Source organism: Streptomyces sp. DT190, from assembly GCF_049846985.1.
Classification (GTDB): Bacteria; Actinomycetota; Actinomycetes; order Streptomycetales; family Streptomycetaceae; genus Streptomyces.
The window spans coordinates 1-57265 of record NZ_JBNCNM010000024.1 but is presented as its reverse complement, the minus strand read 5'-3'; the positions used below and the strand labels follow the sequence as shown (position 1 = coordinate 57265).

At 71.6% G+C, this 57265-nt stretch carries 47 protein-coding genes and 5 pseudogenes (1 of these 52 cut by a window edge); 32 read left to right on the top strand and 20 right to left on the bottom strand.

Going from position 1 to position 57265, the window contains the following annotated elements:
- The 5 genes from ACPXCS_RS32000 to ACPXCS_RS31980 all read right to left on the bottom strand — a co-directional run.
- Positions 1 to 437, bottom strand: the beginning of a protein-coding gene (locus ACPXCS_RS32000) for a hypothetical protein (RefSeq protein WP_425950899.1). 1546 nt of this gene lie to the left of the window's left edge; 437 of the gene's 1983 nt are visible here — the first part of the coding sequence; it begins with the start codon at positions 435 to 437; its stop codon lies beyond the left edge, outside the window.
- A complete protein-coding gene (locus tag ACPXCS_RS31995) occupies positions 434 to 1132 on the bottom strand; it encodes a hypothetical protein (RefSeq protein ID WP_425950900.1) in 699 nt (232 codons plus the stop codon). The genes ACPXCS_RS32000 and ACPXCS_RS31995 overlap by 4 nt, the downstream gene beginning before the upstream one ends.
- Positions 1133 to 1582: 450 nt before the next feature.
- Positions 1583 to 1723, bottom strand: a complete 141-nt coding sequence (locus ACPXCS_RS31990; protein WP_345586547.1) for a hypothetical protein — start codon at positions 1721 to 1723, stop codon at positions 1583 to 1585.
- Positions 1724 to 2612: 889 nt separating this feature from the next.
- Positions 2613 to 3887: a helix-turn-helix domain-containing protein gene (locus ACPXCS_RS31985; RefSeq protein WP_425950901.1), complete on the bottom strand. Its 1275-nt coding sequence runs from the start codon at positions 3885 to 3887 to the stop codon at positions 2613 to 2615.
- Positions 3888 to 4269: 382 nt separating this feature from the next.
- Complete coding sequence (locus ACPXCS_RS31980; protein ID WP_425950902.1) at positions 4270 to 4929, bottom strand: HNH endonuclease family protein; 660 nt, start codon at positions 4927 to 4929, stop codon at positions 4270 to 4272.
- Positions 4930 to 5333: 404 nt separating this feature from the next.
- On the opposite strand from ACPXCS_RS31980, the gene ACPXCS_RS31975 reads away from it, so the two are divergent.
- From ACPXCS_RS31975 to ACPXCS_RS31960, 4 genes are all read left to right on the top strand, one after another.
- Positions 5334 to 5729, top strand: coding sequence for a hypothetical protein (locus ACPXCS_RS31975; protein ID WP_425950903.1), 396 nt, complete (start codon positions 5334 to 5336; stop codon positions 5727 to 5729).
- Positions 5730 to 5731: 2 nt separating this feature from the next.
- Positions 5732 to 6970: a GNAT family N-acetyltransferase gene (locus ACPXCS_RS31970; RefSeq protein WP_425950904.1), complete on the top strand. Its 1239-nt coding sequence runs from the start codon at positions 5732 to 5734 to the stop codon at positions 6968 to 6970.
- A 273-nt stretch (positions 6971 to 7243) separates the two neighbouring features.
- Positions 7244 to 8533 (top strand): competence protein CoiA, encoded by a 1290-nt coding sequence (locus ACPXCS_RS31965; RefSeq protein ID WP_425950905.1) that lies wholly within the window; start codon positions 7244 to 7246, stop codon positions 8531 to 8533.
- A gap of 118 nt (positions 8534 to 8651) precedes the next feature.
- On the top strand, positions 8652 to 8867 hold the full coding sequence (locus ACPXCS_RS31960) for a DUF6207 family protein (protein WP_425950906.1): 216 nt from the start codon (positions 8652 to 8654) through the stop codon (positions 8865 to 8867).
- A 50-nt stretch (positions 8868 to 8917) separates the two neighbouring features.
- Here ACPXCS_RS31960 and ACPXCS_RS31955 read toward each other — a convergent pair.
- Together ACPXCS_RS31955 and ACPXCS_RS31950 are read right to left on the bottom strand one after the other, a co-directional pair.
- A pseudogene (locus ACPXCS_RS31955) lies at positions 8918 to 9186 on the bottom strand (HNH endonuclease); the annotation flags it as partial.
- 41 nt (positions 9187 to 9227) lie between these two features.
- Positions 9228 to 11675 carry a Helicase associated domain protein gene (locus tag ACPXCS_RS31950; protein WP_425950907.1) on the bottom strand — a complete coding sequence of 816 codons (2448 nt, stop codon included), beginning with the start codon at positions 11673 to 11675 and terminating at the stop codon, positions 9228 to 9230.
- 182 nt (positions 11676 to 11857) lie between these two features.
- Here ACPXCS_RS31950 and tap point away from each other — a divergent pair, with 182 nt between their 5' ends.
- The 10 genes from tap (at position 11858) to ACPXCS_RS31900 (ending at position 25059) form a co-directional block, all read left to right on the top strand.
- On the top strand, positions 11858 to 14113 hold the full coding sequence (gene tap / locus ACPXCS_RS31945; RefSeq protein WP_425950908.1) for a telomere-associated protein Tap: 2256 nt from the start codon (positions 11858 to 11860) through the stop codon (positions 14111 to 14113).
- Between the two features lie 15 nt (positions 14114 to 14128).
- Positions 14129 to 14686, top strand: a complete 558-nt coding sequence (tpg, locus tag ACPXCS_RS31940; RefSeq protein WP_425950909.1) for a telomere-protecting terminal protein Tpg — start codon at positions 14129 to 14131, stop codon at positions 14684 to 14686.
- 49 nt (positions 14687 to 14735) lie between these two features.
- Positions 14736 to 16124, top strand: a complete 1389-nt coding sequence (locus tag ACPXCS_RS31935; RefSeq protein WP_425950910.1) for a TniQ family protein — start codon at positions 14736 to 14738, stop codon at positions 16122 to 16124.
- A 189-nt stretch (positions 16125 to 16313) separates the two neighbouring features.
- The gene (locus ACPXCS_RS31930; RefSeq protein ID WP_425950911.1) at positions 16314 to 17540 is read left to right on the top strand and encodes a hypothetical protein; all 1227 of its coding nucleotides are present in this window, start codon (positions 16314 to 16316) and stop codon (positions 17538 to 17540) included.
- 199 nt (positions 17541 to 17739) lie between these two features.
- Entirely contained in the window at positions 17740 to 18018 is a 279-nt protein-coding gene (locus ACPXCS_RS31925) for a hypothetical protein (protein WP_425950912.1), read from the top strand.
- A gap of 205 nt (positions 18019 to 18223) precedes the next feature.
- Positions 18224 to 19048, top strand: coding sequence for a TnsA-like heteromeric transposase endonuclease subunit (locus ACPXCS_RS31920; protein ID WP_425950913.1), 825 nt, complete (start codon positions 18224 to 18226; stop codon positions 19046 to 19048).
- Positions 19045 to 21030, top strand: coding sequence for a transposase (locus ACPXCS_RS31915; protein ID WP_425950914.1), 1986 nt, complete (start codon positions 19045 to 19047; stop codon positions 21028 to 21030). The genes ACPXCS_RS31920 and ACPXCS_RS31915 overlap by 4 nt, the downstream gene beginning before the upstream one ends.
- Entirely contained in the window at positions 21024 to 23117 is a 2094-nt protein-coding gene (locus ACPXCS_RS31910) for a transposase (RefSeq protein ID WP_425950915.1), read from the top strand. The genes ACPXCS_RS31915 and ACPXCS_RS31910 overlap by 7 nt, the downstream gene beginning before the upstream one ends.
- Positions 23111 to 24151: a TniB family NTP-binding protein gene (locus tag ACPXCS_RS31905; RefSeq protein ID WP_425950945.1), complete on the top strand. Its 1041-nt coding sequence runs from the start codon at positions 23111 to 23113 to the stop codon at positions 24149 to 24151. Before ACPXCS_RS31910 ends, ACPXCS_RS31905 begins: the two co-directional genes overlap by 7 nt.
- Complete coding sequence (locus ACPXCS_RS31900) at positions 24148 to 25059, top strand: TniQ family protein (protein ID WP_365470061.1); 912 nt, start codon at positions 24148 to 24150, stop codon at positions 25057 to 25059. The genes ACPXCS_RS31905 and ACPXCS_RS31900 overlap by 4 nt, the downstream gene beginning before the upstream one ends.
- 224 nt (positions 25060 to 25283) lie before the next feature.
- Here the strand turns inward: ACPXCS_RS31900 and ACPXCS_RS31895 are convergent, their stop codons facing one another.
- Entirely contained in the window at positions 25284 to 26039 is a 756-nt protein-coding gene (locus ACPXCS_RS31895) for a hypothetical protein (RefSeq protein ID WP_425950916.1), read from the bottom strand.
- Between the two features lie 332 nt (positions 26040 to 26371).
- Between ACPXCS_RS31895 and ACPXCS_RS31890 the strand changes: the two genes are divergently transcribed.
- The gene (locus tag ACPXCS_RS31890) at positions 26372 to 27202 is read left to right on the top strand and encodes a nucleotidyltransferase domain-containing protein (protein ID WP_425950917.1); all 831 of its coding nucleotides are present in this window, start codon (positions 26372 to 26374) and stop codon (positions 27200 to 27202) included.
- A gap of 332 nt (positions 27203 to 27534) precedes the next feature.
- Here ACPXCS_RS31890 and ACPXCS_RS31885 read toward each other — a convergent pair whose 3' ends face one another.
- The gene (locus tag ACPXCS_RS31885) at positions 27535 to 28011 is read right to left on the bottom strand and encodes an ATP-binding protein (protein WP_425950918.1); all 477 of its coding nucleotides are present in this window, start codon (positions 28009 to 28011) and stop codon (positions 27535 to 27537) included.
- Positions 28012 to 28191: 180 nt separating this feature from the next.
- Between ACPXCS_RS31885 and ACPXCS_RS31880 the strand changes: the two genes are divergently transcribed.
- Positions 28192 to 28569 carry an STAS domain-containing protein gene (locus ACPXCS_RS31880; RefSeq protein WP_425950919.1) on the top strand — a complete coding sequence of 126 codons (378 nt, stop codon included), beginning with the start codon at positions 28192 to 28194 and terminating at the stop codon, positions 28567 to 28569.
- Positions 28570 to 28637: 68 nt separating this feature from the next.
- Here ACPXCS_RS31880 and ACPXCS_RS31875 read toward each other — a convergent pair whose 3' ends face one another.
- Positions 28638 to 29072, bottom strand: coding sequence for a hypothetical protein (locus ACPXCS_RS31875; RefSeq protein ID WP_425950920.1), 435 nt, complete (start codon positions 29070 to 29072; stop codon positions 28638 to 28640).
- Between the two features lie 472 nt (positions 29073 to 29544).
- On the opposite strand from ACPXCS_RS31875, the pseudogene ACPXCS_RS31870 reads away from it, so the two are divergent.
- Positions 29545 to 29655 (top strand): annotated as a pseudogene (locus tag ACPXCS_RS31870) (IS5/IS1182 family transposase); the annotation flags it as partial.
- Between the two features lie 174 nt (positions 29656 to 29829).
- Here ACPXCS_RS31870 and ACPXCS_RS31865 read toward each other — a convergent pair.
- Positions 29830 to 30540 (bottom strand): tectonin domain-containing protein, encoded by a 711-nt coding sequence (locus tag ACPXCS_RS31865; RefSeq protein WP_425950921.1) that lies wholly within the window; start codon positions 30538 to 30540, stop codon positions 29830 to 29832.
- Positions 30541 to 30933: 393 nt separating this feature from the next.
- On the opposite strand from ACPXCS_RS31865, the pseudogene ACPXCS_RS31860 reads away from it, so the two are divergent.
- Positions 30934 to 31234: pseudogene (locus ACPXCS_RS31860) on the top strand (ATP-binding protein); the annotation flags it as partial.
- A 95-nt stretch (positions 31235 to 31329) separates the two neighbouring features.
- Here the strand turns inward: ACPXCS_RS31860 and ACPXCS_RS31855 are convergent.
- Both ACPXCS_RS31855 and ACPXCS_RS31850 read right to left on the bottom strand, forming a co-directional pair.
- Complete coding sequence (locus ACPXCS_RS31855; protein ID WP_425950922.1) at positions 31330 to 31542, bottom strand: hypothetical protein; 213 nt, start codon at positions 31540 to 31542, stop codon at positions 31330 to 31332.
- Positions 31543 to 31977: 435 nt separating this feature from the next.
- Positions 31978 to 32280: a hypothetical protein gene (locus ACPXCS_RS31850; protein ID WP_425950923.1), complete on the bottom strand. Its 303-nt coding sequence runs from the start codon at positions 32278 to 32280 to the stop codon at positions 31978 to 31980.
- Positions 32281 to 32702: 422 nt separating this feature from the next.
- Between ACPXCS_RS31850 and ACPXCS_RS31845 the strand changes: the two genes are divergently transcribed.
- Positions 32703 to 33164: a hypothetical protein gene (locus tag ACPXCS_RS31845; RefSeq protein WP_425971076.1), complete on the top strand. Its 462-nt coding sequence runs from the start codon at positions 32703 to 32705 to the stop codon at positions 33162 to 33164.
- 46 nt (positions 33165 to 33210) lie between these two features.
- Here the strand turns inward: ACPXCS_RS31845 and ACPXCS_RS31840 are convergent, their stop codons facing one another.
- Positions 33211 to 33687 (bottom strand): hypothetical protein, encoded by a 477-nt coding sequence (locus tag ACPXCS_RS31840; protein WP_425950925.1) that lies wholly within the window; start codon positions 33685 to 33687, stop codon positions 33211 to 33213.
- 446 nt (positions 33688 to 34133) lie between these two features.
- Positions 34134 to 34619 carry a hypothetical protein gene (locus ACPXCS_RS31835; RefSeq protein ID WP_425971073.1) on the bottom strand — a complete coding sequence of 162 codons (486 nt, stop codon included), beginning with the start codon at positions 34617 to 34619 and terminating at the stop codon, positions 34134 to 34136.
- A 153-nt stretch (positions 34620 to 34772) separates the two neighbouring features.
- Between ACPXCS_RS31835 and ACPXCS_RS31830 the strand changes: the two genes are divergently transcribed.
- Both ACPXCS_RS31830 and ACPXCS_RS31825 read left to right on the top strand, forming a co-directional pair.
- On the top strand, positions 34773 to 35624 hold the full coding sequence (locus tag ACPXCS_RS31830; protein WP_425950927.1) for a hypothetical protein: 852 nt from the start codon (positions 34773 to 34775) through the stop codon (positions 35622 to 35624).
- The gene (locus ACPXCS_RS31825) at positions 35621 to 38329 is read left to right on the top strand and encodes a Helicase associated domain protein (RefSeq protein ID WP_425950928.1); all 2709 of its coding nucleotides are present in this window, start codon (positions 35621 to 35623) and stop codon (positions 38327 to 38329) included. The genes ACPXCS_RS31830 and ACPXCS_RS31825 overlap by 4 nt, the downstream gene beginning before the upstream one ends.
- A 288-nt stretch (positions 38330 to 38617) precedes the next feature.
- On the opposite strand, the gene ACPXCS_RS31820 is transcribed toward ACPXCS_RS31825, so the two are convergent.
- Positions 38618 to 39757, bottom strand: coding sequence for a PucR family transcriptional regulator (locus ACPXCS_RS31820; protein WP_425950929.1), 1140 nt, complete (start codon positions 39755 to 39757; stop codon positions 38618 to 38620).
- 87 nt (positions 39758 to 39844) lie between these two features.
- Here ACPXCS_RS31820 and ACPXCS_RS31815 point away from each other — a divergent pair, with 87 nt between their 5' ends.
- The 4 genes from ACPXCS_RS31815 (at position 39845) to ACPXCS_RS31800 (ending at position 43107) form a co-directional block, all read left to right on the top strand.
- Positions 39845 to 40900: a ferredoxin reductase gene (locus ACPXCS_RS31815; RefSeq protein WP_425950930.1), complete on the top strand. Its 1056-nt coding sequence runs from the start codon at positions 39845 to 39847 to the stop codon at positions 40898 to 40900.
- Between the two features lie 7 nt (positions 40901 to 40907).
- Complete coding sequence (locus ACPXCS_RS31810) at positions 40908 to 42032, top strand: fatty acid desaturase family protein (RefSeq protein WP_425950931.1); 1125 nt, start codon at positions 40908 to 40910, stop codon at positions 42030 to 42032.
- Between the two features lie 223 nt (positions 42033 to 42255).
- The gene (locus ACPXCS_RS31805) at positions 42256 to 42597 is read left to right on the top strand and encodes a hypothetical protein (RefSeq protein WP_425950932.1); all 342 of its coding nucleotides are present in this window, start codon (positions 42256 to 42258) and stop codon (positions 42595 to 42597) included.
- Positions 42598 to 42891: 294 nt separating this feature from the next.
- Entirely contained in the window at positions 42892 to 43107 is a 216-nt protein-coding gene (locus ACPXCS_RS31800) for a hypothetical protein (RefSeq protein WP_425950933.1), read from the top strand.
- A 105-nt stretch (positions 43108 to 43212) separates the two neighbouring features.
- Here the strand turns inward: ACPXCS_RS31800 and ACPXCS_RS31795 are convergent, their stop codons facing one another.
- On the bottom strand, positions 43213 to 44064 hold the full coding sequence (locus ACPXCS_RS31795) for an enoyl-CoA hydratase/isomerase family protein (protein ID WP_425950934.1): 852 nt from the start codon (positions 44062 to 44064) through the stop codon (positions 43213 to 43215).
- Between the two features lie 42 nt (positions 44065 to 44106).
- Between ACPXCS_RS31795 and ACPXCS_RS31790 the strand changes: the two are divergent.
- From ACPXCS_RS31790 to ACPXCS_RS31775, 4 genes and pseudogenes are all read left to right on the top strand, one after another.
- Positions 44107 to 44510 (top strand): annotated as a pseudogene (locus tag ACPXCS_RS31790) (winged helix-turn-helix transcriptional regulator).
- Between the two features lie 56 nt (positions 44511 to 44566).
- Positions 44567 to 44842 (top strand): annotated as a pseudogene (locus tag ACPXCS_RS31785) (transposase); the annotation flags it as partial.
- A 366-nt stretch (positions 44843 to 45208) separates the two neighbouring features.
- Positions 45209 to 45553, top strand: coding sequence for an ArsR/SmtB family transcription factor (locus ACPXCS_RS31780; RefSeq protein ID WP_425950935.1), 345 nt, complete (start codon positions 45209 to 45211; stop codon positions 45551 to 45553).
- A complete protein-coding gene (locus tag ACPXCS_RS31775) occupies positions 45550 to 46389 on the top strand; it encodes an SRPBCC family protein (RefSeq protein ID WP_425950936.1) in 840 nt (279 codons plus the stop codon). The genes ACPXCS_RS31780 and ACPXCS_RS31775 overlap by 4 nt, the downstream gene beginning before the upstream one ends.
- A 271-nt stretch (positions 46390 to 46660) precedes the next feature.
- On the opposite strand, the gene ACPXCS_RS31770 is transcribed toward ACPXCS_RS31775, so the two are convergent.
- Complete coding sequence (locus tag ACPXCS_RS31770) at positions 46661 to 47509, bottom strand: helix-turn-helix transcriptional regulator (protein WP_425950937.1); 849 nt, start codon at positions 47507 to 47509, stop codon at positions 46661 to 46663.
- Positions 47510 to 47646: 137 nt separating this feature from the next.
- Between ACPXCS_RS31770 and ACPXCS_RS31765 the strand changes: the two genes are divergently transcribed.
- The 3 genes from ACPXCS_RS31765 (at position 47647) to ACPXCS_RS31755 (ending at position 50050) form a co-directional block, all read left to right on the top strand.
- Entirely contained in the window at positions 47647 to 48501 is an 855-nt protein-coding gene (locus ACPXCS_RS31765; protein ID WP_425950938.1) for an NAD-dependent epimerase/dehydratase family protein, read from the top strand.
- Between the two features lie 238 nt (positions 48502 to 48739).
- Positions 48740 to 49072, top strand: coding sequence for a type II toxin-antitoxin system PemK/MazF family toxin (locus ACPXCS_RS31760; RefSeq protein WP_425950939.1), 333 nt, complete (start codon positions 48740 to 48742; stop codon positions 49070 to 49072).
- 108 nt (positions 49073 to 49180) lie between these two features.
- On the top strand, positions 49181 to 50050 hold the full coding sequence (locus ACPXCS_RS31755; RefSeq protein WP_425950940.1) for an NAD(P)H-binding protein: 870 nt from the start codon (positions 49181 to 49183) through the stop codon (positions 50048 to 50050).
- Positions 50051 to 50441: 391 nt separating this feature from the next.
- Here the strand turns inward: ACPXCS_RS31755 and ACPXCS_RS31750 are convergent, their stop codons facing one another.
- Positions 50442 to 50624 (bottom strand): DUF5302 domain-containing protein, encoded by a 183-nt coding sequence (locus ACPXCS_RS31750; protein ID WP_425950941.1) that lies wholly within the window; start codon positions 50622 to 50624, stop codon positions 50442 to 50444.
- Positions 50625 to 50751: 127 nt separating this feature from the next.
- The coding region (locus ACPXCS_RS31745) for a type I polyketide synthase (protein ID WP_425971071.1) at positions 50752 to 57265 on the bottom strand (6514 nt) is incomplete at its 5' end.

The following is a 57265-nucleotide window of genomic DNA, read 5'->3' as shown; positions in this document are numbered from 1 at the left end:
GTCAGGACGACCGCCGCAGTGATCTCCCCGTCGGTGAGGTCCAGGCGGAACGCCATGGGTTCACCCGCGACGGTCGCGTCCAGGTCGACGTGGTGCAGCCAGCTGCGGACACGGCGTTGCATCTCGCTGCGCGGCGTGCCGCGCAGGCACCACGTCAGCAGTTCCAGCACCGACGTCTTTCCCCGGAAGTTCGAGGCGACCAGCGCTGTCAGACCTGAAGAGAAAGACAGGGTCTTGTCGAACGGGCCCGGCTCGACGTCGCCGGTGCGCTCACCGGCCACCCGCAGCCGGTGCACCCGCAGTGACCTCGGTCGTGCCGGGGAGATGACCAGCGGCAGCCCGTATGCGGCGAACACGTCACGGACGTCATCGACCTTCACGCCCGCCTTGTCCGCGATGCGCGCCTCCAGCAGTGCCTCTTCCTGCACCGTGCTCATGCTTCCCCCGCTCCCTGTACCTGCAGCTGCTGCCGGAAGTCCGCCAGCCGGCGGCGCGCCTGCACACTGATCGACCCGATCCGGCGCCCCCGCGGCGTGTCGGCGTACTCGCGCGTCAGGTACTGCTGCTTCTTCAGCTCGCTGCCGCTCTTCTCCCCCGCGAGCCGCAGGACCTCCTCGACGCGCTGCACGTAATAGCCGAAATCCGGTTCCTGACGGATGATCTCCCGGGCAACGTAGCGGCCGTGCTCCAGCAGGAAGTAGTCATGCTGGCGTACCCGGTTGACCGTTCCCCGCCGCTTGCGGACCAGCAGCCCGGCACTGCGCAGCACCGCCAGGGCGTCGTCCAGCCACTCATAGGCACCGAAGTGGTGGCGCAGCATCGGATAGCGCCGCACCTCGGGCTCCTCGGAGTCCAGAATGCGGCCGGCGAGGTCCAGCAGTGCTTCCTCGGGCTCGGTCTCGTAGGCCGTCAGCAGCTCGTTGGCCAGGTAGTCGGGGTTACGCAGCCAGAAGTCCAGCTTCTGCAGCTTGACCTGCGTCCGCATCACACCCACCGCCCGCTCCAGGCCGGACACAGCCTTCTCCGCCTCCGTGAGCGGCTCGCACGCCCCGTCGATCAGCAGCAGCAGGCGCACCGCGTCCTGCTCCCGGCTGGTCACCGGACTCCCCTGCCCCGCCCCCTCGTGATCCATCACGTCAGGGTAACCACCCGCACACGGGCCTGACCATGGAGTGACGAGATGAATAGGAGGACCCGCGGCGCAGCGGGATGGGGACAGCGAGCACTGCGGCGGCGAGTACCACCGGGCGCTGCAACAGCGGGCCCCCGGCCCCGGGTCGCCGGCGCGCCCCCTCCGGCGGCCCGGGCGGGAGGCCGGTGCGGGCGCGGCATTCTCCACGGACGCCGGGGCGCCGGGGCGCCGGCGTCCAGGCCGTGGCCCCGGGCGCTGGCGGATCGTGAGGCAGGTCCCGGCTGGTGGAGTGCGGCCGCCAACGGCCTGCTGCCGTGTGACGCACGCGTACGGTCCGTGGGAGGGTAGGAAACCCCGGGTCACCGGGAAGGAGCGAGGGGCCCCGCCTGGCTGACGAGGCCCTCGCCGCCCTGGTCGCCACCGGCCCCTATTAGCGGTAGGGGCCGGTGGTCAATGCCAGGGCAGGTGCTTGTTGATGATCAGGTCGCAGTAGTACACGGCGACCGGGATCTTGACCGCTATCTCGAAGCACCACCGGGCCCGCTTCCACCATGGTGACGACGGCTCCGGCTTCTTGCGATGACGTCCCATCAGGATGTCCTCCTCCCCCGAGCCGCCTGCCCCGTGAGCGGGGAGACTCCTGGCCCGGATCCGCGGTCAGAAGTCCTGCTTGGAAGGTCGAGGACGGGGACGCCGGGCATCACCCTGACACACCACACGAACAGCCGCAAACTCGTCACAGAGAGTAACAATATGTCGCCTGAGCTGCAGTTACGCATTCATGGATGGTGAACGAAGTCGCGTTTCAGGGTTCGCCAAACTGTGCCATACCGGGCACGTCGGGGCCGTGGCCTGCGAGATTTCCGGTCAGGAGTCACGGCCAGTAGCCGTCTCTTGGCACGAGAAGCCCCTCGGCCGGCCGGCACCTAACGAACTCCGTTTCTGCGCAGCCGACTTGCCGCTTGACCTGCGCCGATACACCACCGCTCAAGCCGTGTTGCGCAGAGTCGGCCGGAGGGAGCAGCACCGAACGCCAAGGCGCAAACCGCGGGTTCTGCAGACGATCGACGTTCACGCTCCGTCACCGAACTTCACCCTGCCGGCGATGGGCGTCGTCATGGACCGGAGGCGTGCCCAGGTGCCGAGTCCCACCTGATGCCTGAGGTGACGTGTGGCCGGTGTCGTACGGAGTACGTGCCGCGCGGACCGGGTGAAGTGAGGGCCTGTCGTCGTGGTGGACGGCGGCTCAGGCCTTGCCCAGGCAGCCGGTCCTGCGGGCCTGGAGCATCTCGCGGTGCGGGGCAGGGCGGAGCCGTGGACTGGCGGCGCAGCAGCGGTGTGAGCTGGCGGTGTTTGCGGTCGGCTTCACCGAGGACCCTGGCGGGGACCTCGCCGCGCTCGGTGACGAGACGGTCGTATGCCGGGGGTCTCCTGGAGCACGGTGAGGCGTTTCCCTCGGTGGGCGGACGGCTCACCGCCTTCAGTCGAGGCCGAACTGATTGGTCAGGTCGGTGAACAGTTCCTGCGCGCTGTCATGGAGGGCTTCGTCGGTGTCAGTGGGGAGCAGGCTCGCGGTGACGGGCTGGATCGTGTGCGGGTACCGGGCGCCGTCGGGCACGGAGGTGAAGCCGGGGTGGTCCACGGTGACGGGGATCAGCGGCACGGCCTTGTGGAGGCCGGTGGTGACTGTGGCGTGGAACAGCAGGCTGCTGTCGAGGCGGAGGTGGCGGGCGAGCTGTGAGGTGAGGATGCACAGGTCGCGGCAGCAGGCCTCGAGGGTGTCCTGGTGCACGAAGAGCCCGGCGGGTAGGTGGTCGTCGACACGGAAGTGGTCTCGTGAGGTTCTGAAGGTGAGGTTGGCGGCCAGCACGACGGTCCCGTCGTCGTGGAGTTCGGCGTAGGTCTCGCGTCCGGCGCGCAGTCCCAGGGTGCTGAGCACCCAGCGGCGCAGGCCGGGGCGCGGGTTGCTGACAATGGCGAGGCTGGCCAGGGCTCCGGAGTTCAGGAGGCTGTCGGGTTGCTGGGCTGCGCGGTCGTGGGCCTGGGCGGTCACGAAGCGGGCGCTGTCGCGGGTCATGCGGGTGGCGGAGCGGGGCAGCGGGCGTTCGGGCCGGGCAACGGCGATGAACCAGACGGAGGCCTCCCGCTGCTGCAGGGTCACTGTCTGCCGGGTGTGGTAGACGAGCTGGCGGAGGGTGTCGTCGGTCTGCGCGGCGCGGGTGAAGCGGTCGCGGTAGGCGCGCTCGAGCTGGTGCTCGGCCATCCACGCGGTGTGGTCGCGGTCGCGGTAGGGAGCGACGGCGGCCTGCTGGTCCTTGTCGCGGGCGGCGGTGCCGTAGACCAGGTGTGGGGCCATGGGGCTGGCCGGGATGTCGGCTACCAGCACGCTGCGGGTGCCGTCGGGAGACGTGAGCGTCGTGAAGGTGAGGCCGGACAGGTAGGGGTGGATGTGGTTGCGGATCCACTGGGCGTACTGCTCAGGATTCACCTCGGCCGGGTCGATGCCGGTCAGTTCGCACGTGGTGTCCTGGACCCCGAAGATGATCAGGCCGCCGCGGGTGTTGGCCATCGCGGCGACGTCCTTGGCCAGTTCGTTCCACCGTCCCTCGCGCGGGGGCTGGGGAAGGTGTTCCTTCCAGTCCAGGTCGTCGGACTCCACCAGGCGGCCGGCAGCAGCCTTGGCGACCATGCCGAAGTCCAGCGGGCCGGGCGGCACACCGAGGTGCTCGTGCAGTCGTGTCCAGGAACGGGCCATGCACGGCACCCTACGGCGAGGCGCGGACAACCGGCGGGGCCTGCCTTTTTCTCGGCGGACGGCTACGGGACGGGCGAGGGCGGCTTCGTCGCCGGGGTCGCCCATGCTCCGGACAGCCGTATGAGCATGATGCCGCTGCCGAGGGCCGCCGAGATACTGGGCTCGCCGCCGGTGCCGTCCCCTACGCTGCCGGCTGGTCGGCCGAGCAGCACAGGCCCGCCGTCCCGTTCGGTGGCCGCCGTACCGGCTACGGCGTCAAACCCGACCACGCTGTCGTGCTCGCCGTCTCCCGCTTCGCCGCCCGGCACACCGCCGACCACACCCGCGACGATTCACTCGCTGGACGTCCCCGCGCGGACCGTTCCGGACCCCCGCGGCCCTCCTACGGGGCCAGTTCGTACGTCACGGTCTGGTCCGGGCAGCCGGCCGCCACCTCGCGCAGCGCCGCCACCTCGGCTTGGTCGGCGGTCAGGGTCCAGCGGAGCTTGGTGCCCACCCACTCGGCGACGTACCGGCAGTGCACCTCGGCCGCCGGGGGCAGCCACTGGGCCGGGTCCTGGTCGGACTTGGACCGGTTCGAGCGGGCGGTGACGGCGACGAGGCTCGTGGCCGCGCCGAGGTCGTTGGCGTATGCCTCCCGGCGCTGCGCGGACCACGCCGAAGCGCCGCTGTCCCATGCCTCGGCGAGCGGGCCCATGTGGTCGATGTCCAGGCCGGAGGCCGAGGTCACCCACGCCTGGTCGTAGTACGACCACCAGCGGCCGCCCGTCAGGCGGCACGTCGGGCCCACCGTCGGCGGCTCCACCGCCTCCGCGATCAACACCTCCGCGCGGGTGTTGCACCCGTCGGACGGGTTCGCGCCGGCGTTCCAGTGCTTGAAGGCGTCCCTGTCGTAGCCGTCGCGGGACTCGACCGCCATCGGCAGACGCGCGACGGCCTCGGACAGCGGAACAGTCTCCGCCGCGTGAGCGGGAGTCGAGACGGTCAAGGGCAGGAGGGCGAGAGCAGCGGCAGCCAGGCCGCGCAGCACAGATTTGAGCATGCACCGTTCATAACGGTCCCTCAGGGGGTGCTATCAGCTGTTCGGCGGGTGTGCCGCCCGTGTGGGTGCAATCGTCGTACCGGGACCGGCTACCGACGGCCCCCCCCTACACGCCGTCCCCGCCGCCCAGGCATGAAGCCCCCGTCCGGTCACCGGGCGTGATCTACGCGCCCGTATGCTGCGCCGTTCCGGCACACCGCTCGCTGCCGTCGACGCGGATGGTCTCGCGGGCTGTAGGGGCGCGGCCTTCGCGGTGGAGGAAGAGTTCCAGGAGCTGGACGGTCTGTTCGAAGGTGCGGCGTGCGCAGCGGGCCGGGTGCACCCAGCCGCCGGGGGAACCGGCGGGATACGGCGGGGAGTTGTGGGTGGTGGAACCATCCGCACCACCGAGCAGGGGAGCAGCAGTGAGTACGCCTTTCGAGGGCCAGGGCCCCTCCTACACCAAAGTCCAGCTCAGCGGCCCGCCCGAGGCGGTCGGCCGGCTGATGGCCGCGCTGGGTGGCGCCGGTCAGATCATCTTCGACAGCAGGACGAAGCCAGATGCGCGGGGGGAGGTCTCCTGCACGGCCCGGGTGGCCACCCTTCCCGTGCCGAGGCCGGTGACGGCTGGCGGGCGGGCCGAGGTCGTCATGCAGTGCGCGCTCACCGTCGACACCGGTTCCTGGCCCGGTGTCGAGGGCGGCGAGGGCGCCGGGCGGCTGGAGGAGGACTCCCGTTCGGCGCTGGCCGCACTGCCCGGCCTGCTGGCAGCGCACAGCCGTGTCATCGCCGTCACCGGTGCCTCGGATGCGGTCGGCTAGCCGTGCCCGGGGGTGAGGCCGGCCTGCCCGAGGAGGGTCTGTCGCTGTGGCTGACCGACTGGAAGGTCCCCACCGGTATCCCCTGGGAGGGGCGCCGGGTGGTGGCGCTGGTGGGCCAGGCCGTCGCCGGGCACCTTGATGTCCACGTCCATCCTGACGGGCAGGCGGTGGAGGTGTGGATGCTTGATGTCCAGCCCGGCTTCCGACGGCGCGGCGTGGCCAGCCTGCTCATGGACACCCTCTGCGCGGTGTACCCGACGGCGTGGATCAACCATGGCGCCCGCACCCGGGAAGGGACGTGGTGGTGGAACGGCTACCGTGATCCCGCCCCGCAGCGCAACGTCCACAACAGACCGCCCGCCGAGTGGGCCGTCTACTTCGACGCCGTCGCGGTGGCCTCCGACAAGGCGCAGAACGCCCACCTGAACGCCTTCTACGGGCTGGACGGCCACCGGCAGGAGGTCTACCGCTACGGCGAGCGGCTGGAGCAGGAGGCCGACGACTACGCCCGTCACTACCAGCCGGTGCGCGAGGCGGGACTGGACCCGGCAGGGCGGCAGCTGCACGGCGCGGCACGGCTCTTCCTGCCGCCCGCTCTGCACGCCTATGTCCACGACCGCACGCAGGACCCCTCAGGCCGGGCCGCGGCCCTTGTGGAGCACGTCGGGCACGGCAACCTGCCGCGCACCTACTGGAACAGCACCCGGCACGCGGCCTTCGAGGACGCCTACCACGAGGAACTCTTCCAGGACGCGGTGCCCGCGCAGCCCGCCACCCACCTGGTGTTCACCGTGCGCCTGCCTCCGGCCGACCCCCTGCCCGCCTTCCACGCCCTGCCGGGCAGTGTGGACTTCACCGCCGGCGCCGACATCGCAGTAGAGCTGGCCGCACTGGCCTGGCGCTCGGCCGGGCAGCCGGCGGTGACGCATACCGCTGCCTTCACGCCGCCGGTCAGCGCCGCCGTCGCACCGCGCTGGCCGCAGGACGCCAGCGCGGCCTACCGGGCCCGCTACGACGAAGCCGGATTCCGGCTGTCGCCCGAGGCCGGGCAGCCGGCCGCCGAACCGGCGTACGCCGACCGGGCCGAAGACATCAGCGCCATGGCCGACCGGCTCATGGCGGCCCTGGCCGAGCGTTCCCGCTCCGCGCCGCCACTCGACGCATCGCCCCCGCCCCCGTCCCGGCAGCCGCAGCAGACCTCGCCCCCGCCCACGCCGGGGCAGGGCCAGAGCATGCGGTAGCGCGAACACCGCCCGCCACAGCGTCCCGGGGTTCGCGCTGAACGTCACTGGCCGTCGACGAGGCGGTGCGGAACACGGCCCCGGGCGGAGGCGGCCGGACAGGAGCGGCGTGCCCTGTGTCCGGCCGGTTGCTGCCGCCGCCGGGCACCGCCAGCAGCTGGCCGGACCGGCTCATCGGCGCACGAGCGGCCCGAGCCGCGCGTCCGCATCCGGGGTATCGCCGTACCGGCACGAGGGGATGCTGTCCTTGTCGGGCCACGCGGGAGGGGGCTGATGGGGTACACCGCTGTGCATGCGCGCTGGGGGCGGCTGGATGCGTCGCTGGACGATCTCGGTTGTGGCCGGTCCTGGGCGGACGTCCACCGCGTGAAAGGGCTGGAGCTGGCGTGTCCGGAGTGCCGGGGAAGGGTGTTCGCGCGCATCTCCCCGCGCCGTGCCAGGCACTTCTACCACCAGGTGCGGCCGCGTGACTGCGCGCTGGCGAACGAGTCGCCGGAGCATCATCTGCTGAAGCTGGAGCTGGCCACCGCCGCCCGGGCGGCGGGCTTCAAAGCGGAGCTCGAGGTCGGTAACGAGGCCCGGACCTGGCGTGCTGACGTGCTGGTCTTCGACCGGCGGGACCGGCCGTTCATGGCGCTGGAGGCGCAGTTGTCGTCGATGACGCCGCAGGACGCGCGGATGCGGACGGACCGCTACGCGGCGGACGGAGTGGCGGTGTGCTGGATCTCGATGGAGAAGCGGCCGTGGGAGCGCGGCGTGCCCTCCCTGCGGTTAGCGCCCCCCAGGAACCGCGGGGACGCATGGACGGTGCGTTATGGCATGGCGCGCTACACCTGGGCAACGCCACACACGCTGAAGACGAAAGCGGCCTGGACCCACATCAGCTGCTCCCTGGACGAGGCGATCCGGTGGATTCTCCAGGGACGGGTCCATGCCCATACCGGCCCGGACGGCACGGTGTGGTGGACCGCCCGCTCCTACGTCCAGCTCGCCGTCGTCCGGGCCCGGCTGGAGGCCGATGCCGAAGCCGTCATGCAGGAGGCCGCGGCCGAGCAACGCCGACAGGCCGCCGAGCAACGGGCCGCTGCTGCTGAACAGCGCAGGCTGGCCGCCGAGGACCGACGGTTGGCTGCCGAGCAGGAGGCGCAAGAACAGCGGGCGGAGCAGGAGCGGCTGGCGGCCTTCTTCGAGCACGCGGGCATCAAGGCTGCGCTGTGGCCCGCGTTCATGCAGCTGGTCCGCTCCGCCTCCGGCAAGGCCGTCACGTGCGGCGACCAGAGCCCCGCCCACGGCAACGGACTGCTCCTCTACAGCCGGCAGCATGAGGCAAGCGCGTTCCAACTGGCCGGTGTGGTGTGCCCTGACCCCTCAGCGCTCGCCCGGTGGCCTGCGGACCTGACCATCCTGGTCCCCGGCCGGGCCTGGCTCTGGCGTATCGAAGAGGCCGCTCAGAGCCCGCTGAAAGTCGCCGTCCTGAACCCGGCCACCAAGCACTGCGCCTACGAACGAGTCGGTCCCCGGGCCATGACGCTGACGCGAAACCCATCAGGTTCGGGCGGGTGAGCTCCTATCGACCCCAGAGGCGGGGTGCCGGGGGCCCGGTGCCGGTGAGGGCCTACTCGGTCGAGTGAACGTGCCATGACGCGGGAACTTGCAGACGCACGGCGGCGTCGTGCCGGGCATGAAGCCGATCAGCGAAGCACACGTGGCGCAGCCGGGCCTGGCCGTCGTCGACGTCGCAGCGTGCGACGACCAGACCGCGTTCGCCGTTCAGGCGCTGCTTGCCGGGCACTGGGCGACCGCATCGGCGGACCGCACGGCTCGAGTGCCGGGCGAGCCGGGTGTCCGGCTGCGCTGCTACCTCGATGTCCGCCAGGAGCTCGGATCACAGCCGTGAGGTCCGAAGCCGGCTGCGGGTACCTGCGCCTCGCCTGAGGGTGCAGCTGCTTACGAGGCCGGCTCGTACGCGACGTTCTGCGCCGGGCAGTTGCCGGCCAGTTCGTGCAGGGCCGCCAGCTCGGCTGCGTCTGCGGTCAGGCTCCAGCGGAGTTTGGTGGCCACCCACTCCGCGGCGTAGCGCAGTGTGCGTCGGCCGCGGGCGGAGGCCACTGGGCGGGGTCCTGGTCGGCTTTGCTGCGGTTGCAGCGGGCGGTGACCGCCACCAGCGATGCCTCCTGGCCCTGGTCGTTGGCGTAGGCCTCGCGGCGCTGCGCGCTCGTGGACCGGGTTCGCGAGGCGATGGGGTCTGCGGGAGCGGCTACGCAAGGACGGCCGGGGTGGCGTTCTCGGCCGTCCAGTCTCCGTCGAAGAGCGCGGCAACCAGACGGACATGGTCGTCAGGGAGCTGGCCGGTGCGGTGCTTGGTGCGGGCCTTGGCGAGCCAGGCCCCGATCTTGACGGTGTCGCCGTCGACGCGAACGCTCTCGCGGGCGGCGGGGGCGCGGCCTTCGCGGTGCAGGAAGAGTTCCAGGAGCTGGACGGTCTGTTCGAAGGTGCGGCGGGCCCGGTGGGCGGGGGCGAGCGGGTTGTTCTCGGGGGTGAGGCCGAGGGCGGTCATCATCTGTTGCTGGCCGTCGGCGAGGGCCTGCCAGGTGGTGAGCTGGCGGTGCAGCCAGGAGCCGATCTTCACGCCGCCGAGCTGGGTGTCGCGAGTCAAGGTGGCGGGGTCGGCTCCGGATGCGAGGTGGGCGCGCAGAAGGTGGTACTTGCGGTGCCAGTCGGCGCCGTGGGGCAGGCGCCAGTCGGGTGCGAGGGTGGTCAGGGCGTCGGCGCGGGCCTGATCGAGCTGGTTCTTGGCTGCGAGGTGGCGTTGTTCGGCGAGCCAGGCGCCGACGGGGGTGGTGGCGGGTGCGGCGAGGTGGCCGTGGGTGCGCAGGTAGTCGGCGGCGGAGGCGAGTCGGGCGCGCCAGGCGGCGTCGTGCTTGTCCCAGATCATGTCCAGCGCGTCGAGTTCGGCGATCCAGTCGGCTTCGAGGCGTCCGGCTTTCGCAGCGTCGCGCATGGTGGTGATGAAGGTGCCGAGTTTGTAGCCGGCTGGGTCGGTGTAGTCGGCGGGGACGTCGAGGTGGCCCATTTCGTCGCGGTAGGACTGGGCGGCGGCGAGGCCGAGGCGGCGGGAGCGGGAGACGGCCGCCTCGCGGGGGTCGAAGGAGGCCAGGTCCATCGCTTGGGCGATGCGTTCGGGGTGGACGGTGAAGTCGAAGTGCCAGCGGCGTTCGATGACGTCGCTGGTCTCCTTCGGCAGCCGGTTGGCCTTGTCCGGGAGGCGCTCGAGGATGCGGTGGTCGTGGCTGGCCAGCGCGCAGGCGATCGCCCACACCGGCTCGTAGGCGGTGCCGAGGATGTTCTCACCGTCGGCACCGGGCGGGACGTAGACGGGGACGATCAGGCTCGCGGTTTTGCCGGACACGTCCAGGCGCAGGGCGCGGCCGAGGGCCTGGACGCAGCGGATGACGCTGCGGGTGGGGTCGGCGAAGACGATGGCATCCACGCTGGGGATGTCGACGCCTTCAGAGATCAGACGGGAATTGGCGAGGATCGCGCAGTCGGCGTCGGCGAAGGCTGTGAAGGTGTCGGCGCGCTGGGCGGGGGTGTGCTCGCCGTGGGCGAAGAACAGCTTGGGGGTGATGTCCGGGACGAGGTCGGGGTCGGTGCGGGCCAGCAGACGCAGGGTGTGGGGGAGTTCGCGGGCGAAGCGGCGGGCGTCGGAGACGAGGTTGAAGTAGACCAGGACCTTGCTCAGACGGTGTTCGGTCATGGCGCGCAGGACGGACAGGTGCAGGGCGGTGGTGCGCAGTGCACCGTCGTCCCCCTGTTCGCCGGAGCCGGCGGCGGTGTGCGCGGTCGTGCCTGGGGCGGGCATGTTCAGGCGGCGGCGCAGTTCGGTGTCGGTCAGGGTGGGCACCACGATGCGGTAGTCCGCGGCCCGGCCGTCCTCCACCGCCTGGGCGAGGGGGTATTCGACGACCTTCTTGCCGTACACCTGCTCGTTGTCCATGGAGTTGGCGAACGCATCCGCGTCCCCGTCCGGCTCGGCGGTGCGGCGGCGGCGCGGGCGGGTGGTGTCGGCGGACTCCGCCAGCTCCGGGGCGAGGAAGGTGCGGGGGGTGGCGGTCATGTAGAGGCGTCGCTCCGCGCGGATCCGCTGCGCGTCGTTGGCGATGGCCCACTTCTTGTCGGCGCGGCCGGCGATCCGGTGTGCTTCGTCCATGATCGCCAGGTCGAACGGCGGCACCGCATAGCCCGTGCTCTGGGTTTGTTCGATCTTGTCCAGGGAGTCGTAGGTGCAGATCACCGTCAGTGCCGGGATCTGGTCCTCGCCCTCCCCCACTACCGACATCAGCCCGCCCAGCGCGTGCGGGTTCGTGGTCGACATGACGCGGGCGGCGACCAGGTCGTCGCGGCCCGCGGTGTCCAGGGAAGAGACGATCACCATGTGCTCGCCGTGGCCGTCCCGGCGCCACGCCAGTGCGGTCTGCGCCGCCAGGTCCAGGGTGGGGACCACGAACAGCACCAGACGGGCGGCGAGGGCGTCCGCCGTGCGGATCGACACCAGCGTCTTGCCGGTCCCCGTCGCCGACACGAACAGGCCTCGCGTCCCCGCGCGCCGCAGATGCCGTGCCAGCCGCTCCACCGCCTCCGCCTGGTCGGGGAAGAGCCGCGCCCGCTCGGGACGGCCGGGGCGCGGCGTTTGCATCACCGTCATGACAGCTCTTCCTCACTCCCGAAACGGACGGCCCGGGCGGCGGTTAGGCAGGGCGGCCATCGCAGAGAGGCCTGCGGGGACGCTACCACCCACATATCATCCGTACGCGGAAAGTACGCGATAAGTACGTTTCTGGTACGCGATCCGAGCGGTTCGGATAGGGTAAGGGGCGGAGGTGCCCCATGTCCGAGTTGTTCGAGGCGGTCGACGCGCTGGTTGCGTCCCGGTCCCCGCTGCCGCCGCCGGCCGAACGCAGGCGGCTGCGCCAGGCCCACGCGCTCACCCTGGACGAAGTGGCCGCCGCTCTGGGCGTGCGCCGGGCGACCGTGGGCGGCTGGGAGTCGGGCAAGACGGAGCCGCGGCCGCCCGAGCGGGAGGCGTACGCGCGCCTGCTCCGGCAGCTCGCGCAGCTCTACCCCGCCCCCGACAGCACCAGCGGCCCGCAGGAGGACACCGCGGCGGCGCAAGCCTCCGCCGCCGCGGCGCAGGCCGAGCCCAGCAGCGGGGCCCCGGAAGCCGCCGCCCCTGCGGTGGCCGAGGAGTCCCCGGCCACTCCCCCAGCGGTCACTGCTCCGCAGACCGTCGCCGCACCGACCGCATCGGTCGCCCCGTCGCGGCCCCGCGTCGCCCGGCCGCCGCGGACCTCGCCCCACCCCGCTGCGACGAAGACCGCCCCCGCGCCTGCGACTGCGTCCGGAGATGCGTACGCGCACGGTCCGCTGCTCGTCCTGGACGCCGACACAGCGCGGCAGGTGACCGGCTACGGGGTCGGCGGCCTGATCCTGGACGTGCCCGCCAAGTCGCTGCCCGCGCTGGTGGAGTGGACCCTCACCGAGGCGCAGTTGGGGGCGGAGAGGCTGCACGGCTCGGGCAAGGACGCCGATCCGCTGCTGGTGCTCACCGCGGCGGCGTGCGAGCGCTATGGCCTGCCCGGGCAGTTGTCCGAGGCCGAGCGGCTGGCCTGGCGGCTTCCGGAGGGGCACAAGGCCGTCAAGCAGCTCCAGCGTGCCGGCTGGCAGCTCACCAAGCGGGGGCTGGGGCCGTGGGCGCGGATCTACCGTCCCGTCCAGGGCGGCCGCCGGCAGTGCGTGCAGCTGTGCCTGCCCTCCTGGCACGCCCTGGACGACCGCGCCTGGGGACACGCCGCCCGCCTGGAGTCGGCCGAGCTCGCCCGGGTGCTGGGTGTGTATGCGGCCCGGGTGATGACGCCGGTGGGTTCCACCGCGGTGACCGGGCTGCATCTGATGACCGCGCTCAACCCGCCGACCCGCGCGAGCGAGCCGGATGCGGAGGGCAGGCGGCATCGTGAGCACCGGCCCGGCTCGCTGGGCACCGAGCCGATGGACCCGGCGCCGTGCGAGGCGACCGACGGGCACCCCGTCCTGGCTCACCTGCCGCGCTTCCACGTGCGCGGGCCCGACGAGCGGCTGTTCGAGGAGGCCTACGACTGGGCGCGGGACCTCACCGATGCCGAGTGCATGCAGCGGCACCTGGTCGGCCTGGATGTGAACCTCGCCTTCGGTGCGGCCGCCAACGGCGCCGTCGTCGGCCTGGCGTCGCCGCCCGTGCACGTCAACCGCCCGGTCTTCGATGCGGCGGTGCCCGGTTCCTGGCTGGTCGACCTCTCCCACGTCGACCTGTCCCGGGTGAAGGTCGGCAAGCAGTGGCGCGACCTTGACGGCGCGCTGCTGCCCAGCCCTTTCACGCCGACCGGCCAGCGCCCCACCGGTCCGGCCTGGTACGCCACCCCCACCGTGGCCTACGCCGTCGAGCTCGGCTACGACGTCGCGCCCGTCGAGGCGTGGGTGCGCCGGGAGAGCGGCCGGTTCCTGGACGGCTGGTACAAGCGGCTGCGCGATGCCTACGTCGCCACCATGGCGGACCTCGGCGTCGCGGAGAAGCTGTCCCCGCACCAGTTCCTTCAGGCGATGGACGGCTACAAGAGCCGTGATCCGGAGCTGGGGATCGTGGTGGACGCGGTCAAGATGACCGTCAAGGGCGGCATCGGCAAGCTGCAGGAGAAGGCACGCGGGGGCGGCTGGAAGCCGGGGCAGGCCTGGCCCGCCCTGGCCCGCCCGACGTGGCGGCCGGACATCCGCGCGACCGTCATCTCCCGGGCCCGGGTCAACATGCACCGCAAGATGCTCGCCCTGGCAGCGGCCACCGGCCGCTACCCGGTCGCGGTCCTCTCGGACTGCGCCGTGTACGCGGCCGACGGGCCCAGCCCCCTGGACGTGCTGCCGTACGGCGCCGACGGCAAGACCGTGCCGGGCTCGTTCCGGCTCGGAGTCTCGCCCGGAATGGTCAAGCACGAGGGCACCCAGAGCGTGCTGTGGGGGGCCAACGTGCTTGAGCAGCTCGGCGCCAACGGCCATGTCGCCAACCTCGCCCGCTACATCAAGACCGGCGAGGTCACCGCCAAGGACACCGGAGAATAGGGAGCGTCACAGGCGATGGTCACGGTCGGGGAAGAACTCGACAAGGCGCTACAGGGGGCGTTCACGCGGCCCGTTCCCAAGTCCGCCGGGGCGCAGATGCGGTACCTGGTCAAGCAGCACCAGCGCAGCACCCGGCGCGTGGCCGAGCTACTCGGCATCAGCCAGCGCACCGTCGAACGCTATGTGAAGAACCAGATCAAAAGGCCCCGGCCGGAGCTCGCCGACCGGCTGGAGCGTGAAGTCCGGTCACGCTGGCAGCCGCAGATCAGGGCGAAGGCGAAACAGGCCGCGGCCACCACGAGCGGCATCATGATCGATGTCCAGGCCCGGTTCGGCTACACCGCCGCCCCCGGCAGCACCGACGACGCCCGCGTGCGTCACCTCACCCTGGCCCTGCCGCCCCGGCACGCCGCCCGCCTCCTCCAAGCCCAGGAAGCAGGCGTCGACGAGGACGACCTCCGCGATCTCGCTGCCGAGGCGTTGGGTGAGGTGTACTTCCGCGACGGCGGCCGCCGTGCCCACGGCCTCGAAGTGGAACTCAAGGACATCGTCGACCTGCAGTTCGAGCTGTAGGCCGGTCAGTGCGCCGGGGCAGGAAGCAGAAAGGGCGTCGGGGAGAGCTGTGACAGCAGGAGCGTTACGGACCGTGCCGCTGGCCGGGGAGCTGACCTCGTCGCTGATCAGCCGGGCAGCGGACCGCTACGGCCTGCCGGCTGCCGGGGTGCTGCGGCTGTGGACGTGCCGCAATTCCCCCGCCCGCAACGACGGCGGCGGTGTGCGGGCCGATGCGGAGATCGTGCTCAACGAAGCCGGGCGGGCCGTACTCGCCGAACTGTGCGGAGTCGAACCAGCGGTGCTGGCGCACGCGCTGCCCGCGTTCACCGTGGATGATCCCAAAATCGGCACCGGCCGGGAGGCCGCCCTGGCGCAGGCCCGGTGGCGGGCGGCGGGCGCGGTGGCGGGCGAAGCGGCGTTCGCCTGCCGGTCGTGCACCGCGCGGCGCACCGGGCAGACGGTGCGGGCGGTGCGGTATCTGCCGCGCTGGCGGCGGGTGTGCGTCCGGCACGGGCGGTGGCTGCTGGACGCCGACGCCGACCAGCCGCTGGAACACCTCGACCTGCGCGGTCTCCCGGAGGTGGCGGCCGCGCAGCGGCGGTGGGCGGGGGTGGCTCGGCGTGCGGTGCGGGCCGGAGCGGAGCCCGGGGAGGTGTTCGCCCTGGCGCACGCGGTCGTGGCCCGGTGGTGGGAGGAGGCCCTGCACTGGGAGCGTGAGGAGATCTGGCCGCACAGGCTGCACCAGGTGGCGGGCGGCAACGCGGGGACGGATCTTGAGCGGTGGCGCATCGTGGGCCGGGATCCGGTCATCTTCCCGGAGGTGGTGGCCGTGGCGGACGCGCTGCTGGACCCGGCCATGGCCGAGCTGGCGTGGAGGGACAGCGGTGGCCAGCGGCCGCGGCCGCTGGCCGCCGACGGGGCGTTCTGCCGCAGGCTGGGCGAGCGAGTGGGACGTGACTGGCTGGGCCCGCTGTCGGCGGTGGACTACGGCGGGCCGCTGCTCGCCTGGATGGGCGCGGTCATCCGCCGGCGGCGCGGTGACGGCGGGCCGCCCGGGTGGAGGGACGATCCATGGCGGCTGCAGCGGGAACAGCAGCCCGCCACGATGGCCGGCCAGCTGCGCGTCATGGCGGCCGAACAGCAGGCAGGCGGCTCGCGCACCCGGTGGCGGGCCACAGTGAGCGCCGAACACCGTTTCCAGATCGAGCAGATGATCAGCGAAGCCCAGGAGCAGCTGGTGCAGCTGCGGGGCGTACACAGCGGCACCACCGCCGAGGTGGCCCGCACACTGCTGGAGCACCTCAGCTGCAGCGCCGCCCTGATCGACCAGGCCTTGGTGGACACCGCCGCCGCAGCCGTCGCCGCGGGGGTGGCGGTGGAGGAGGTGTCGGCGTGGTCCCGCTTGCCCGTCCAGGAACTGGCGGAGCTGGTGTCAGAGGGCCTGGATCAGGACTGACGCACGCAGCGGCCGGTGTGCCGTCTCTCAGCCGCTGCACGCCGCAGCCCGGTCGCAGGGCGGATCCGGCCGGGTTCCCCCTTGGAGGTGCACGGTGCCCGCTTCGGGAAAAGCGAAGGCGTGCGGCCACTACGCTGAGGTGGGGCCGCGGGTAGGCGGCGGCTCGGGGACCGGCGCCGAGGGAGCACGTTGAGCACTCAAACGGGTTTGGCGGCAGCGGGGGCGGACCTTGCCCGGCTGGCGCTCGACTTTCACCACACCCACCAGTTGCTGGACCCTGCCGCGCAGGGGGTGCAGACCTGGCAGGTGCGCATCACCGCGGCCGGCACACCGGTGGGGAGCCTGATGGCCGTGCGCGGCCTGTACTGGAAGTCAGACAACCTGCGCGAGCGGATGGCCGACGAGCAGTCCTTCCCGGCTCTGGTGGCCGCCCAGCTTTTGGACGAAGAGGGCCGGTTCACCTACGAGTTCGAGGAGTTCGTGGAGTCGGCCTCCAGCGTCCTCGTTGTTGACGGGCTGCAGCTGGAGGAGGCCTTCGCCGACCCGGTGGTCGTCGCCGTGGTGGTGGCCGCCGTCATCGACCGGCTGACGGACAACTACTTCGCCGTGGTTCTGCCCGGCCTGGATGCCTGCACGGATGCGGGTTCCGCCCTGCTCGCCGAGGCCGCCACGCTGTTGAGCGCCAGGGAGTTCTCCGAGGAGCTGCAGATTATCGACAACGCCCTGGCCGCTCCTGAAGAGGCCGCGCAGCGCGTGCGGATGCGGCTGCTCTCCCTCGCCCGCCACGGCCAGCCGGGGGCGTGGGACGAAGAAGACGACGAGGCCGGCGGCTGGGACGAGGACGGCGAGGAGGATGAAAAGCTCACCGCGCGCACCGCCGCGGTGCTGCGAGTGGCGCTCGAGGAACTGTCCGAGCAGATCTGGCAGGACGTCGCCGCCGTGGGCGATGCGCCGCTTGGGCGTGGCCAGGGCCGCGTCCTTGGCTCGCTGCCGCCGATCACCTTCCGCCAGGACCACCAGTGGCGGCGGCAGATGGCCCGCTGTTTCGACGACCTGGCCGCCGACCTCGCCGAGACGGGCACCGTCCGCCCCCAGTGCACCGGCGAGGAGATGGCCCTGCACCTGGGCATCGACCGGGCCAAGTCGCTGACGCGGAACCGGCCGCGCCTGGTCGCGGAAACAGTGGCGGGCTTGGGTGAGGACCGCCGCGACTTCGACTGGGACTGGTGCTCGACCGTCCTGTTCGAGGACCACGACGTACTGATGCTGTTCGACGCCTCTCTGGATGGGATCGAGGACAGGGGCAACGAGATCAATCAGGCCCTCGGAATTGCCAACCTGGCCGCCGCGGACTGGTTCAAGCCCTTCCGCCCCCGCCAGGCCCGCGACCCCGACCGCGGCTTCCGCCACTCCTGACCCGGGCCGCCGCCAGGCCCCGGGCTGCAGAGGGCCCGTATGAAGGCCACGCGGGCTGAGCCTTTCCTCGGCCGGGCCCTGTCCGGCTCAGCCAGAGAGGGCCCGGGGCGGCTACGCTCGGGCTGCTGATGCGACAGGGCGGGAATTGGGGGGGGCAGTGGCCAAACGCGATGTGTGGGTACGCGTTCAGAATGACCTGGTGCGCGGCGACACCGTCCTGGGCGTCACCGTGAGTGATCCGCCCTACGACTACGAGACGTTCAAGATCATGCTGAAGGTCACGGGACACCGCGACCCTCTGTGGCTCGACTCCGGCATCTACGACGACGGCCAGGGTACTGGGCGCGAGCGGGTCGACGCGCTCGCTGATTCCTTCGTCGATACGCTCGCACGCGGTGCGGCAATGCCGTCCGGCGCCCTGATCCGGTTCGGTTCCGACGAGGACGACTCGGGATGGGCGCTGTCGTCTCTGGGGTAGCGGCGACCGGGCGGGCCCGGGCCACTGCCCGCCCGCCGCGACACGGCGGGCGGCCGGGCGGGAAAGTGCAGAAACCTGCACTGACACTGGCACGCCAAGGCGGCATCCTGGCCCCGCGCGGGGCAACCGGCCTTTTTGGCACGGCAGTTGCGGTTACCGGCCGGTTCTCCTGCGGGTGTGTCCGGTATGACGTTGTGTGGAGTACGTGATCATCGACAGCAGCCAGGACGGCTTACCTGCCGTCGCGGGCAGGGCCTTGCGGGTGCCGGAACCGGGTGCGGTGGAGGCAGAGTTCGCCGGGGCGGACGGCTCACTCGTACAACGCCGCTGGGTCGAGGCCGCCGTGGCCGTTCGGTTCGAGCAGCTCCAGCCGGTGGCGGCGTTTCCTGTGGTGCCCGGGCGCAGGTGGGGGCCGGGCTGGTGGTGGTCGGCCACCACGGCCGGGCATGTGATGCACGGGTCGCAGGCGATGTGCACGCAGTTGATGCTGCTGGACCGTGACCCGCAGGTGGTGGGCCTGTCGGCGCGGCCGGTGCGGTTGATCTGGCGCGATCCCGGCAGCGGGCGGATCCTGACGTGGGTGCCGCAGGTGTTCGCCCGCTACGCCGACGGGGGCGCTCTGCTGGCCGACTGTCCCGCGAGCGAGGAGCCCGCCGGGGACCGTGCCGCGCGGGCGGCCGTGGCGCTGGCCGCGGCGTGTGCGGCGGTGGGGTTCACCTACCGGCGCCTGGTGCCGCCGGAGCGGGTGTTCGGGGCGAATGTGCGGTGGCTGGCCGGCTACCGCCATCCCCGCTACCGCGATGCGGGCGGGCTGGAGCAGGCGGTGCTGGAGGCGTTCGCCGCCCCGCGGCCGTTGATGGCCGGGGCCGCCGCGGCGGCCGGTGAGGTCCTGAGCGCGCTGCCGGTGCTCTACCACGCGCTGTGGAGCGGGCGGTTGTCCGCGGACCTGTCCCGGCCGCTGGGCGAGCACACCGTCGTCTGGCCTGGCGCGGCGGCGGCAGGCGTTGAGCGGGAGCAGCAGGCACGTTGAGCAGGCAGGTGACGGCCGTCCCTGGCGGGCGGCGTGTTGAGGTGGGCGCGCGGGTCGAGTTCCAGGGGCGCACCTGGCAGGTGACCGGCCTGGTCGATGGGCGGGTGCACTTGGCTGCCGACGACGGGGCCACCGGGTGTGTGCTGGCCTCTCTTCTGGTGGCCGCCGACGACTTCGCCGTCGTCGGCCGGCGCGCCGATGATCTGCCGGCGGCCGAGGTGTGGCAGGCGCTGCCGCTGGCCGCCCGTGAGCGGGCGCTGGCCTGGCTGCGGCACATCCGTGAGATCGAGACCGGGCTGCCCGGCGGAGCGGGCAGCGGCGGCGAGCCGAGGCCTGCCTACGATCCGCAGCGCTTCACGCTCGCCGAGCGCGAGCACGCCAAGGCCGCCGAGCTGGCCGCGCTGGGCTGGACGAAGGTCGGCCGGAACACGGTGCAGCGGCGGCGCCTTGCCTACCACAAGGAGGGGTTGATGGGGCTGGTCGACCAGCGGACGGTGCGCCCCCGATCGGCGACCGGCCGCGCCGACGAGCGGGTGGTGGCGGCGGTGCTGGAGGCGCTGCGGGACCTGCGTGGCCGCAAGGCGACCACCGTGAAGCAGGTGATCGATCGGGCGGAGCGGATGGTGGTCGGGAGGTATGGGCCGGGGGTGAAGCTGCCGTCGGCGGCGTCGATGTACCGGCTGGTGAAGGCTCTGTCTGATCCGGCCGAGCCGCTGGGCAGCCCGGCGCGCACCGCCACCGGCCCGCGGCGAAGCGGCGGCCCGCCGTCTGCGTTGCGGCCTGCGGAGCGGGTTCATGTCGCCACCGCCCGCCTGGGGTCGCGGGTGGTGGGCGAGGACGGGCGTCTGGTTGCGGTGTCGGTGACGGCCGCGGTGGATGAGGCCACCGGCTGCGTGCTGGCCGCCGTGCTGCACCCGCAGGAGTCCGGTGCCGAATTGCCGGTGCTGCTGGCCGAGATGGCCGTGCCGCGGCCGCTGCGCGCGGGCTGGCCGGGGCTGCTGCGCCGTGCGCACGAGGACTGGCCGCGGCGGCTGCTGCCGCTTCAGGCCCGCCTCGAGACGACGGCGGCACGGCCGGCGGCCGTACCGGAGACGCTGGTCCTGGATGCCGCAGGGCCTGCTGTCACGTCGTGGTTTCTCACCGTGTGCGAGGGCCTCGGCGTCAGTGTGGAATCCGTCCATACACGGGGGAACAGCGCGCCCGGCGCCTGCGGGCATACGCTCGGCGTGCTCGCCGGAGCGTTCACCCGGTACGCGGCCGGTCTGGCCGACGCCGCGCGGCCTGTCGCCGGGCACGGGGAGGACGACGCGGGAGCGGCGGGAGCCTGGTTCAGCATGCCGCGCCTGCAGGATTTGCTGGACGAGTGGATCACAGCGAGGTGGCACACGCGCCCCCAGGAGGCCTTGCGGCATCCCCTGCTGCCCAGGGCGGCCCTGACGCCCGATGAGATGTGGCGGGTGCTGCTCGGTGCGAGCGGGGCGGTGCCGCTGCCGCTGAGCGGGCAGCACTTCGCCGAGCTGCTGCCGGTGTGCCGGAAGGCGGTCACCGACGCAGGGGTGCGCCTGGGGCGGCGCCGGTATGACGAGGAGTGCCTGAATGAGCACCGCGGGCGGTCCTGCCCCACCACGGACGACGGCCGGTGGGAAGTGCACCACCACCCCCACGACGTGCGGCATGTCTACATCAGGCTGCCCGACGGCCTTCTGCACCCCCTGCCCTGGACCGACCAGGCGCATGCGCAGCGGCCCTTCGACGCCACCGTGCACCACCGGATCACACAGGTCCTCGCCGGCCGCACGAGCGGCGGGACATTCTCCGGACCGGACCCAGGCACCGGAGCGCGGGCACAAGCCGTCAGGCCGACGAGTCAGGTGGCCGACGCGATGCCTGAACCCGGCGGCGGCCCGGCTGCCGACGGCACCGCCGGTGGCGGTCAGGAGTTCGGGTTGTGGGACGCGCAGGCGGAGGCCGGGCAGTGGTGAGCGCGCACGGCGGCCACCCGGTGGCCGCTGCCCGGCACCGGCAGGTGAAGCTGGGGGCGTATGTGACGTTCGAGGGCCGCGCCTGGCAGGTGGCCGCCGTGGCCGGTGCGTCGGTGCGCCTGGTCGACGAGGACGGGCAGACGGCGTCGGTGCTGGCCTCGTTCCTGTTCGCCGACCCCACGTTCGCGGTGGTGGACTCACCCGCGCCCGGGGTAGTGCCCTGGGGGCTCATGGAGTCGGTGCCCGCACGGGAGCGGGAGCGGGCTCTGGCCTGGCAGCGGCACATCCGCGAGATCGAGACCGGGCTGCCCGGCGGTCCGGCAAGCAGCGGGATGCCCCGGCCCGAATACGACCCCGAGCGGAAGTCGATGGCCGAGCGGGAGCAGGCCAAGGCCGACGAACTCGCACAGCTGGGCTGGCCGCAGGTCAGCCGGGCCACCGTGCGCCGCATGCGCGCCCGCTACCACGCGGGCGGCCTCATGGGGCTGATCCCGCAGCGCAAGCCGTCGCGTGCGACGGGGCGGGCCGATGAGCGGGTGGTGGCCGCCGTTCTGGAGGCGCTGCGCCGCCAGCGCGGCCGGTCCAAGGGCACCCTGAAGGGGCTGCGGCAGCTGGCCGGGCAGATCCTGGCCGACACCCACGGGCCAGGGGTGGTGAAAGTGCCGCCGCCGTCGACGTTCAACCGGCTGGTGCGGGTACTGGCCGACCCGCTGGAGCATCCCGGCCGCCCCGCCCGCACCGCCACCACCACGCCGGTGCGGCCGTTCACGCCGACAGTGGCGCTGCGGCCGGGCGAGCTGGTGCAGGTCGACACCACCCTCCTGGATGTGATGGCCGTGGGCGAGGACGGCCGCCCGGTGCGCCCGGAGCTGACCATCGCCCTGGACGTGGCCACGCGGTCGGTGGTGGCGGCCGTGCTGCGCGAGGAGAGCACGAAGGCGGTGGACGCGGCCCTGCTGCTGGCGGAGATGGCCGTGCCCCACCCGGCGCGGCCCGGCTGGCCCGAACATCTGCGCCTGGCCCATGCGTCCGTCCCCTACGACCGGCTGCTCGCCCTCGATGCGCGACTGGAGCAGGCGGCGGCGCGGCCGGTGGTGGTGCCCGAGACGATCGTCATTGACCGCGGGCGGGTGTTCGTCTCCTTGGCGTTCCTGGCCGCCTGCGAGACCCTGGGCGTCAGTGTGCAGCCCGCCCCGCCGCGCTCGCCGGCCGCCAAGGGCGCCGTCGAGCGGACGTTCGGGAGTATCAACTCGCTGTTCGCGCAGCACGTCGCCGGTTACACCGGCTCCCACGTCCTCGAGCGCGGTGACGCGGTGGAGGACGAGGCGCACTTCACCGTGGCTCAGCTGCAGGAGCTGCTGGATGAGTGGGTCACCGCGTGCTGGCAGCACCGCCCCCACGACGGGCTGCGCCACCCGGTCCTGCCGAAGAAGGCGCTGGCCCCGAACGAAATGTGGAGCGCGCTGCTGGGCACCTGCGGGTATGTGCCGCTGCCGCTGACCGGGGCCGACTACACGGAACTGCTGCCCGTGCGCTTCCACCCGATCACCGGCCGCGGCATCCGTATCAACTACCGCACCTACGACCACGCCGTCCTGAACGAGCACCGCGGCCGGCCCTGCCCCACCCATCCCGGCGGCAAGTGGGAGGTCCACCTCAACCCGCACGACGTGCGGCAGGTCTACATCCGCCTGCCCGACGGGCGCCTGCACGAGATCCCGTGGATCCACCGCGACCACGTCCATGCCCCGATGAACGAGACCGCCTGGCGCCACATCCGCGCTGCCCTCCACCAGCGCGCAGACCGCGAGCGGCACGAGGCCGACCTGGCCGAAGCAGCCGACCAGGTCCTGCGCCGGGCCCGCCCCCTGCCCGGCACCGGCGCACCCGCCGCAGCGGCGGGCCACGCGGCGGCGACAAGCACGGTGCAGACGGCAGATGACGACCTACGGGCCGAGGACAGTCTCGACGCTCTTGAAGCCCACTCTCCTGACGCTGACGGGCACCTCGCCGGGGGCGAGGAGCTCTCTGCGCCTGTGGGCCGCTACGCGCTGTATGACGCCTTTGAGGAGGCCGAGCACTGGTGACCACCAGCCCCCACACCACACCCGCCGCCGAGGATGCCTCCCCCGGGACGGTCACCACCTTCGATGCGTTCGCCCGGTTCGCCCACGCCGCCCCGCCCGCTCCCCCGCAGCCGGGCCAGCCGGCACGCTCGCTGGAGGAACGCCTGGCCTACCACTCGCAGTTCGTCACCGTGCGTACCCCTGCCATCGAGAGCCTCTCGCGCAACGTGCGCACGCTGATGATCCTCGGCCGCAGCCAGAGCGTCACCGCCCGCCCGTCCCTGATCGTCACCGGGCCGGCCACCACCGGCAAGACCACCGCACTGCTCGAGGTCGGCCGGACCTGCCACCTGGCACACACCCGCCGCGCCGCCCCGGGCGACACCAGCGTGCCCGTGGCGTATGTGCTGGTGCCGCCCGGCGCCACCGCCAAGACCCTGGCCTGCGAATTCGCCCGCTATCTCGGTATCCCCGTCACCACCCGCATGACCACCGCGCAGATCACGACCGCCGTCTGCCACACCTACACCGCGGCCGGCGTCAAGCTCGTACTGATCGACGAGATCCACCGGCTCAACCCCCGCACCTCCAACGGCGCGGAGGCCGCCGACTGGCTCAAGGACCTCACCGAGCGCGTCGGCGCCACGTTCGTGTACGCGGGCATCGACGTCACCGCCAGCACTGTCTTCAGCGGGGTCCGCGGCGCGCAACTGGCCGGACGCGCCTCACTCATCGACTGCGGGGCACTGCCCGCCCGCGCCGGATCACGCGAGCCGTTCCGTGAGCTCATCGCCGCGCTGGAAGCGGCCCTCGACCTGCACGCCCACCGCACCGGCAGCCTGCCGAGGCTCGCCCCCTACCTGCACGAACGGACCGCTGGACGCATCGGCAGCCTCTCCCGCCTCATCCGCCAGGCGGCCATCGAAGCTCTCCTCGACGGCCAAGAACGCATCACCAAGACACTGCTGGACTCCATCGCGCTGGACCACCTCGCCGAGGAGCGCTACCGGCCCCGAACCCCGACGAGCCGCCGCACCCGACCCAGCAGCCGGTGACCGCGCACGCCTGGAGCAGCCCTGTGGTGCGGGCACGCACGATGTGGCCGTCCCAGCCCGGCGCCCTGCGGATCAGGCCCCTGCCCCGCGAGTCAGCCGCCTCCTACCTCACCCGCCTCGCAGGCACCTACCAACTGACCGCCGCCCAGCTCCTGGACGGCCTGAACATCGCCACCACCGGTACCTTCGCGTCCCCGCCCGCCACCGACATCCACCTCAGCGCCGAAGCCGCTCACCGGCTGTCCGCCTTCACCCGCATCCCGCTTGCACACCTCACCCGCGCGCTGGCCCGTCAGCCCCCACCCGCCTCCATCGGCATGGCCCGCGCCGCCATCGCCCGCTGGCAGCCCGTCCCGCCCGCCGTGCAGCCGCTGCCTGCCTGCACCGCCTGCACCATCCGCCGCAGCCCGCACCAAGCCGCCCCAGCATGGATCCACCCAGCGTCCAACTCGCCCCGGATCATGATCTGCACCCGCCACCAGCAGGCCTCCAGCGACTCCCGGCACCCCGCCCCGCTCGACGTCCGCCCCGTCCCCGAACTCACCCGGCCCCGCCCCACAGCCCGCCGCGCGACCCCAGCCTCCCTGAGCTGGGCATCGACGATCACGACACGCTGGTACGACCACCAACAGCACCTGCACCAGCGGTGGCTCACACGCCTTGACCGCCTCACCAACGCCAACCCCCACATCCCCCCAGGCCCGGCCTCCCCAGCTCTGACCTGCCGGGACCTGATCACCTATCCCGAGACGCTCACCCTCGCCACGGCCCTTGACCGCCTGCCCCCGCACCCCCTGACCCGCGCGCAGCAGACCGCCTTCCTCCACCGCCTGGCCGACCGCCTCCGGCTGCCCCGCCTCGCACCCGCCGACCACGACCTGCTCTGGCAACGCCTGCACGCCCGCTGAACAACCCGCTCCCACCAGCCGGGAACAGCCGCAACTCCCCCTGCCTATAGGCGCGCCGACCACACTGCGCAAAAGCCGGCACGACGCTCAGCTCACTGCGCAGAGAAAACGGCCAGCTCAACCCACGCATCGCCCATCCCCAACGCCTCGGTCCGGCGCAAGCCTCCCCTGGGATACAGACGTACCACTCGGTACAGCTGAGCAACAGCAGGTCACAACCAAGATCAATCAGCCTGCGCAACAGGTACGCCACAGCAGGGCTCCAGGATGCTGCGGGCGTGGATGGCTGCGGACATGTGCGCCTTGCCGTCCAGGGCGGCCTGGACGGAGGTGAGGACGTCCAGGCAGGCGTCGACGTCCATCGGGTGCTTGTCGGGGAAGGGCGGGCAGGGGCAGGTGCTGGTGCGCAGGGCGGCGAGGTCGCTGAGCGCCTGGGCGTGTTCGGAGACGGGCTTGCAGCCGGGGTGGCGGGTGACGGGGCGGGGGATGCCGTCGCCGTTGCGGCCGCGGAGGTGGCTCCAGAAGCGGCGGCCCTTCCAGCCGCACAGGCGGCACTGCATCAGCCAGGGCTGGTCGGCGCCGGGGTAGCCCTCCAGCGGCTCCCAGCCGAGTTCCGCGAGACGGGCCATGGCCTCGGCGGCGCGGACCAGGTTCGCCAGGCTCAGGCGCAGTTGAGGCACGAGGTGGGAGTAGGAGCGGGTGGCCCGCAGGCCTTCGATGGGGCTGGCCGGGGTGCGCGGTGCCGGGGCGGGGCCGGTGGGGCGGTTGCCCTGGTCGATGAGGGTGACGAGGTGGGCGGCGGCCTGGTGCCGGTCGGCGGCGCGCTGGACGGGGTGGCCGGGCATGGTGGCGTACCAGCTGCCGTGACGGCGGTGGACGGTTCCGGCCGGGATCTGGTCGACGGTGACGGCGTAGAAGCCCTCTTCGTCGCGCTTGCCGAGCACGTAGTGCGATGTGCCGCCGTCATGACAGTCAGCCACCTGCGGATGTACCGCCCCACGTCAGCCGCCAAAGCACAAAGCACCATCTCGTGTCAGCGGCCAGCCACCGCCAAAAGCCAGAGACCTGCAAAAACACGATCTACCTGACCTACCCTCACTGCCACCAACTCACCGACATGAAGCCGACACATCGCAGTCCGGGCCGACCGCGCACCGTGCTTCCGCCGACTTGGCGGCTGAGCCGTGCCCTATGATCTCGATCATGGGCAACTTCTCCTGAGCGGGCCGCGACGGTCCACAAACATCCGCCCGGCAGATGCCGGGCCCCGTCAGCGTGCCCGCACGCTCACCTCAGGAGACGCGACCACACCATGTCCGTTCACTCTGCCCGTTCCGCCCTGGACGACCGCATCGTACGCCTGCGACAGCTCGCCCACGCCGACGCCCGGCTGGAGGGCGTACTGCTCTACGGCTCGTGGACCGTGGGGGAGGCCGACGCCCATTCCGACATCGAGGCGTACCTCTACATCCAGGACGACCGCCTCGCCGACTTCGACGGCCCCGGCTTCCTGGCGCAGCTCGCACCGCTCCAGCTCTCCTACACCAACATGTACGGCATCCTCGCCGTCGTCTTCGACGACCTGATGCGCGGCGAGTTTCACCTCACCCCGGCCGGTCCCGGCATCGACGAAGTCCCCACCTGGCAAGGGATGGTGCACCTGCCCCGCCCCGACGACGCCGTCCTGCTCGACCGCACCGGCCGGCTCACCCAGGCGGCCCGGCAGCTGGCCACCTTCCAGCCGCCCGAGCCGGTGACCACCGCCCAGCAGCTCACATACGAGCTGACCAACTGGACGCTCATGCTCGCCCACGTCCTGGCCCGCGGCGAGATCGCCCGCGCCCACGCCCTGCTGCACACCGTCATCGCGCCCCAGCAACTCCAGCTCTGCCGCCTGTTACGCAACAGCACGGCCCACTGGCTCACCCCCAGCCGCGCGCTCGAACAGGACCTGCCCGAGACCGACCGCCATCGCTATGCCACCACCACGGCTACCGCCCGCGACGAGGAGGTGCGCACGGCGGCACGCAACAGCTGGCGCTGGAGCCGCGACCTGGCCGCCGAGGCCGCCGACCGCTGGGCCATCCACCTGCCGCACGAACTCCACGAACAGATCAGCAGCCGCCTGAACGACCCTCGCTGACCACATCCGGCTGGGGCCACCGGACTCATCCAGTGGCCCCAGCCCGGCAGCCACGGCCGCCGCTCAACGCCAATTGAGATCATCTCTAGGGGCTACGGGCCCGATATGCTGGGGCCGAGTCCTCTTCGTGAGGGTCTTTGGTTGGCCGGTGCCCTTGCCACCCGCTTCGGCGGACTGGGCACCGGCCGCTCCCATGTAAGGGGCGTGCCGCCCGTGCCGAACCTTCGGCAGCCGTCGTCTGGCAGCGCGGCCGGGTCGAGCAGCTGGTGCGCGCACCCGGCAACCGGGTGCGTCCGTGGGCCTGGTTCGAGCACCGCCAGGGGGTAGAGCTCCTACAGCGGGGGCCGGCCGTTGATGGCGCCGTCGGGGTCGTCGGCCAGAGCGAGGCGTGCGGTGATGCGTTTGCCGACCGGCTCGCGTTGGGCTTCGTAGCCCTGGGCGACGGCCATGACGATTTCCAGGCCGTGCTGGCCGACCCGTCCGGCGTCCGCGGCGCGGGCTATCGGCAAGGTCGGGTCGGAGTCCCACACCTCGACCTCGACTAGGTCGCCGACGATCCGCAGGTCCAGCAGGATCGGGCCGGGGGCGTACTTGCGGGCGTTGGTGACCAGCTCGCTGACCACCAGCTGGGTCAGGTCCAGTGCGCGTTGCGAGACGTCCAGGCCGTGCTCGGCCTGGACGCGGGTGAGGAAGCCGGCCGCCATGCGGCGGGCGTGGGCGATGTCCGCGCCGTCGCCGTCCAGGGCCACCGAGGCCTGAATGACCGTGTCGGGCGTGATGCCGTCCTCGTCCACCTGTGTGGAATCCATTGCCGCCGCCTTCAGGAGCATGCTCACGTCCCGGCACGTACCCCGTGCCCGTGGGATAAGGCCTGAAGGCCTCCTGGTCGGCCGGCGGCTTCACGCTATCGTCACATCATCTCAGGGCCTGGGCCGGGGCCTGGTGACGGCCTTTCGGTGCGCAGGCTCTGGTGTGCCAGGATCACCGGCATGGACGAGGACAACACGCCAGGTGCCGAGCAGGCCGTGCCGGCGGGCCGTCTGTCCGTCACGGCCTCCACCGCTGACGGGATCCGCGTGCTGACCGTGGCCGGGGAGATCGACCACGACACCGGTGACGTCTTGCACCAGGCCCTCGACCCCTCCGGCACACCCAGTCCCCGTGTCGTCGTGGACATGCGGCAGGTGACCTTCATGGACTCCGTCGGCATCAACCTCTTCATCACCGCCCACCGCTCCCTCGCCCAAGTCGGCGGGTGGCTGCGCCTGGTAAGCGTGGGCACGACCGTCATGCGCACCTTTCAGATTGTGGGTATCGACGAGTTTCTCGATATTCGCGAAACCCGCGAAGAGGCACTGTCCGAATAGGCGGAGGTGCGACAGTGCTGGTCGCAGCCATCAAAGAGTGGCTGCGACCAGCACTGCCACAACAGGCCCTAGAACCCGGGGCTCACCCAGTGCGCCATGACTCCTGTACGTCCGTCGGCGTTGCTGATGACTTGGGCGCTGCCCGTCCCGATGCGGTACGCGTGGAGCGTGATGACGTCTCCGATGGTGAAATTCTCCAGTATCGTCTGCCCGGGGGTGGTCTGCATTCCCACGCTCCCACCGGTCAGTGCTTCTGTGCCGGGGATGACCTGGCCGTTCTTGAACAGTGCAGTACGGACGAGCAAGCTCGCCGCTGCGGTCCCGCCGGTGTATGAGCGGGCGTGGTACGAGATCTCCCACACTCCGGGGAAGGGGATCGTGAGTTCCGGGATCTCGGAGATCCGCTCGTCGGTCCTGTCGGCACCGGTGAGTGAGTGGTTGAAGTCGACCGGGCTGGTCTGGAGCCATGTCGAGCCCTGCCGGTAACTTGCTGGAGTTGTCATGCCTTTACGCTAAGTAAGGCAGTCACAGGGCACGACATGTTCAGTCGGATGCCACCCGTCCCGGTAGAAAAGATGCATCTGACGTTTGCTGTCGGGGGCTTGATGTTCGCCCACCCGGTGATCCAACAGACCGGCGAGCGCCGGCCGGAGCGACGCGGCGTCGCGGCCTGCTGCCCTTCCGGTTCTCCTTCCTGGTCCTGCGCCGGGTGCGGATCAGCGTGCCGTCCAGCAGCGCGACTCCGCAGTCCTTTCCGGTGGTCTTCTTCAGTGCGCGGTCAGGCGTGGGGCGCGGGCGGCCAGCAGACCGACACGACGACTTCCCTGACGCACCGAGTCACGGTGGTGAGGTGTATCTGGTTGCCGTCGGCCAGGTCGCCGGGCCGCCTGGTCACAGCGCAGCACCGCCAGCACGCTGCCCGCGATTTCTCCCGCGGACAGCGCCCGCCACCGCGAGCTGTCCAGCACACCGCCGGGGCCCGTCAAAAGGGGCCCGGCCGACGAGCCGGACGACCATGCCCTCGGACGGCCCCGCGGCGGGCTGGCCACCAAGATCCACCTCGCTGCGGACAGCCGCTGCCCGCCTCGTGGCGATCACCGGCAGGTGATCGACGCGGAAGAACGGCGGCACCTGGAGCTCGGGTTTCCGCAGCTGACGCGACCAGACCCGGCTGTCACAGTGCCTGTTGCTGAACTCCGGGGGGTGCATCCGTGCGGGCCCCGACTTGTTGTCGGGGCCCGCACGGATGCCGGGGCTGGATCAGCTTGGCTGGTCCCCGGTGTACCTGTAGATCGCGCCGGCGCTGTTGACGTGCCACACGGTGCCGTCGGCGCCCGCGGCGATGTCGGTGGCGTTGCCGGGGACGTTGACCCAGGGGTTGGTGCCGCTGGCGTCGTTGTTGGTGTACCGGTAGATGCTGCCTGCCGGATCGACGCCCCACACGTTGGTGCGGGAGCCCACTGCGATCCGCTTCAGGCTGCCGTTGACGCTCTTCCACGGGTTCGAGCTGTCCTGGTCCCCGGTGTATCGGAAGACCTGGTGGCCGCTGTTGACGCCCCACACGGTGCCGTCCGCCGCGGCACCGATGTCGCTCAGCCCTCCGGGGATCTTGAGCCACGGGTTGGTGTCGTGGTTGGTGTACCGGTAGATGGCGCCGGCGGAGTCAACTCCCCACACGTTCGTCCGGGAACCCGCGTCGATGCGGACCAGGCTGCCGTTGATGCCCACCCAGTTCGTCGTGCTCTGGTCGCCGGTGTACCGGAAGACCTGGTGGCCGCTGTTGACGCCCCACACGGTGCCGTCCGCCGCGGCACCGATGTCGCTCAGCCCACCCGGAATGTTGACCCAGGGGCTGCCGTCGAAGTTCGTGTACCGGTAGATGGCATTCGCGGAGTTCACACCCCACACCGTCGTCCTGGACCCCGCCGAGATGGCCGAGAGACCGCCGTTGACCTTTACCCAATCCGCCATGAAGTCCCCTCCGTCGAGCCGCTGTTGCCCTACGACACTGAGCGACGAGATGACCGCGATAAAAGGGGCGAATACTTGTCTTAATGTCAAACGAGCCAGTAAATCACGGTTTCAGTTCCCGTTGCCTTGTAAGGGCGCGGCGGATCCGGCTCGGCTGGGGGCGCTTCGGCCGGGCACACTGTCCCACCCATGGGCTATCGACATGAGCATCGGTCTGTGCTCCCCACGAAGCGGCACAGGACTTCCGGCGCATCGGGCGAGGAGCACCAGTACCGGTCATGGATCGGTTTGTGGGGCGGCATCAACGACGCCCGAATCGTCCTCGCCGAGCGCGCAGCAGGAGGCGAGCGTGTGATCTCCAGCTGGTCGCCGACCTCCGAAGCGCCTCTCTGAGTCCAGCTGGTGGTGAGCGAGCTGGTCACCAACGCCCGCCCGCAAATACGCTCCGGGCCCGTGCCTGCTGACGCTGGAGATCAGCGACGGAGCTGTAGAGGTCACGGTGTGGGACAGCGAACCGGTCCTGCCGGTCGCCAAGGCCGCGGACCCGGACCGGGTAGGTCAGCACGGACTGGAGATCGTGATGGCCGTCTGCCGCAGCATCGAGGTGCACCGCGAGCCCGTGGGCAAGCGGATTAAGGCCGCAGTGGTGCTGGCTGACGACCCGGGCGGCGACATCACCGGCCGCCTGGTCTGACCCGTCCGGCCGCCGATCCCCTCCGCTGTTCCTGCAGGGCCACGGGCGGGTGACGAGCGGTTCCCTCGCCGGCGGCAGGCCGGCTGTGTCCCGCCTCAGCGCCCTGTCTGGGAAACGCCCTGCACGATCTGAACGACCACGTCCAGGATCCACTGTCCGAACGCTGTCGGAGCGATCAGCACCCCGAAGACCAGCACGATGACAACGGTCAGCTTCTCGTCGTTCCGGCTGCGCGCCTGCGTACGCCGACGCAGCCGCAGGATGATGATGACCGCCAGCAGAACCGCCACGTTGATCGTCACCAACATCAGGCCAGCCCTCCACTCCAGGCACCTTCACCACCTGGTGTAGTGCGAGGGGGTTTGGGCGGCGGGCCGATTCGCGGCTGTTGGCAGCAAAGCGCCCCTGTCAGGCTGGATCCGCAGCCTTGACCAGGGCATAGCGAGATCAGGGAGACGGACTCCTGGCAGTGCGTCGAGGAGGTCGGCCTGCGAGGCACGGACGCTGCGCGCGTCCTGCGGGCCAGAGCCGAGAGCGCGGCGGGCTGTCACACCGGCCATCGTATGGGCCATGCCGCTGATGGCTGACCGCAATCACACGGAAGCAACCGGGCGCCCGCGGAATGCTGCAGAGCCCCATGCGCGGCGCTCGGAGCACCGACAGCCAGCTGCACCGCGCGCGGCCGGGAGGCCGGCGCGGTGCGTCGTTGAGCGCGGTGCGTAGCCGGGAGGACGGCCGGGAGGTCAGACCGTGTAGGCGGTCCAGCCGATGATCTCCTCCGCGTGGAGGCCGTCGGCCGTGCCGGTCTCCGAGCTGTAGACCTCGTTCAGCCTGATCAGGAAGCCGGTCTCGTTCACGTCGTGGAGCCGTACACCCGGGGTCTGGGGGCCGTTGAAGGTCTGGACGGTGGTCTGCACGATCACCTCGGAGCCGGCCGGGAACGGCGTCGGGAAGTTGACGCGTGTGAAGGTGCTGGTCTTACCGCCCGTCTTCTCCGTGGGGTGATTGGAGCTCAGGGCGATCTTGCCGGACTGCATCATGCTCATGATGTGACTGCCCTTCTGTTCGTCAGCGCCCGTACCGTGTCGGCGCCCACGAAGAAGCATGGCCAGCAAGGTCCCGTTCCGGTGCAATCCGGCGTGAAGCGACTCAAACCCTTCCATGGCACCATGCACTTCCTGCCACAGAACCACGGCCGTGGCGGTGAACTCCCAGCCAGTCAGCCCGGGACGGCCGCCATCGGGACCCGCCACCCAGGAACCGTTTCCCCCATCTGCACCTTCCGGGAGCCCCATGACATGACGAGTTCCAGACCGCCCACAGGAATGCAGTGTGGCCGAAAGCCGCAGGGCTTCCTGCAGGACCGGGCACGTCAGAGGGCGGAGCAGGTCACCAAGGTGAGTGCGCCCCGAGTGACCACGGCCCTGGTGGCCGGTCTGCCGGTGGCTCGCGTGGAAGGCATCACGGCATGACGTGGTCTTTGCCTGAGCCGATGCTGACCGTGCCCGTGGACAGCCCCACCCTGCCCGCCGGGTGGGCGGCGGAGCCGAAATGGGACGGCTACCGGGCGCAACTCGCCGTGCACCGCGGCGGAAGGGTGCTGCTGCGCTCGCGGCAGGGCACGGACATGACCGGCTCGTTTCCCGAGATCCGGTCCGCGGCCCTCGCGCAGCTGCCGGCGGACACCGGCCTCGATGGCGAGCTGGTGGTGTGGGAGGCCGGCAGGCTGGCGTTCGAGCGGCTGCAGCAGCGCCTGGCCCGCCGCGGCAGGGGCGCGAGCGAGGCCGCGGGCAAGTGGCCCGCGCACTACGTTGCCTTCGACCTGCTCCACCAGGGCGAGAGCGACCTGACCGGCTGGCCGTACCGGCAGCGGCGCGCAGCTCTCGAAGCACTGTTCGCCGAGCGGGGCCTGGCCGGGCCGGGCCGCTGACGTTGTGTCCGTCGACCACCGACCCGACCGTCGCGCAGCAGTGGCTTCAGTGGACGGCGGCCGGGCTGGAGGGCCTGTGCTTCAAGAGGCTGGACGAGCCGTACCGGCCGGTGCGCTCGTGGAGGAAGTACAAGATCAGGGTGACCACGGAGGCCATCGTGGGGGCGGTACCGGCTCGCTGGCCGCGTCCGGCACGGTTCTGCTGGGCCGCTACGACCGCGCCGGGCGCCTGCAGTGCACCGGCCGCAGCACCACCCTGTCCCAGACTGCCGGCCGCGCCCTCGCCCAGCTGCTCACCCCACCCGCGGCCGCGCACCCCTGGGACGGGTGGACGTTCAGCGCGGGGTGGGGGACACAGCGCACCCTCGATGTGCACCTGGTGCAGCCCGACGTCGTCATGGAAGTGGCCGTCGACGTCGCCCGAGATGCGGCCGGCCGGTGGCGCCATCCCGTCCGGCCACACCGCGTCCGCACCGATCTCGATGCCGCCCGGGTACCACTCCTCGGCGAGTGACCAGAGCACCGTGAACTCCGGCCCAGCTCACCCACGGCCGGGTGATCTTCTGACTACGTGGGAAGTCACGGGGCGGACAGTGGCAGTACGGCGACCGGCGTGGAACGACGGTCCGGTTGCCACGCCCAACAGCCCGGTACACCACTACCTCCACCGCGGTGACCGAGTGACCTCGTGCACCGTTGCCATCGCCCGGACCGAACACGGTCCGGCCTACCGCAAGTGCGGCCGGGGCGGGAACGTGTGGGGCATCGTGCCGGGCGGCCAGGTGCCGCGGACCTGCCTGAAGCGGGTCCGGTAGCCAGCGCGCTGGTGTCTCTGTGTGAAGCTGGGCGCGGTCCGTGCTGAACGCAGTCGGCGCGGACCGCCCGGGACGCATGGATGAGCGGGGCTTCCCCGCCCTGGGTGACTGCGACGCGGGCCTGCTGGCGTTGCGCGGGCGGCTCTATGGGCGGTCAGCCCGCCGCGCGCAACGGCAGACGGCGGCCGAAGACAGCGTCGAAGGAGTGCGCTTGGCGGGTGCTGACCAGGCGGTAGGCGCCGTCGTGCCGGCGCTCGGCGTGGCCGGTGTAGTGGAGGACCTCGACCGGGGTCAAAACGCGCAGGTCCCCGAACACGTAGTACAGCGGGGTCGGCCGGTTGGCGGCGATGAACTGCAGGCCGGCGTGGACGGCTTCGTCGGCGACGGCGTACCGGCCGGAGGATCTGCTGGGCAGGCAGTCCTTCGCGTCGATCGTGACGACCTCGCCGGCGCGGGCGGCGATCAGGTCAGGGAACCAGCGCAGCGCCGAGGTGGTGCAGGCCAGGGCCTGCCGGATCGCGGGTGGGTAGGTGCCCTGCCCGCAGCGTTCGACCGTCCACCCCTGCGCCGCGAGCGCCGCCGCGACGCGCTGCTCGTGTGCGTCCCCGACCGCCTTACGCTCCTGCCACGGCGTCACCACGGCGTCCCCTCCCACACCTTCACCCCTGGGTGATACGAACGTTCTCCTTATTCGTACTACGTGCTCACCGTTATGATGCCCTTCATGGCGGCATACGCAGACCCACGTTTTCGTCCCACGCTTTGGCCGGGGACGCCGGTTCCCCTGCCGGAGATGACACCCATGCACGGGGTCCGGGCCGAGGGTGACTGGATCGTGTGGACTGTCCAGGACCTCGACCGGGCCGTCGAAAGGACGTCGTTGCCGGACGACTTCTACCTGCGCGAGTTGATGGAGGTGGATCCGGCAGACCTGGCCACCGTGGCCGGTTGGATGAGCAAGTACGGGCACCTGGGCGGCAGCATCGAGGCCGGCAGCTGGGACTACGAAGAGCACAGCCGTCTGCAGGAACTCCAGGAGCGTGAGCATCCCCGTTATGGCCCCTGGTCTCTGCACGGCGAGCTCGTGCGCCTCCACATCAGCGAGGCCCAGGGCGCCATTGCCACGTGGTTGGCATGCCGGCGCCCCGGCGGCCTGGACGAACTCGTCGAAACAGAAGTCACCGAACAGCACCTGGCCGACATCGCAGCCGAGAACGACCACGACGACAGCGGCTACCCCACAACCCTGGAAGAGCTCCGATCCACCGCCCTCGGCCTGCGGCTGGCCCTGCTCCGGTCGGCCCTGCGCTACAACCTCGCCCCCTTCAGCGTCGGTCTGGGCAGCCTCACCGACCGCCAGCCGTCCATCCTCTCCGCCGCCTTCCTCCAGCTGTACAACCACCTCGCCGAGGACGCCACCATCCGCATCTGCGCGAACGAGACCTGCGGGCGGGACTTCGTCCGCCAGCGCGGCCGCGCCGAATACGGCCAGAACCGCACCAGCGGCATCAAGTACTGCACCCGCGAATGCGCCCGCGCCCAAGCCCAACGCGAACACCGCCGCCGCAAGGCCGCCACGGCCCGGCCGGCCGTCGCCACCACGAAAGCCTCACCGGCCCCGCACGCAGAGGAGCGGCTCGGATGATCCACCTCCGCGAGCACCAGGTGACCGCGGTCGCCGCAATCCGCGCCTGGGCCGGCCGCCCCGAACGCGCCCCTGTTCCCACCCGGGGCGCCCGCGGCACCCTCGTCTCGGCGACCGGATCGGGCAAGACCATCACCGCCGCCTGGGCAGCACGAGACTGCTTCCCCAACGGCCGGATCCTCGTGACCGTGCCGGCCCTGGACCTGCTCGTGCAGACAGCCCAGGCCTGGCGTCTGGTGGGTCATCAGGCGCCGATGGTCGCGGTGTGCTCGCTGGAGAACGACCCGGTCCTGAACTCGCTGCGGGTGCGCACCACCACCAACCCCATCCAGCTCGCCCTGTGGGCGGGGTCCGGGCCTGTGGTCGTGTTCGCCACCTACGCCTCTCTCGTGGACCGCGAGGACATCGACGCATCCGAGGGCCAGCGGAAGGTCCGCGGGCCGCTGGAAGCCGCCCTGGCAGGCGGAGAGCGGCTCTACGGCCAGCAGATGGCCCCATTCGATTTCGCGATCGTGGATGAGGCGCACGGAACCGCCGGTGATCTTGGTCGGCCGTGGGCGGCGATCCACGACAACGCCCGGATCCCCGCCGACTTCCGGCTTTACCTCACCGCGACCCCGCGCATCCTCGCCTCGCCCCGCCCGCAGAAAGGCGCGGACGGCCAGGAGCTGGAGATCGCGTCCATGGCTGACGACCCGGAGGGAACCTACGGCGCGTGGATCGCAGAACTCGGGCTGTCGGAGGCGATCGAGCGCGGAATCCTCGCCGGGTTCGAGATCGACGTCCTGGAGATCCGCGACCCCTCCCCCGTCCTCGGGGAGTCCGAGGAAGCCCGGCGCGGCCGGCGCCTGGCGCTTCTGCAGACCGTGCTCCTGGAGCACGCGGCGGCGTACAACTTGCGTACGGTCATGACGTTCCACCAGAAGGTGGAGGAGGCCGCCGCGTTCGCGGAGAAGCTGCCCGAGACGGCGGCCGCGCTGTACATGAACGACGCCTTCGACGAGGACCTGGCGGCCGCGGACAAGCTGCCGAAGTCCTCCATCGACGCGGAGTTCTACGAACTCGAGGCCGGCCGCCACGTACCCCCGGACCGCGTGTGGTCGGCATGGCTGTGCGGCGACCACCTCGTCACCGAACGCCGCGAAGTCCTGCGCCAGTTCGCCAACGGCATCGACGCCGCCGGGCGCCGAGTCCACCGCGCCTTCCTCGCCAGCGTTCGCGTGCTCGGGGAAGGCGTAGACATCACCGGCGAGCGGGGCGTGGAAGCGATCTGCTTCGCCGACACCCGCGGCTCGCAGGTGGAGATCGTGCAGAACATCGGCCGCGCGCTGAGGCTCAACAAGGACGGCAGTACGAAGGTCGCGCGGATCATCGTGCCGGTGTTCCTGGAGCCCGGCGAGGACCCGACCGACATGGTCGCCAGCGCCTCGTTCCGCCCTCTTGTAGCGGTCCTCCAGGGGCTGCGCTCGCATGATGAGCGCCTGGTCGAGCAGCTCGCCTCCCGCGCGCTCACCAGCGGCAAGCGCAAGGTCCACATCCGGCGCGACGAAGAGGGGCGGATCGTCGGGGTCGGCGGCGACGGTGACGGCGAGGACCAGGAGCAGGACGACACTCCGACCGCCTCCGAAGCCGCCCTGCTGCACTTCTCCAGCCCGCGCGACGCCGCGACCATCGCGGCCTTCCTCCGTACGCGGGTGTACCGGCCCGAGTCCCTGGTCTGGCTGGAGGGCTACCAAGCCCTGCTCCGCTGGCGGAAGGAGAACGAGATCACCGGCCTCTACGCCGTGCCCTACGACGTCGAGGTGGAAGTAGGGGTCACGAAGGATTTTCCGCTTGGGCGGTGGGTCCACCAGCAGCGCAAGGCGCTGCGGGCCGGTGGACTGGAGGAGCGGCGCAAGACCCTGCTGGACGCGCCGGAGGCCGGGATGGTCTGGGAGCCCGGCGAGGAAGCCTGGGAGGCCAAGCTCGCCGCGCTCCGGTCCTACCGGCGGGCCACCGGGCACCTCGCCCCGCGTCAGGACGCGGTGTGGGACGACCCGGCCGGCAGCGGCCCGGTGCCGGTCGGACAGCACATGGCGAACCTGCGCCGGAAGGGCGGTCTGGGCAAGGATCCGGAGCGGGCCGCCGTTCGCGCGCGGCAGTTGGCTGCGGTCGACGAGGACTGGAACTGCCCCTGGCCGCTGGACTGGCAGCGGCACTACCGCGTCCTGGCGGACCTGGTCGACGCCGACGGCGCCCTGCCGACCATCGAACCGGGGGTGCTGTTCGAAGGCGATGACATCGGACGATGGCTGAAGCGGCAGAAGAACCCAGGCACCTGGGCCCAGCTGTCGACCGAACAGCAGCAGCGACTGTCGAAGCTGGGCGTACAGCGCGACCAGGCGCCGTCTCCCACCCCGGAAGCCGCTCGTGCAGCGAAGCGGCCGAGCAAGGCCCAGGCGGCGTTCCAGCGGGGACTTGCGGCCCTCACACAGTGGGTGGAGAAGGAGGGTGACAGGCCGGTCCCGCGCGGCGCGGTCGTCGAGGTCGAGGTCGACGGCGAAACGGAACCGGTGCCTGTACGACTGGGCGTATGGATTTCGAACACCAAATCCAGGAGAGACCGGCTTACGGTGGAGCAGCTCGACGCACTACGACACCTCGGCATGGAATGGGCGGGCGTGACGGCGTACCAAACACGTACGAAATGCGTACCTTCCGCGTAACCGGCCCTTAGCTTGCGGAGGGCGTCACGATCGGGCTGTCCGCGGACCCCGCCCGTGGCCGGCCCTGGCAGGCGCTGCGAGATCGTGCGGCGCGGCCGTGGGGCGGGCCGGCGGGCTCGGGGAGCCGATCCCGGATGCGGTACTCGGGGTGCGGGGTGTGCGTCGCCCGCGGTCAGAATGCGGTGTCGATGACGAGCAGCGGGGAAAGGCGCCGGTTTCATCCTGTTGCCTCTGCTTCGCTCGGGTCGCGTGAGCCAGTTGACGGCACCGGGCACGAGGCGGTACTCGTCAGCCGGCCCGAAGACCGAGCGCGAGCGTCAGTTCGAGGACCCGGTGTGGCGATGCGAGGTCCGGAAACAGCTCCCGCAGCTGCGACATCCGGTACCGGACGGTCTGGGGATGGATGAACAGCGCCGCCGCCACCTCGTCCCGTCTGCCCTGGTGCAGCAGCCACGCCCGCAACGTCTCCTCCAGCCGCCGTGCGGTCGCGACGGGCAAGGTCCGCAATGGTGCGAGGGCTCGGGCACGCAGGTCTGCGAACGCGTCCATGTCGGCGCTCAGCACCAGCTCGGGCAGGTGGTCCTCGGTGTCGCGGATGTCGCAGGCCAGGGAGCGCGCGCGTGCGGCTCGTGCGTAGGAGGCGGACGCACGAGTCCATGGCCGGGCCGGGCCGGCCACGGCGGTGCGGTCGGTCAGCTGCCGCAGCAGATGGGATCGGTCGGCATCGGGGACGAGCAGCACACCGGTGGCGTCCGGCAGGTCGTCGAGGACGAGGGTGCTCGGGTCGAGGTCGCGGTAGGCGGGCCGGGCCTGGGCGGCGGGCAGCAGGACCGCGGTCAGCGAAACCGGAGGCTGCCAACCGGCCCGTTGGGCGGAGGCCAGCAGCACGTCCGGGCTCGCGCCGGCGAGGAGGTCGCGGGCCAGGTGTTCCAGGTGGCGCTCGTGGGCTCTGCCCCGGGCGGCCAGTTCGTCGGCGTGGCCCGCGGCGCTCGCGGCGGAGAGCTCGTCGATGTAGGCGAAGGTCAGCTCGGCGAACTTGGCGACCTCGGCGGCGGGCAGGCCCGCGGGTACGGCGCCCGCTGCCAGGCACCGCCAGGCCACGCGGGCGCCGACGCGGTAGGCGCTGAGCAGGGCGTCCATCGAGCGGCCGTCGCGTACCTCGCCGCGGCCCAGCTCGTATGCCGCGTCGCCGGCGTCGCCGCCCGTGGCGTTCCCGCTCGCGAGGTCCAGGTAGTGCCCCAGAGCGGTGCGGACTGCTCTGCGGATGGTGGCGCCCATGTGACCCGAGAGGGCGTTGGCGTAGGGAGGGACCTCGTCGATGATCGCCTGGACGACCTCGTCGGCGGTGGTCTTCAGCGCGGCCCGCAGTGCGGTGACCGTCGTCTCGTCCAGGGCAAGTTCGCTGGCCCTCTGGATTGCACGGCTCATGTTTTTGTTCCCTGCGAACAATTCGGTCGGCCAGATTCACGTCCTGCGGTCAGGACTTTACGCCTTGAGGCGCAGCAAGCTGGAGTCATGACGAGTGCAGCCCTCCGCAGCAGGGCGTGGAAACTGTTGGAGATGGTCACGACGCCGCTGCTGCCGTCGGACTACCTCGACCTGGTCAGTCCGCTGCGTGCGGGCGCCGACCTGCGTGGGCGCATCGAGGCCGTGCACCCCGAGACGGCTGACGCCGCGACCATCGTGATCCGGCCGGGACGGGGCTGGCGCGGCCACACAGCCGGTCAGTACGTGCGGATCGGGGTCGACGTCGACGGGGTGCGCCTGTGGCGTGCCTACTCCCTCACCTCTGCGACGAACCGCCAGGACGGCCGCTTCACGATCACCGTGAAGGCGATCGCGGACGGCAAGGTCAGCAACCACCTGGTCCGCAGGGCGAAGCCGGGCACGCTGGTCCAGCTCGACCAGGCGACCGGTGACTTCGTGCTGCCGCGGGCCAAGCCCGCCAAGGTCCTCTACCTGACGGCCGGCAGCGGCATCACCCCGGTGATGGGCATGTTGCGCGACACCGAGTTCGACGACGTCGTCATGGTCCACTGCGCGCCACGGCCGCAGGAGGTGATCTTCCGTGACGAACTGCACGGCCTGGTCGCGGACCAGAAGCTGCGGCTCACCGAGGTGCACACCGCCACCGACGGCCTCCTCGACCTCGCCCGTCTCGACGAACTCGTGCCCGGCTGGGCCGAACGCGAGACCTGGGCCTGCGGGCCCGCGGGCCTGCTCGACGCCGCCGAGAAGCACTGGGCCGAGCACGGTGTGCCCGAGCGCCTGCACACCGAACGCTTCCGCCCCGGCATGGTCGTCACCGGCGAAGGCGGCGAGGTCACGTTCAGCGGCACCGGCAAGACCGTCGACGCGGACGGCGCCACGCCGCTCCTCGACGTCGGCGAGGAGGCCGGCGTGCTCATGCCCTCCGGGTGCCGCATGGGCATCTGCTTCGGCTGCGTCACGCCGCTCAAGGCTGGTGCAGTCCGCGACCTGCGCACCGGCGAGATCACCGAGGCCGAGCCGGGCGTCCTCATCCAGACCTGTGTGTCCGCCGCCGCGGGCCCCTGCGACATCGAACGGTAGGAGCACTTTGACCGCCATCGACCCCACCGCCCACCTGAGCGCGGAGCAGATCGAACAGCTCGGCCGCGAGCTGGACGCGATCCGCGACGAGGTGATCGCGAGCCGCGGCGAGAAGGATGCCGCCTACATCCGCAAGGTCATCTCGGCGCAGCGCAAGTTGGAGCTGGTCAGCCGGGGCGTGCTGTTGTTCTCGTTCTTCCCGCCCGCGTGGATCATCGGCACCGCGGGTCTGTCCGTGGCCAAGATCATGGACAACATGGAGATCGGCCACAACATCCTGCACGGCCAGTGGGACTGGATGCGGGACCCGAAGATCCACTCCACCACCTGGGAATGGGATCACGTCTCGCCGGCCGACCAGTGGAAGCACTCGCACAACGAGCTGCACCACACGTACACCAACGTGATCGGCAAGGACAACGACCTCGGCTACGGCATCATGCGCGTCGACGAGGACCAGAAGTGGCACCCGTTCCACCTCGGCCAGCCGCTGTGGAACTTCCTCAACGCCTGCTTCTTCGAGTACGGCATCGCCGCCTACGATCTGGAGCTCGGCAAGAACCTGAACAAGCGCCGCCGCAAGAACCCAAAGTTCCGCGCGCGGGCCAAGGCCGTGGGCCGCAAGATCCGCAAGCAGGTGTTCAAGGACTACGTGATCCACCCGCTGCTGTCCGGCCCGTCGTTCCTCCCCACGCTCGCCGCCACGTTCACCGCGAATCTGGTCCGCAACCTCTGGACCCACTCGGTGATCATGTGCGGGCACTTCCCCGAGGGCGTGCAGGTCTTCGAGCGCCGCTCCATCAACGGCGAGACGCGCGGCCAGTGGTACCTGCGCCAGATGATGGGTTCGGCGAACATCAGCGGCAGCAAGGCCATGCACTTCATGACCGGCAACCTCTCGCACCAGATCGAGCACCACCTCTTCCCGGACCTGCCGAGCAACCGCTACGCCGAGGTCGCGGTCAAGGTGCGCGCGCTGTTCGCAAAGTACGAGCTGGAGTACGTCACCGGGCCGCTGCCCCGGCAGGTGTTCTCCGCGTGGCACAAGGTCTTCCGGCTCTCGCTGCCGAACAAGAAGCCCAAGGTCACGACACCGGACCGCGAGCAGGAGCAGGAACTCGTCGCGGCCTGAATTCCCCGTACTGCTTCAGCGACCTCGCCGGGGGTGCCCTGGTCGACGCGTTCCCTTCGGCTGCGGTCAGGGCGAGCCCCAGGGTGTCCGGGTCCCATCGACGTCACCCCTCGAAGAAACCTCCCAACCGGTATATTTTTGGCCTGATACGCGTTCCGGCGGACCGGAAGCGGAATGGGGGCTCGATGATCCTGGTGACGGGGGCGACGGGGACGGTGGGCCCTTGAGCCCTCACGGACTCACCACCGCCGACGGCCGCGCGCTGATCGCCTTCCTCGCCGACCGGATCGCCGAGCTGCCGGCCGCCCCGAGTGAGCCGCTCATCGCCGGCCTGAACGCACAACTCGGTCTCTACGACGCTCTGCTGCGCTACCGCGACCACGGAGCGGTCGACGTCCGCGACGCCGGGTTCATCGACGGCATCGGCCTGGCGCTGCGCCACGCCGCGGTGCGCTGGAGCGAGCACCCCAACTTCCAGCGGCACTGGGCGCCGCCGCGCGTCCCCGTCGAGGATCTGCTCGTGTACGGCGCCCGGTACCGCGCCACGGCGGCCGAACCGTGCTGAGCACCACCGTGAGCGACGCGGCCGGGGCAGCCGCGCACGCCGGCCTGGGGAAAGACCGACCACGGCCAGGCTCCGCACTACAGCCGCTCGAACGGTGGCCGAGCAGCTGAACGGGATGCGCCCCTGACCGTCGTACGGACCCTGCACCAGTGCGACGAGCTGTGCTGCCCGGTCCACGGAACGGCTCTGCACTTCGCGCCGGCCAGCAACCAGCACGACTGCCAGAACCCCACCGGCCGCTACGCGCACGGCATCTCCGCCGAGGCGCTGCTCGCCGCGCCCCTGAGACTGCCCATGCCCGAGGACACCGGCGTCTTCGCCCGCTTCGTCGCCGCCCGCCGGGCCGACCCGGACCGTCTCCAGGTGCCCGCCCAGCCGCTCAGCGCCAACCGCGCCTACATGGGCACCGTCACCGACAACGGCCAGACGCTGACCTTCACAGACGTCGGTGCGCCGCCGCGCCCTGGACCTGTACGAGGCGATCCCCGCCCAGCACCACCAGGAGCGTGAGGTGCGCGAGTTGCGGGAGGTCCTGGCCGCTTGATCCGGACCAGCTTTCCATCGCCGGGCCGCCGCCGGCGTGGGTGGCGGCCGCGTCTCTCCCGATTCGCACCGTTACGGATGTCGGACGAGGTTCGCGCGCAGTACCTTTTCGAGGTTCAGCTCCACCTCGCGCGTGTGAACCCCGGCCGCGAGCGCTGCCCGGGCGAGCTCTCCAGACGCGGGAGTGAACGTTTCGCCGAGCAGGCGGTTTTCCGCGCGCAGTGCGTCCTCAAGCGTGCCGTCGGCCGCGTCGATTGCTTCGACAGCCGCGGCGCGGACACCGTCGGGCAAAGACGCGATGGCCCGTGCGACCCACTCGACATAGTCATCCAGTTCCGCGGCGGGCAGAGCTCGGTTCACCCACCCCCACCGCTCGGCAGTCGCCGCGTCGACGAGCCCGCCTGTCAGCACGATCTCGAGAGCGCGAGCGCGTCCCACGAGGCGGGGCAGGTGGGCAGTCGCACCGGCTCCAGGGACGATGCCGATCAGCGCCTCGAACTGGCCGAACGCCGCAGTCTCGAGGGCCGCGAATCGCAGATCCAGGCTGGAGACCAGCTCGGCTCCACCGCCACGGGCGAGTCCCGCGACCTTGGCGATGGTGGTCTGAGGCAGACGCCGCCAGCGTTCATGAAGCCGCATCATCGGGCCCGTCCCGACAAGGGTCTCCTCCGCGACCGGGAGAGCGGCGTAGGTCGCGGGGTCCTCCACGAATGACAGGTCGCCGTGCGCCAGGAAGAACTCCGGATCAGCGCTCTGGACCACGATGACGTGCAGATCGGGATCGTTCTCGGCCGACGCAGCGACGGCGTTCAGGTCGAGCATGAGCTGCGCCGTCATCAGGTTGACGGGCGGAACATCCATCGAGACCCATAGCACTCCGTCCTGGCGCTTGAGATTGAGGCTGGGCAGGGACTGTGCGGTCATGAGATTCCCTTGGGTTGCCGGTATCTCTGGTATACCTGGTACATGGCAGGTACTTCAAAGAAACCTGGTATCCGCGAAGATCGGGCCGATCACGAGACCATCGTTGGCCCGCAGCGCGAGCTCTTGGACCAGTTGCTGGACAAGTGGGGTCATCTGCTGCTGGCCGCGTTGTGCCGGCAGCCGCGACGCTTCAACGAGCTCAAGAGAGAGCTCGATGGGGTCACTCAAAATCGCTGACGCAGGCACTGCGACGGTTGGAACGCAACGGCCTCGTCGAGCGCCGGGTACTGATGCAACGCCCCGTCGCCGTGGAGTACCGGATCACACCGCTGGGCCGCACGCTTGAGGAGCCCTTCTCGATCCTGCGCTCCTGGACCGCCGACCACCTCCCCGAAGTCGAACGGCACAGGGCGGCATTCGACGCAGGCGCGGACACCCTTCACTGATTTTTTCGGGATGAGTTCGGCGTGAGGGCCTGGCGCTCGGATGCGGTGGCGGCAGAGTGGCCCAGGGGTCGGATGATCTTGTGTCTGCTGATCTGTGGGAACGTGTCGCGCCGCTGCTCCCTCCTCGTCCGCCGCGGCGTCGGCGGTATCCGGGCCGCCTGCCGGTGGATGACCGTGCGGCTCTGCGCGGGATCTTCCACGTCTTGCGCACGGGTGTGACCTGGGCGGATGTGCCGACCGAGACGATCGGCCGCAGCGGGGTGACGTGCCGGCGGCGCCTGCGGGACTGGACCGAGGTCGGCGTCTGGCCCCGCCCGCACGAAATCCTCCTCACGGTGCCCCCTATTTTTTCTGGCTCCGGCGGGGAGTCCACTGACACGATCCAGCCGATGTCGGCATCTCCGCAGCGGTGAGGACGATGTGGGCCCGCGCGCACCCGGCAGTGCCGGCCGCCCGCGGCTTCCGTGGCCAGGGCGAGCAACTGCCCCACCGGGAACGCCTCTTCTTCCAGGCCCGCCCCGGTGGCATCGCCGTAACCCGCCACGTTCGCGGCCGCCGCCTCCGCCTCCAGGACGGCGCCGGGGGCCGGTGACCGAGCGGGAGGTGCGCACCCGCGTGCAGGCGGACCTCTACGCCTCCCCGGAAGGACCCCTGTGCATGCCGTTGCGGCTATATAACCGAGGGGCTATGTTCGAGGTATGCCCATACCGTTCGATGTGCTGGCCGAGCCACAGCGCCGCCGCATTCTGGATCTGCTGCTCGAGCGGCCCCGTCTGGTCGGCGAGCTGACCGAGGCGCTCGGCCTGAGCCAGCCCGGCACGTCCAAGCATCTGCGGGTGCTGCGCGAGGCCGGCCTGGTGCGCGTACGACAGGACGCGCAGCGCCGCTGGTACGAGCTGCGTCCCGAGCCGCTCGCCGAACTCGACGCCTGGCTCGCCCACTACCGGCATCTGTGGTCGACGAGCCTCGACCGCCTCGAACACCACCTCGACCGTCTCGACCATCGCGCCCCTGACGACCAGCAGAAGGACCATGCGTCATGACCCCCGAAGCCGACACCCTCACCACCGCCGACGGCCGCACCGCGCTCGTCATGCGGCGCAGGCTCGCCCATCCCCCGGCCGCCGTCTGGGCGGCCGTCACGGAACCGGCGCAGCTCGCCCAATGGTTTCCGTCCGAGGTCACCGTCGAGCTGGAGCCCGGTGGCGCAATGGGGTTCCACTTCCCCGGCGAGGACGGGCCCGGTATGACGGGCCGGGTGACCGACGCCGAGGCACCGCACCTGTTCGCCTTCGAGTGGGGTGAGGACCATCTGCGCTGGGAGATCACGCCCGAGGGCGAGGGCTCGCTGCTGACCCTCACGCATACCTTCGGCGACCGCTTCGGCGGGGCGAGCTTCGCCTCCGGCTGGCATCTGTGCATGACAGCGCTCGGCCGGCTCCTGAACCGCGAGCCGGTCGACGTCGACCCGGACCGGGGTGATCTGCACGAGGCGTATCTGGAGCAGTTCGATCTGGGCCGCGGGGAGATCGAGGGCACGACGGTGCGCTTCGAGCGTCAGTTGCTGCGCCCGGCCGATGTCGTGTGGGGTGAACTGGCGGGTGACGCCCCGGTGTCGGAGGGTTCCGAGGCGCCTCAAGGCTTCACGACTCCTTCGTACGAGGAAGGCCGGGTGACCGAGGTGAGCGAGCCCGAGGTGCTCGCGTATCGGACGGCTGCGGGCGAGCTGGTGCGCTGGGAGTTCGCGGAGGGGACGGGACACGGGGCCCGGATGGTCCTCACCGTGGACGGAGCCGGCAATCCGCGGGCCGCGCGGGATGCGTGGCATGAGCGGATCGAGCGGCTTGCGGCACGGATGCTCGAACTCGCCTCCGCCTGAGATGCGTTGACGGCAGGCTCGGGCTGACGCCCGTCAGCGACCAGCGACCTCGGCGCAGCTTCGCCGGCGGACGCCGACGGTGATGGGCCGGGCGACGGGCCCACGGCGATGGTGACGACGGCCCGGGTGGTGCGGCAGGCTCCCCAGCTCGGGCGGCGGGCCGCCTACCGTGGGCACGGCTCGGCAAACGTCCGGTCACCTTGGTGGTCTCGGCACCGCCCGGTGGGGGATGTGCGGTGGCGGGGAGCGGGCTGGGGGCGCGCGCTCGTGGTCAGGGGCCGGTCGGTGTCAGGTCCTGCAGGCCCACCACGCGCAGCAGCCGCAAGCGTTCGTAGGAGTCCGTGCCCGGGCGGGCCGTGTGCAGGACGAGTTGCTGGTTGTGGTCGGAGTTGGCGAGGACCTCGCAGTCGAGTTCGAGGACGCCGATCGCAGGGTGCCGGAAGCGTTTGGTGGAGGCGCGGCGTGCCGCGACCTCGTGTTCGTCCCAGAGGTCGGCGAACTCCCTGCTGGCGGCGCGCAGTTCGGCGACGAGGGTGGCCGGTTCGGGGTCGGTGGGGCGGGCCGAGGCCACCGCTCGCAGGGCGGCGACCTGCTCGCGGGCGCGCTCCGGGCGGTCCTCGGGCGGGAACAGCTCCTGGGCCGCCGGGTCCAGGAAGAAGCGGCGGATCAGGTTGTGTCCTCGGGGCGGGCGGGCGAGGACGTCTCCGCTCAGCGCCCGCGACAGCGCGTTCTGGGCCAGGACCTCGCCGCAGTCGGTCACCACCATCGCGGGGACGTCGTGCAGCCGGTCCAGTACCAGGAGCAGGCCCGGGCGCACGTGCGTGCCGGTCGCCGCCCGGCGCGGTGCCTCCTCGCCGGTGAGGTGGAAGAGGTGGTCGCGTTCGTCGTCCGTCAGGCGCAGGGCGCGGGCCAGCGCGGTGAGCATCTGGCGGGACGGGCGCGGGCCCCGGGACTGTTCCAGCCGCGTGTAGTAGTCCACGGACATGCCGGCCAGCTGGGCCACCTCCTCGCGGCGCAGGCCCGGCGTTCGGCGGCGGGCGCCTGCCGTGAGGCCCACGTCGCCGGGGGCCAGGCGGGCGCGGGCGCGGCGCAGGAAGTCGGCGAGTTCGGCTCGGTCCACCTTCCCAGGGTGCGGCAGGCCGGCCGGCTTATCCAGGGACCGGCGATCCCCTGATCAAGAGGTCTCTCCCCCTCGCACCCCGTATCGGCCGAGGCTGGTCACCCACCACGGGCGACACCGTACGCGAGGAGCAGATCATGCTGACATTGGTGACCGGTACGACGGGACAGGTCGGACGCCGCTTCGTGCCGAGGCTGCTGGCCCAGCGCCAGCCGGGCGAGCAGGTGCGGGTCCTGGTGCGGGACGCGGCCCGCGGCGAGCGCTTCGCGGAGCTGGGCGCTCAGGTCGCCGTGGGAGACCTGCGTGACGAGGAGACCCTCGGCAAGGCGCTCGCCGGCGTGGACGCCGTCGTGAACGTCGCCGCCTCCTTCCGCGGGGTGCCGGACGAGGAGGCGTGGGCCGTCAACCGGGACGCCGCGGTGGCCCTGGGCCGCGCCGCGCAGGCCTCGGGCGTGGAGCGGTTCGTGCAGGTCAGCACGGGCAATGTGTACGGCGTCGGACGGGGCCGCCCGCTGACCGAGGAGGACGAGAGCCGGCCGGGCGGCGCGATGTGGGGTGCCTACCCCGCGTCCAAGGCCGCGGCCGAGCGTGAACTGGTCGCGCTCGAGGGCCTGGACATACGCATCGGGCGGCTCCCCTTCGTCTACGGCGAGGGCGACCCGCACCTCGCCGACTCCCTGCGCTGGGCCTCTCGTTGGGCGCCGCACCAGCGGTTGCAGATGGCCCACCACGCGGACGTCGCCCAGGGTCTGATGCGTCTGCTCTACGCGCCGGGCCTCACCGGCCGGATCTACAACATCGCCGATGACGCCCCTGTCACGACGGTCGAGCTGTACCGGCTCAACGGCGTGGAGGTACCGGCCGGGCTTCACGAACTCACGGATCCCGACCCGTGGTTCGGGATCATGTCCAACCAGCGGATCCGCCGGGAGCTCGGCTTCCGGCCGATCTACCCGAGCGTCTGGACGGCCCGGGACGCCGGAGCCCTGTGACGGTCACGGCGCCCGGCCGGTCCCGCCCCCGCGGGTCCGGCCTTCACGGCCATCACCGAATACGCCTTCGCCGGCGGGCCGGGGCTTACGCTGTGGCCTGCGGCCGTCGCATGATCTTCGGTCTTCGTACAGCGGTGATCAGCGGTGATCAGCGGTGGCCCCGCGTCGCCTCCGCGGCGTGTCCGCGGCGTGTCAGGGGCGTGCAGGGTGCGCCGGCCGTCCCGGGTCAGGAGGACATGTGCAACGTGGTGAGGTCTGGTGGGCCGAGTTCGACGAGCGGCGGCTGGTCGTGCTGCTGTCGGGGGACGAGGTGTGCGGGATCCGGGTGATGCAGGTCGTCGCTCCGGCGGGTGTCGACCTCGGCGGTCTGGGTGTCGAAGTGGCCGTGGGCGCCGGGGAAGGACTGCCCGGTGAGGGCGTGCTGCGGTTCGCGTTGCCGCGTGCGGGCTTCACCCCGTGCACGTGGCTGACCACCGTGTCCCGGGACGACCTGATCGAGCGGGCGGGCGTCCTGTCCTCGGCGAAGCTCAGCGAGATCGAGGATGCCCTCCGTCTCAGCGGACTCGCGTAGGGCCGGACGGAACCCGTAGTTCTCACACTCCCTCGAAGAAACCGCCCAACCGGTATATTTTCTGGTCTGATACGCGTTCCGGCGGACCGGAAGCGGAATGGGGGCTCGGTGATCCTGGTGACGGGGGCGACGGGGACGGTGGGCCGTGAGGTCGTGCGGCGGCTGCCCGGTGGGGTGCGGGCACGCCTGATGACCAGGGGCTCGGCGAGGGGGGTGGAAAAGGGGCCGGCCGGGGCGGTCTGTGAGACCGTCATCGCCGATTACCGGGACCCCGGATCGCTTCGGCGCGCGCTGGCCGGCGTGCGGACGGTGTTCTTGGTGACCAGCCGGATCGGCGGGGACGACGACGCGCGGTTTCTGCGGGCCGCGTCCAGGGCCGGGGTGGAGCGGGTGGTGAAGCTGTCGGCGGCGGCCGTGCTCGATGCGCGGGCCGATGACCTGATCACCCGCTGGCAGCGTGGCAACGAGGAGTTGCTGCGGGACAGCGGCATGCAGTGGACGCTGTTGCGTCCGCGCTCGTTCATGAGCAACGCGCTGTCCTGGGTGGCGTCCGTCCGTTCGGAACGGGTGGTCAGGGGGCTGTACGGGGCGTCGGGCAACGCCTGTGTCGATCCCCGTGACATCGCGGAGGTCGCCGTGCGGATGCTGACCGAGGACGGTCACGCGGGCCGGGCGCACACGTTGACCGGGCCTGCGGCCGTCACTCCGGCCGAGCAGACGGAACAGCTGGGCCGGGCGCTCGGAGTGCCTTTGCGCTTCGAGGAACTGAGCCCTGAGAGGGCGCGTGCGGCCATGAGGGCGCGTCATCCGGAGCCGGTGGCGCAGGCGCTGCTGGAAAGTGCGCTCCGGCAGCGGGACGGGGCGAAGGCTCAGGTCGTGAACACGGTGTGCTCGGTGACTGGCGCGCCGGCGCGGTCTTTTCGGACGTGGGCGCAGGAGCACCGGGGGGCGTTCGCGGACGAGGCGTCGGGGCGGTGAGGGCACAGCCCTGCGGGATCGGCATGGCGGTGCTCTCGCGGCGCAGTTCCTCGGTGTCCTTCCGGGGCGAGCCTGAGCGCCTGGGTGGCGAGGAAGAGTCCGGCGTCCTGCCATTCCTTTCAGCGCTCGATTTCGCCTTGGCAGCTGGACGGGGCTCTTTGAGGCGTCGGTACGCGGGTGGCTGAAACGCGCTGCCATCTCTGCGATTCTTCAGGAAATCCCGTTTTTCTCCAGCACGGTTCGAGTGTTTGTCTTTTCGGGCTCCAGTGTTCCTCAAGCGTTTATCCAGGGATTCAGGGATTCAGGGGTTCAGGGTCGCGGTCGGTTCCGGGGCAAAGCTGTGCCGCCGGTGCGCGGTGTGCGCACCGGCGGCACAGCGGGGGCACTCCGGTCAGCCGGTCTTCCTGCGGAACTGCCGCTTCCTGCCGGCCTGGCCGCTCATGCTCTTCACCTTCATGCGGCCTTCCTCGTGCGCCTGCTGGGAGCGCGTCTGGTTCTGCTTGCGTTCGAGCGCCTCACGGAATTTGTCTCGGGCGGTCTTCTCTTCGGCGTTGTTGCTCGGCGTCTCCGCCATGTGCGCCTCCTGTGTGATGGGGGGTGGTGTCAGCCTGGCTCACGGATAGGGAGTGGGCGAGGTCGGGTTTCGGACGGGCCGTGGTCCCGAAAAGGGGGGGCGGTCGGGGGTTGTGGCCGGGGCCGGGTCAAAGGGTGCCGAGGACGGCGTCCAGGGCGCGGTCGACTTCCTCGTCGGTGAGGTCCTCGGCTGCCTGGAGCGCGGTGGTGGTGTCCGTGTCGGGCCCGGGGGGGTTTCCGGGGCGGGCGAGTTGCAGGAGCCGGTCGAGCAGGCCGCTGCGGCGCAGTTGGTCGGTGTCGATGCGGGCCAGTGCCCATCGGGCGGCTTCGGCCGGCTCGTCGGGGGGCGCCTGGTCCGCCGTGTCGCCTGCGGCGAGCTGGGCGTGGAGGAAGTCGGCGATCGCCTCGGGGGTGGGGTAGTCGAAGGCGAGTGTTCTGGGGACGTCGACCTGGAGTTCCTTGACGATGCGGTTGCGCAGTTCGACCGCCATGAGGGAGTCCCAGCCGAAGACCCGCATCGGTGTGTCGAGGGGCACCGACTCGGCGCCGGGCAGGCCCAGGACGGAGGAGATCTCCTGGCGCAGGAAGAGGCGCAGGGCGGCGAGCCGCTCTCCTTCGGGCAGGCCGGCCAGTTCCTGGTGGAACATCGTGGAGCGGCTCTCGGCCCGGCCGGCTCGCCGGGGCCTGGGCTGCACCAGGTGGCGCAGTGCGGCGGGGAGGGTGTTCTCCTCGGTGCCCTGAAGGCGGGTGAGGTCGAGTTTGACCGGCACCAGGTGGGCCTCGGGCCGGGCCAGGGCGGCGTCGAGCAGGGCGAGTCCTTCATGCGGGCTCATCGCCAGGGCGCCCTGGCGGCGCATCCGGGCGCGCTCGGCCTGGTCGAGGCCGGCGGTCATGCCGCCGCCGTTCTGTTCCCACAGGCCCCAGGCGAGGCTGGTCGCGGCAAGACCGCGGCTGCGGCGGTGGAGGGCGAGGGCGTCGAGGAAGGCGTTGGCGGCGCCGTAGTTGCCCTGGCCGGGGGATCCGAGGGTGCCGGCCACGGAGGAGAAGAGGACGAAGGCGGCCAGTTCGGTGTCCCGGGTGAGGGTGTGCAGGTTCCAGGCGCCGGTCAGCTTGGGGTCGAGTACCCGGGCGAAGGCGTCGGGGGTCTGGTTGGCGACGGCTCCGTCCTGGAGCACGGCGGCCAGGTGGACGATGCCGGTGAGCGGGTGTTCCCCGCCCGCTTCGGCGAGGGCGGCCGCCGCTTGGCCGGGGTCGGCGATGTCGCAGGCGAGGACGCGCACGGTCGAGGCGCCCGCTTCCTGCAGTTCGGCGACGAGTGTTTCGGTGCCGGGGGCGGCGGGCCCCTGGCGGGAGGTCAGCACGAGGTGGCGTACGCCGTGTGTGGTGACCAGGTGGTGGGCGACGCGCCGGCCGAGTTCGCCGGTGCCGCCGGTGAGCAGCACGGTGCCGTCCGGGTCGAGGGCGCGTGGCGTGGTGAGGACGATCTTGCCGGTGTGCCGGCCCTGTGCCATGTACCGGAAGGCGGCGGGTGCTTGCCGTACGTCGTAGGAGAGGTAGGGCAGTGGGGTGACGGCGCCCTGTTCCAGCAGGTGTGCGACCTCGGTGAGCATGCGCTGGAGGTGGGTGGGGTCCAGGGACATCAGGTCGAAGGCGGTGTAGGTGACGCCGGGGTGGGCTGCGGCGATTTCGGTGGCGTCCCGGATGTCGGTCTTGCCCATCTCCAGGAATCGGCCGCCGCGGGGCAGCAGTCGCAGGGAGGCGTCGGTGAGCTCGCCGGCCAGGGAGTTCAGGACGACGTCGACGCCGTGGCCGCCGGTGGCGGTCAGCCACTGCTGTTCGAAGGCGGTGTCGCGGGAGCCGGCGATCCGGTCGTCGGGCAGGCCGAGGGCGCGCAGGGTCGGCCACTTGGCGGGCGAGGCGGTGCCGTAGACCTCGGCGCCGAGGTGGTGGGCGAGTTGGACGGCTGCCATGCCGACGCCGCCGGCGGCGGCGTGGACGAGGAGTTTCTCGCCGGGCCGCACGTCGCCCAGGGCGGTGAGGGCGTAGTGGGCGGTGAGGAAGGCGAGCGGGACGGTGGCGCCTTCTTCGAAGGTCAGGGCGTCGGGCAGTTTCGTCATCAGGTGCCCGTCGCCGCGTACCTCGGTGCCGAAGGCGCCCAGGGCCAGGCCCATGGCCCGGTCGCCGGGGCGCAAGTGGCGCACGGCGGGGCCGGTTTCGCGGACCACGCCGGCGAATTCCAGGCCGAGTGCCGGGGTGGGCACCATGCCGAGGGCGTTGAGGACGTCGCGGAAGTTCATGCCCGCGGCGCGGACGTCGATGCGGACCTCGTGGTCGCCGAGGGGTTCCAACTGGTCCGAGGGGATCAGTTCGAGGCTGTCGAGGCTGCCCTTGTCCCGGATGTCGAGGTGCCAGGGGCCGCTGCCGGGGGGCGGGGTGAGGGTGCCGGTGCGGGCGTCGTTCTTCCCGGCGGGCAGCAGGCGGGGGGCGTGGGCGGTGGCGGCGCGCAGGGCCAGTTCGGGTTCGCCGGTGAGGGTGAGGGCCCGGTCGAGGAGGCCGGGTTCGGTTCCGGCTCCGTCCAGGTCGATCAGGCGCAGGACACGGTCGGGGTGTTCGCCCCGCACCGAGCGGATCAGGCCCCACAGGGGGGCGGTGGCGAGGGCGGGGACGGTGTCCTCGGGCCGGGCGGCGACCGCGTCCCGGGTGATCCACACCAGTTCGGTGCCGGCGAAGGCGTCGTCGGCCAGGAGGCGCTGGAGTACCGGGAGGGCGGTGAGGATGGCGTGGCGGGCTGCTTCACCGGGGGTGCCCCCGGTGGAGGTGCCCCCGGTGGAAGTGTCCTCGGCGGAGGTGTCTCCGGTGGAGTCGTCTCCAGTGGGGGTGGTGGTGTCGATGACGATGCGCTGCGGGCGGGCCGAGGCGGCCGGCAGGTCGCCGGGCTCGGCGTACCAGGGGGCGTGCAGGAGCCGGGCGATGTCCCCGGTCCCGCCGAGTACCACGGTCTCCCCCGCTGCCGCGGCGGCCTGGGGGAGGTCGACGGGCTGGAAGTCGAACCGGTACAGGTGGTCGGGGGCGGCCGGCCCGGCAGCGCGCAGGTGGGCGGCGTCGGTCCGCCGGATCTCCAAGGCGGCGGCGCTGAGCACCGGCTGCCCGGTGGGGTCGGTGACGAGGAGGCTGACGGTGTGCCCGCCGCCGTCGGGCGCGGTCGTCGTCCGTTCGGCACGCACGTGCAGTTCGGTGCCGCCGGTGGCGTGCAGGCGGACGTCACTCCAGGCGAAGGGGAGCGGTATCTTTCCGTCGGCTGCTTCGCCGGTGTCCACCGCGGCCAGGACGTGGAGGGCGGCGTCGAGCAGGGCGGGGTGGACGCCGTACGCGTCGGCCTCGTGCCGGCGGGGCTCGGGCAGGACGATCCGTCCGTAGGCGACGGAGTTCCGCCGGGCGAGGCCGGTGAGGCCGTGGAAGGCCGGTCCGTAGGCGAGTCCCTGGTCGGCCAGGTGGTCGTAGAACCCCTCGACAGGCACGGGTTCGGTACCGGGGACGGGCCAGGTGGCGAGTTCGGGGAGCTGCTCGGTGAGGGCGCCGGGCAGCGGGTCGCTCTGTTCGCTGTCGGTGAGGTGGCCGGTGGCGTGCTGGGTCCAGGTGTCGGGATCGGCACTGGTTTCGGGCTGGCTGTGGATGCTGAGGGCGCGGCGGCCGTCCTCGGGGGCGCCGACTCGCACCTGTACCCGCAGTGGCACGCCGTCGGTGAGGATCAGCGGCTGGGCGAGGGTGAGTTCGGCGACGTCCTGGGCGCCGGTGGCGCGGGCGGCGGTCAGGGCCATGTCGAGCAGGCCGGTGCCGGGCAGCAGGACGGTTCCGTGGACGGCGTGGTCGCGCAGCCAGGGGTGTTCGGCCAGGCTGAGCCGTCCGGTGAGCAGGTGGCCCTCGCCCGCGGCGAGCGTCAGGGCCGCCGGGAGCCAGGGGTGCTGGGCGGGGGTGAGCCCGCAGGGCCGTACGTCGCCGCCCGTGTGGGCGGTGGTCTGCAGCCAGAGGTGTTCCCGCTGGAAGGCGTAGGTGGGCAGGGGCAGGAGGGTGTGGCCGGTCAGGACGTGGTCCCAGGTGATGTCCTGGCCGGCCGTGTGCAGCGCGCCGAGGGCCGCGACCAGCGTGCAGACTTCGTCGGCGGGCTCCTGCGGGGACCGGGGGGCGCGCTGGGCGGCGATGAACGGTGCTTCGCCCCTCAGGCAGGTGGCGCCGGCCGCGGAGAGCACGGCGGCGGGGCCGCATTCCAGGTAGCGGGCGACGGAGGCGTCCTCCAGGGTGCGCATGGCGTCGAGGAAGCGAACCGCCTGGCGTACCTGGCGTCCCCAGTAGGCGGGGTCGGCCAGTTCCTCGGCGCCGGCCCAGCCGCCGGTGACGGTGGAGACCAGGGGGATGCGCGGTGTGTGGAAGGTGCAGGTGGCGGCAGTCTCCTCGTAGGTGCTGAGCATGGTGTCCATGTGCGGGGAGTGGAAGGCGTGCGAGACGGTGAGGCGGCGGGTGCGCGCGCCTTGTCCGGCGAAGTGGGCGCGGACGCTCTCGACGGCTTCCTCGTCGCCGCTGACGACGGTCTGTTCGGGGCCGTTGACGCCGGCGACGGAGATCCGGCCGGGGGTGTGGGCGAGGACGTCGAGGACGGCTGTCTCGGGCGCCTCGATGGAGGCCATCGCCCCGCCGCGCTCGCACGCCTGCATCAGCCGGCCGCGGGCGGCGACGAGCCGGGCGGCGTCGGCGAGGTCGAGGACTCCGGCGGCGTGTGCGGCGGCCAGTTCGCCCACGGAGTGTCCCGCGACGGCGACGGGCTCCACGCCCCACGCCTGCCACTGCCTGAACAGGGCGATTTCCAGGGCGAAGAGGGCGGGCTGGGTGAACTCCGTCTCGTGGACCAGGACGGCGTCGGGGCTGTCGGTGTCGGCCAGGAGTACGTCGGCCAGGCGGCGCGTCAGATGCGGGTCGAGGGCGGCGCACACCTCGTCCAGGGCGCGGCGGAAGACCGGCAGCGCCGCGTGGAGGCGTCGGCCCATGGCGATGCGTTGGCTGCCCTGGCCGGTGAAGAGCACCGCGGTGCCGCCGTCGGCGGCCGTGCCGTAGGCGGCGCCCGCGGGGACCCGGCCGTCGGCGAGGGCGCGCAGCGCCTTCACGGCCTCGTCGGTGGTGGTGGCGGTGACGCAGGCCCGGTGGGGGAAGTGGGTGCGGGTGCGGGCCGCGGTGGCGGCCACGTCGGCGAGCGGCAGCTCGGGCCGGTCTGCGAGCCATGAGGCCCAGCGTCCGGCCTGGTCGCGCAGGGCTTCCTCGCTGCGGGCGGAGAGGGGCAGCGGCCAGACGGGGGTGGTGCCGGGTTCGGCGGGGCCGGTGGCCGGGGCCGGGGGCTGCTGTGGTGGGGCCTCTTCGAGGACGAGGTGGGCGTTGGTGCCGCTGAGTCCGAAGGAGGAGACGCCGGCGCGTCGGGGGCGTGTGGCCTCCCGCCGCCAGGGGCGTGCGGTGTCCAGGAGGGCCAGGCCGCTGTCCTGCCACGCGATGTGGGGGCTCGGCTCGTCGGCGTGGAGGGTCTTGGGCAGTGTCTGGTGCTGGAGGGCCAGCACCATCTTCATGACGCCCGCGACGCCGGCGGCGGCTTGGGCGTGGCCGATGTTGGACTTGGACGAGCCCAGCCACACGGGCCGGCCGTCGGGGCGTTCGGGCCCGAAGACCTCGGCCAGCGCCCCGGCTTCGATGGGGTCGCCGAGCGGGGTGCCGGTGCCGTGCGCCTCGACGGCGTCGATGTCGGCGGGGGTCAGGCGGGCGGCGGTGAGGGCGTCGCGGATGACGCGTTGCTGGGAGGGGCCGTTGGGGGCGGTCAGACCCTGGCTGCGGCCGTCCTGGTTGACGGCGCTGCCGCGGATGACGGCCAGGACCTGATCGCCGTCGCGCTCGGCGGCGGAGAGCCGTTTGAGGACGAGGACGCCGCACCCCTCGGCCCAGCCCGCGCCGTCGGCGTCGGCGGAGAAGGACTTGCACCGTCCGTCGGGTGCCATCCCCTTGAGCCGGCTGAACTCCACGAAGAGGCGGGGGGTGCTCATGACGGTGACGCCGCCGGCGAGCGCGACCTCGCACTCGCCCTGGCGCAGCGCGTTGGCGGCGAGGTGGAGGGCGACCAGCGAGGAGGAGCAGGCGGTGTCGACGGTGACGGCCGGGCCCTGGAGGCCGAGCGTGTAGGACAGGCGGCCCGAGATCACGCTGGAGGCGTTGCCGGTGCTGAGGTAGCCGTCGAAGGCGGCGAGTCGGCCCTGGTCGCCGTAGTCGGAGCTCATGGTGCCGAGGTAGACGCCGGTGTCGGTGCCGTCGAGGGCGTCGGGGTGGATGCCGGCGCGTTCCAGCGCCTCCCAGGCTGTCTCCAGGACGAGGCGCTGTTGCGGGTCCATGGAGAGCGCCTCGCGTCGGGAGATGCCGAAGAAGGCGGCGTCGAAGCCCTCGACGTCGTCGATGAAGCCGCCCTCGCGGGCGTAGCTCTTGCCGACGGCCTCCGGGTCCGGGTCGTAGACGTCGAGGTTGTGCCATCGCGTGGGCAGTTCGCCGATGGCGTCGCCGCCGTCGGCGAGGAGCTGCCAGAACGCCTCGGGGGTGTCGATGCCGCCGGGCAGGCGGCAG

Bases quoted from the DNA above. Each gene is read 5' to 3' on its own strand.
- ACPXCS_RS31875 (WP_425950920.1), bottom strand. From the start codon at position 29,072: ATGACAACTCCAGCAAGTTACCGGCAGGGCTCGACATGGCTCCAGACC.
- ACPXCS_RS31795 (WP_425950934.1), bottom strand. From the start codon at position 44,064: ATGACCGCACAGTCCCTGCCCAGCCTCAATCTCAAGCGCCAGGACGGA.
- ACPXCS_RS31820 (WP_425950929.1), bottom strand. From the start codon at position 39,757: ATGAGCCGTGCAATCCAGAGGGCCAGCGAACTTGCCCTGGACGAGACG.
- ACPXCS_RS31825 (WP_425950928.1), top strand. From the start codon at position 35,621: ATGATCCACCTCCGCGAGCACCAGGTGACCGCGGTCGCCGCAATCCGC.
- ACPXCS_RS31830 (WP_425950927.1), top strand. From the start codon at position 34,773: ATGACACCCATGCACGGGGTCCGGGCCGAGGGTGACTGGATCGTGTGG.
- ACPXCS_RS31855 (WP_425950922.1), bottom strand. From the start codon at position 31,542: ATGTTGGTGACGATCAACGTGGCGGTTCTGCTGGCGGTCATCATCATC.
- tpg (WP_425950909.1), top strand. From the start codon at position 14,129: ATGGTCACGGTCGGGGAAGAACTCGACAAGGCGCTACAGGGGGCGTTC.
- ACPXCS_RS31845 (WP_425971076.1), top strand. From the start codon at position 32,703: ATGACGTGGTCTTTGCCTGAGCCGATGCTGACCGTGCCCGTGGACAGC.
- ACPXCS_RS31815 (WP_425950930.1), top strand. From the start codon at position 39,845: ATGACGAGTGCAGCCCTCCGCAGCAGGGCGTGGAAACTGTTGGAGATG.
- ACPXCS_RS31950 (WP_425950907.1), bottom strand. From the start codon at position 11,675: ATGACGGTGATGCAAACGCCGCGCCCCGGCCGTCCCGAGCGGGCGCGG.
- ACPXCS_RS31800 (WP_425950933.1), top strand. From the start codon at position 42,892: ATGCCCGAGGACACCGGCGTCTTCGCCCGCTTCGTCGCCGCCCGCCGG.
- ACPXCS_RS31890 (WP_425950917.1), top strand. From the start codon at position 26,372: ATGTCCGTTCACTCTGCCCGTTCCGCCCTGGACGACCGCATCGTACGC.
- ACPXCS_RS31880 (WP_425950919.1), top strand. From the start codon at position 28,192: ATGGACGAGGACAACACGCCAGGTGCCGAGCAGGCCGTGCCGGCGGGC.
- ACPXCS_RS31960 (WP_425950906.1), top strand. From the start codon at position 8,652: ATGAAGCCGATCAGCGAAGCACACGTGGCGCAGCCGGGCCTGGCCGTC.
- ACPXCS_RS31765 (WP_425950938.1), top strand. From the start codon at position 47,647: ATGCTGACATTGGTGACCGGTACGACGGGACAGGTCGGACGCCGCTTC.
- ACPXCS_RS31780 (WP_425950935.1), top strand. From the start codon at position 45,209: ATGCCCATACCGTTCGATGTGCTGGCCGAGCCACAGCGCCGCCGCATT.
- ACPXCS_RS31990 (WP_345586547.1), bottom strand. From the start codon at position 1,723: ATGGGACGTCATCGCAAGAAGCCGGAGCCGTCGTCACCATGGTGGAAG.
- ACPXCS_RS31985 (WP_425950901.1), bottom strand. From the start codon at position 3,887: ATGGCCCGTTCCTGGACACGACTGCACGAGCACCTCGGTGTGCCGCCC.
- ACPXCS_RS31965 (WP_425950905.1), top strand. From the start codon at position 7,244: ATGGGGTACACCGCTGTGCATGCGCGCTGGGGGCGGCTGGATGCGTCG.
- tap (WP_425950908.1), top strand. From the start codon at position 11,858: ATGTCCGAGTTGTTCGAGGCGGTCGACGCGCTGGTTGCGTCCCGGTCC.
- ACPXCS_RS31775 (WP_425950936.1), top strand. From the start codon at position 45,550: ATGACCCCCGAAGCCGACACCCTCACCACCGCCGACGGCCGCACCGCG.
- ACPXCS_RS31980 (WP_425950902.1), bottom strand. From the start codon at position 4,929: ATGCTCAAATCTGTGCTGCGCGGCCTGGCTGCCGCTGCTCTCGCCCTC.
- ACPXCS_RS31850 (WP_425950923.1), bottom strand. From the start codon at position 32,280: ATGAGCATGATGCAGTCCGGCAAGATCGCCCTGAGCTCCAATCACCCC.
- ACPXCS_RS31865 (WP_425950921.1), bottom strand. From the start codon at position 30,540: ATGGCGGATTGGGTAAAGGTCAACGGCGGTCTCTCGGCCATCTCGGCG.
- ACPXCS_RS31750 (WP_425950941.1), bottom strand. From the start codon at position 50,624: ATGGCGGAGACGCCGAGCAACAACGCCGAAGAGAAGACCGCCCGAGAC.
- ACPXCS_RS31885 (WP_425950918.1), bottom strand. From the start codon at position 28,011: ATGGATTCCACACAGGTGGACGAGGACGGCATCACGCCCGACACGGTC.
- ACPXCS_RS31995 (WP_425950900.1), bottom strand. From the start codon at position 1,132: ATGGATCACGAGGGGGCGGGGCAGGGGAGTCCGGTGACCAGCCGGGAG.